Here is a 57,671-nt window from a genome sequence, read left to right as displayed (position 1 = left end):
ATTGATAATGACAAACGCTTAAACCGCGTAAGAATCCAGGGTAAGGTACAAAATTTAGCTGACGCCATGCAAGAAACCGCTGTTGCTGGTAATACAGGTATTGCCCATACGCGATGGGCCACCCACGGTAAGCCTTCAGAACAAAATGCACATCCCCATATATCGCATGGACAACTTGCATTGGTACATAATGGGATTATTGAAAATCATGAGGAATTGCGTCGTGAATTGGCACTGAAGGGGTATCAGTTTACTTCCGAAACGGACACAGAAGTGGCGGCCCATTTAATTCATTACTATTATCTTCAGAGCGAAAATTTGCTCCAGGCCGTACAGACCGCCGCCGCAGAAATGGAAGGGGCTTTCGCTTTAGGTGTTATCCATCAACAAAATCCCAAAGAACTCATTGCTATTCGTAAAGGTAGTCCTCTCGTTGTCGGCATAGGAATCGGTGAGAATTTTATCGCTTCTGATGGATTGGCATTAAAATCTTTCGCACAATCAGTAATTTATTTGGAAGAAGGGGACAGCGCTGTTATTACCTCAAAAAGCATCGCAATTTATGACTCCTCCAAAACTTTTGTCGAGCGTCCTCTTCATCTTTTAACAAGTGATTCCGAAACAGTAAGTAAAGGTCCTTATCGGCATTTTATGCTCAAGGAAATTTTTGAACAATCTAAAGTGCTGAATGATACTTTAGAGGGGCGTGTTAATAGTGTGGAGGTACTTAGAGCCAGTTTTGGGGAACGCGCTTCTCATATATTTCCTATGGTGAAGCAAATCCATATTGTTGCTTGCGGCACCAGTTACCACGCGGGTTTGGTTGCCAAATATTGGTTAGAATCATTGGCTGGGTTGCCAACCCAAGTTGAAATTGCCAGTGAGTATCGTTATCGTGACGTGGTAGTTCCTAAAGATACTTTATTTATTACTGTTTCCCAGTCAGGCGAGACAGCAGATACTCTTGCTGCGTTACAAAAAGCAAAAGAGAAGGGGTATTTGGCCAGTTTGGCGATTTGTAATGTTGCAACAAGCACTTTGGTCAGAGAGGCTGATTGTGTTTTTCTAACACGTGCTGGAGTTGAGATTGGTGTGGCGTCTACCAAGGCATTTACTACTCAGTTGGCTGCTTTTTTGATGTTAGCGGCAGCGTTGTGTCATGATAATCGAGCCAATGAAGTATTAAAACAATTGCAGGAGCTGCCTGCAAGTTGTGAACGTGCATTAAAGATGAACGAAGAAATTGAAGACCTGGCATCACTGTTTGTACATAAAGCACATGCTTTATTTTTAGGACGAGGAGTACAGTACCCAGTAGCCTTGGAAGGTGCGTTGAAATTAAAGGAAATTTCTTATATTCATGCTGAGGCATACCCTTCCGGCGAGTTGAAACACGGTCCTTTGGCTTTGGTTGATGAAAACATGCCTGTTGTTGCTGTTGCTCCTAACGATGAGTTGTTGGATAAATTAAAATCCAATTTACATGAAGTCAGTGCTCGAGGTGGCCAGTTGTTTGTTTTTGTTGATGACTCTCAAAGTTGGCGAGCAAATGGGGCTCGTTTGATTAAGGTCCCTTGCTGTGGCCTATGGGTGGCTCCAATTATTTATACGATTCCTTTGCAACTGTTGGCTTATCATGTTGCTGTTGTTAAAGGAACTGATGTTGATCAGCCACGTAATCTTGCCAAATCTGTGACTGTTGAGTAATAATGTGGCGGTTTTTTAACTAGTCACCCTTGACCTTCTTCTCTATGTATAAAGAGGGAGCTTAAGATAAGAACTTATAGTTTATGGTAGGCAAAAGCAGCGCGTAACCCAAGAACGGAATTGCCGAATTTGGGTTGCGCTTTGCGACACCCAGGTTACATTTTCCTTATATTTCTAGGGTGAAGTAATCAATTGTTATATTTTTTATGTTTTACGGGGATGTAAATGACTCAAGAGATGTTGAGATTAGCTGCGATTATTGCGCAAGAGCTCAAAGTTAAACCAGCGCAGACAGAAGCAGCCATTCGTCTGCTTAATGAAGGGGCAACTGTTCCTTTCATTGCTCGTTATCGCAAGGAAGCTACCGAAGGACTAGATGATGTGCAATTACGCTTTATTGATGAGCGTGTACTTTATCTGCGTGAATTGGATGAGCGTCGAGCCGTAGTTTTACAGTCTATCCGCGAACAAGAGAAACTAACTCCTGAGCTTGAAAAAAACATTTTGGCAGCAGACACTAAAACTCGTCTTGAAGACTTATATTTGCCATTCAGGCCCAAGCGTCGTACAAAGGCGCAAATTGCCATCGAAGCAGGATTGGACCCACTTGCGCAGGCACTATGGAAAAATCCTAGCTTGGACCCCGAAATAGAAGCTACTCAATTTGTCAATCCTGAGGCCGGCGTTGAGGATGCAAAAGCAGCATTAGAAGGTGCTCGCCATATATTAATGGAGCATTTTGCTGAAGATGCTGATTTGATTAATGAATTACGTGAATACTTGTGGCAGCACGGCATCGTCAAATCAACAGGTAGCGCGAAGAAAAAAGAAACCGTCAATAAGTTTTCAGATTACTTTGATTATTCTGAAGCGATTAAAAAAATTCCGTCACATCGTGCTTTAGCGTTATTCCGCGGACGTCGAGAAAGTGTCTTGCAAGTGAGCCTTACTTTACCTGAACACGATGTATCGTACGGTGAAAATAAATTGGCAGCTCATTTCAATATCGTTGATCAACAAAGAAAAGCCGACAGTTGGTTGCTTGAAACAGTGCGCCTAACCTGGAAGGTAAAATTATTTACCAAGTTAGAGTTGGAGTTGTTGACTCGCTTACGGGAAATTGCAGATGAAGAGGCAATAAAAGTATTTTCCAGAAATTTACGTGACTTATTACTCGCCGCACCGGCAGGTCCACAAATTACTATTGGACTTGATCCTGGAATCAGAACCGGAGTTAAAGTAGTTGTAGTTGATGCAACAGGTAAATTGCTGGATTACACCGTTATTTTCCCGTTAGCGCCACAAAATGAATGGCATCAGGCAATTACTGATTTAGCTAAACTGGCAGCAAAATATCAGGTTAATTTGATAAGTATCGGTAATGGTACGGGTTCTCGTGAAACAGAACGCTTGGTTACTGAGTTAATAAAAATGTATCCTGATTTAAAACTGACGAAAGTTATCGTAAGTGAGGCGGGCGCATCTGTTTACTCAGCTTCAGAAATTGCTTCTCAAGAATTCCCTGATTTGGATGTTACGTTAAGAGGGGCTGTTTCTATTGCGCGACGCCTCCAGGATCCGCTTGCTGAGTTGGTCAAAATCGAAGCCAAATCTATTGGAGTAGGACAGTATCAACATGATGTGAATCAAACTCGCCTGGCTCGCAGTCTTGATGGTGTTGTAGAAGATTGCGTGAATGCCGTAGGTGTAGATGTAAATACTGCTTCAGCTGCACTGTTATCTCATGTTTCAGGTCTTAATGAGGCTCTGGCCAAAAATATTGTACTTTATCGTGATGAACATGGTGCATTTAAAAACCGCATGGAATTAAAAAGTGTACATCGCATGGGCGAAAAAGCCTTCCAACAAGCAGCGGGTTTTTTACGCATTATGAATGGTGATAATCCACTTGATGCCTCGTGTGTGCACCCGGAAGCTTATCCTCTAGTAGAAAAAATTATTGAGAATAAAAACATTGATATTAAGAAGCTGATCGGTAATAAAGAACTATTAAACAGTGTGAATGCTGAACAGTTTATTGATGAACAATTTGGTTTGCCTACAATAAGAGATGTGTTGCGTGAACTGGAAAAACCAGGCCGCGATCCAAGACCTGAATTTAAAACGGCACAGTTCAAGGAAGGTGTCGAAGACATTGAACATTTGTATGAAGGAATGATCCTGGAAGGTGTTGTAAGTAATGTGACTAATTTTGGTGCCTTTGTGGATATTGGCGTACACCAGGATGGATTGGTACATATTTCAGCGATGACCAACAAATTTATTTCTGATCCACGTACTATAGTGAAGGCCGGTGATATTGTGACGGTCAAGGTTATTGAAGTGGATAAAGAAAGAAAACGTATTGGCTTAAGTATGAAATTGGAAGATGAGCCAGCAAATCAACCTGTTAAAAAAATTGCAAAAGCATCTGAAGTGAAAAGACCACCTCAAGTTAAAAAAACTGAGCATAAGAAAAAAACTGAGGCTAAAAAAGTTGAGCCAGCCAAAAAGACTGTATTTAATACAGCAATGGCAGATGCCTTGGCGAAGTTGAAACGGAATTAAAAACTTGATGCATTGTAGCCTGGATGAAGCAAAGCAAAACCCAGGATCTCGGGTATGAATTAATTTCCAATCTCGGGTTCCGCTTCGCTTCACCAGACTATATCTCGTATAACATAGGTGAATCATGACCAACATTCCCAAGGGGGAGCTTGCTATCCAGACTTTGGCAATGCCAGCAGATACTAATGCCAATGGCGATATCTTTGGGGGTTGGATTGTGTCGCAAATGGATTTAGCTGCAGGAATATTGGCAAAAAGATTAGCATTAGGGCGTGTTGCCACTGTTGCCATTCACTCCATGAGTTTTTTAAAACCAGTCCATGTGGGGGATCTTGTGAGTTGTTACGTAACTCTGATAAAACAAGGTAATACCTCTATGACGTTCCGTGTTGAGGTATGGGCGCATCCTGCCACCCAAAATGAAACTTATCAAGTCACCGAAGGCGTTTTTGTTTTTGTTGCCATAGATGAAAAGGGTAAAGCAAGACAGGTACCTAAAAAAATATGACTAGTAATTCGTCAGAGCTGTATCATTTACTTACTGAAATGGCTGCCCTAATTGAACAAAATGCGGAGCCAGATCCTCAATTATATATTTTATTTTTCCAACAGCCCGAACTGGCTTTTAAGTTAATTGATATCATCAGTAATTTAGAAGAAAAACTGGATGAAGGACTTTCAGTTTATTCTGCCTGTGTTTTTGCTTTGGATATTTGTGTTGCTCAATTGCAAGGCGCTGCAGAATCCAACAATAAGATCCCTGCAAAAACCTTGGTTCAGTTGATGAATCACTTAGCCGAAATGATTAATTCACGCAAACACACACTGAGTTTTTGGTTGCCCGTATTAAATTCATTTTATGAATCACACGTTGAATTGACTGAGAATTTAGAAAATGCTTACTATGAGCTTGCGAGTGATGAGGAAGAATCTATTCAAGAAGGTGAGCCCATATCGCATCTCGATGCAATTCGTGACTTGATTCATGAATTAGCGGATCTTAATGTTTTTGAAATAGCCGAAAATTTTTTCGCTCAAAGTTATGCAATGCCGGCTGATTTTTTTATCGACCTCATGGTTGACCTATATAATATTGTAGAGGGCGCAGATATTGCCTTACTTATTTTATTACATCCAAAAGCCGAAGTTCGCGAAGTTGCGGTGAATACTCTGAGTCAAATTATAGGGATGGTTACTCTATCATCAATATCTCTTACACGCTTACAGACGATCAAATATTGGTATCCTGAGAGTTATCATTCCCTCTTTGATTCCTGGATAAAAATTCAACGCAAACAAGGAGTGGTATTCGCACCAGAGCCTGAGGTGGCCAAGATGACTATTAGAGCTACTGAAGTAGATGGTTCCGGCTCGCAAGGGGTTTTTCTACATGTTCGTAAAAATAGGAAAAACAGACTTTGTGGTTTGCTATTAAAGTACGAGTTAGGCCTTAAAGATGCATGGATAACGCCTTCGCTTTCATCAAAAGATGTGAAGGATTATTACAATCAAGCTTTTGATGAAAACGTAACTTTGCGCGAAGTGGATTTATCGTATTTCACAATGATGGTAGAGCATTTTCTAGCGATAACAATAGAAAAGGGCGAGATTCCGAATGTCCAATTTTTAGAAATTCAAGAGCAATTGGGGATACGCTTACGTCCTAACAAGTTGGATTTAGATTATCTTTTCGAACAATTGAGTATCCAAATTACACCCTTTACACAAGAGGTGATTTCCGAATCCTTGCGACGTTCTAAGTCATGGCTCAAAACCAAATCGTTTACTGAATCGTGGTTTTTGGAAAATCCTTTAGTTGATAAAATCGTTAACCATAACAGTAGTTTTGTTGATGGGATTAGAGTGTGTCGGATGGAAGAAGCTATTGATGCGGTATTTTCTGAAGAAATGGAACTGCATCGCGATAAATGGCAGTTTCACTTTTTATGGATTGCTTTATGGATGAAATCCAAGGAAAAGCGAACTGAAAAATTATGGCGCGATAGCTTTTTGATTGCTTATACCATTCATGAAGGAAAGCCTCTGAAGGAAATCCCTGTGATGCAGGAAATTTGTCGGCAAACAGTGATTAATAGTGCAGAAACCATGCAAGAGCGGCGAACACATTTGAGTCAGGAATGAGAGAAATCTATGTTTACCGGAATTATTGAAAGCAAAGGTACCGTGATTAGCAATACTGAGCATGATGGCGCGAATCGATTGATTATTTCATCTGTTTTTAAACAATTACAAACAGGCGAAAGCATCGCAGTAAATGGTGTCTGTCTCACTTTATTGCCATCAGAACAAAGTAACTTGAGTTTTGATATTTCCCCAGAAACTTTGCATAGAACTACTTTAGGGGGCCTCAAAATAGGCGATGAAGTCAATTTAGAGCGAGCCATGCTTGCATCGACACGTTTTGGTGGGCATTACGTAAGTGGGCATGTGGATGCGATTGCTCAAATTCATTCCATTAACCATCTTAATGAGTTTATTGAAGTGGAGTTAAATGGATTTGATGCGAATGCAATGTTGTATCTAATACCTAAAGGTAGTATTACTGTTGAAGGGGTAAGCCTAACGATTAATGAGGTGGTAAATCAACGCATTAAATTAATGCTCGTTCCACACACATTACTTCATACAACCCTGGGCTTCTTAAAAAATGGCCAAGAAGTTAATATTGAATTTGACTACCTGGCACGTATTGTGGCTCATCAATTGCAGGTTGCAGGAACCTTAAACGATCAGATCCCGTTATGAATTAAGGAGTAGTTCATGACCAAACATTTAACATCCCGATGGCATCTTCTTTTTTTTGCCACAGTCGTTATCGGAATTGTTTCCGGTTTTGGGGGGATGTTTTTAGCCTTGTTATTGCATTTTCTCCAGCACTTAGCCTATGGACATCCTGTATTCCCTATTATTGAAAATGAGCGTTTTCTTGATATTGTTAGTAGTTCAACCGCCTCAAGAAGGGTGATTGCGCTTCTCCTGTGTGGTTTCATTGCAGGTTGGGGGTGGTGGGCGGTTTTTCGCTATGGCAGACCTTTGGTGAGTATTGCGAATGCAATTAAATCACCTAGACCCCATATGCCCATAAAAACAACTATAGCACACGTATTACTACAAATAATTACGGTTGCTTTGGGTTCTCCTCTGGGACGAGAAGTTGCTCCGCGGGAATTAGGGGCAACATTTGCGTGTTGGTTGACCAATAAAATGAAGTTACACCCTAAAGAGAGTCAAGTACTTGTGGCCTGCGCAGCAGGAGCAGGGCTAGCTGCTGTCTATAATGTTCCTTTTGGTGGTGCTCTGTTTACTTTAGAAGTCCTACTCGGTACGTTTCGCTGGTTTGCAGTGATTCCTGCAATTACTACTTCTGCGATTGCAGTGGTTATATCCTGGATTGGTCTTGGCAATCAGTCACTGTATCATATACCTGTTTTGATACTTGATTCTTCAATAGTTATTTGGGCTATTCTTGCTGGACCCATTTTTGGTTTTTCTGCTTATTGGTTTAAAGAAATTACAAACAGAGCCCAAAGTCGAGCGCCGCGAAATTGGAAAATCATTATATCGTGCCTATTTAATTTTTTTATTATTGGTTTATTAGCAATTTATTTTCCGGAGATCTTGGGGAATGGTCGTTCTGCAGCTCAGTTAGGATTTGATGGGAATATGTTAGGACTAGGTATTGCAGCAGTCATATTAATACTTAGACTTTTAATTGTTTGTACCAGCATACAAGCGGGTGCTGCAGGTGGAATATTAACTCCTTCCCTTGCAAATGGCGCGTTAATGGCCGTCATTCTAGGTATCCTTTGGAGCCATTTATGGCCGGGAATATCAATATCCGCTTTTGCCGTTGTTGGCGGCGCAGCATTTCTTGCTGCGGCTCAAAAAATGCCAATCACTGCAATTGTCCTCGTCATTGAGTTTACTGGAATCAATTTTAGCTTTTTCATTCCGATGCTTTTAGCAGTTGCCGGGGCCATTAGTATGTTTAATTATTGTGCTATGAGGCGTTTGGTTGTAATGGCCAGTATTAAACTCTAACTATATCTTGATACTCCAAAAGCCTCGAGGAAACATGTTGTCCTATTATCTCGTATCCGAATCCAATATCAGATAACATGTTTCCGGAAGTAGGCCCTTTAATAAAGGAAGGATTAACTTAAAGATGCAGTTAACCCCCATGAGCTTCTTCTATCCAAGAAACAAAGTCTTCTGCTAAAATCGAACGGTCAAAATCGCTTACCCCCAAGAGACGAGCTCGTTCGCCTTTTTCTTTTAATTGGACTCGATTCGTTGCAGCCATCTCTAAAGCATCAGCAAAAGCAACTGGATTATCAGGAGGCACAACAAAACCGCAATCTTTTTCATAAATCAAATCAGCAAGCCAGCCAGGATAATTATTTAATACGGGGAGGCCTGCCGCGATATAATCAAAAAATTTGTTAGGTGAAGTGCCATAATAAAAAGCAGGTACATTTGCCAGAATTTGCAAGCCCAAATCAGCACGTTTCATCAAGCCGGCCAGTTTTATCTTGTCCACTGGCGCATGGAAAATTACATTATCAAGTGCATCCTTAATGGCTCGCTTTTGTAATTCGGATTTTAATTTACCATCGCCAATTAAGAGCAATTTAATATCATTTCGTCCTCGTTGTTTAAGCTCCATGGCAGCATCCAGCACCGCATCAAGTCCATTTGCTATGCCATGAGTTCCTGTATACACCGCAAGAAAATCTGCTGAATTGACCCCAGGTGGTTCCCATTCTAATGCTGGCTCTGAAAAAATATTGAGGTCACATCCATTAGGTATCAATTTAACGGTTTCATTAGAAACTCGACGTTTTGTAATGCCTTGTACAATACCTGGTGATAAACCAATTAATCGATGTGCTGAGCGGTAAGAAGCCCATTCCAGTACAGACATGGCTCCTAAAACAAAACGATTACGAATAACCCCCATTGCTCTTGGTAATTCTGGCCATAAGTCACGTACTTCAAATACAAATGGTTTACGACGAACCCAGCGTGCAAAAATACCAGGAATACCAACTGTTAACGGCGTAGTTGTGGCAAAAAGCAAATCATATTTTTCAGTGAAAACCAAACTCGTACATCTGTATGCAAATTTAAGGAATGTTCCCGTACGAGTAAGAAAACGATCCTTGTTTGAGTAGGCTAAATCAAATTCAATAATTTTAATTCCATCAACGGTTCCTTTGCGACAACCTCGAACAAAAGGTTGTGAAAGTCCTGTTTGGGCAGCACCATAACTGCCACATACCATAGTTACCTGATGCCCACGCTTAATAAGTTGCTTTGCCATTTCATAGGAACGAATGCCAGTTGTTCCTTTTGGTGTAGAAAAATGCTGATGAAAATATAAAATCCTCATATTACCCACTATACTCCATTACTATAATATCTGCTTGTTATAATCCAATTCCAATACGGGTAACTTGTTTTTGAAGAGAAACAGCGCGATTTTTTAATATCTACTCACTCAAAACAGATAATATGCAGACTGGCTTTATATTTCAATATGTTGCTTCATTTTATGCTTTAAATTTTTATTTTGACCGGAATATTGCAGTTTAACTATCTAATAAAAAACCGTTGAAGTCGATTAGTGTTATCATTGATTGTTAATCAGGCTTAACCAAGGTAAGATAAGTTGTTCTGCTCATATTATTTCTTTCCGTAAGCCATATGAATTATCCATTGATTTCCCATGCTAAAGATTGGCGATATGATATCGAAGGCCTTCGTGCTTTGGCTATTCTTCCAGTATTGCTTTACCATTTTGATCCAGTGCTTATACCTGGAGGATTTCTTGGTGTTGATTTATTTTTTGTAATATCCGGCTATCTAATTACAAAAATTTTATTTACAAATCATCATTATCTTGGTTCTTTCTCTGGTATAGCAAGTTTTTTAAAAAGACGTATTCTCAGAATATTTCCCACCATTATTATTTGGTTTATCTTATTTTCCATAATCTTTAGCTGTATTCTATCTAAAAAAAATTTAGACGCCTTTTACTTAACCCCCATTACAGCTTTTTTAGGTGTGAGTAATATCTATCTCGACTTAAAAAAAATTAACTATTTTTCACCCCAAGCGGAATTCAATCCTTTTTTACACAGTTGGTCTATATCGGTAGAGGATCAGTTTTACTTATGTTTTGCATTGATATGTTTTTTACTCATCCGCATAAAAACAATTTTAAAATATCGCAATATTTTATTTTTGATCGCTATAGGGGCGTCATTTTTAATAAGCTTGAAATCTGGCCCAGCCAATCCATCTCACTTTTATTTTTTAAGCAGCCGAGTATTTGAGTTTTTGGCTGGTTCGGCTGCATTTGGACTTTTTTCTCAAATTGGAAGAAATCCTATTTTTTCTATTATCCGATTTGCATCTTTAGTTGGAATATTATTTTTTTATTTCAATATTTCAGATAAGACAGTGACCAACGCACATTATGCTGTATTTTGCATTCTCTCAAGTATTCTCTTAATAAAGAGCACAGAAAAACAAGGGTTAAATTATTGCTTTAGCTTACCTCTATTTCGATACATTGGACGCCTATCTTTCTCTCTATATGTAGTGCACTATCCTGTTTTAAAATTTTTAGAGTATTTTATTGATGTTTCTGCTAAAAATTGGAGCGCTTTATTTATTTATGGAATTTTAATTGGATTATTATCCATTTTTAATTATTCATATATTGAATTTCATTTTATAAATAACTCTAAAAATACTTCCGCTATATTTGCATGGAATAAAATTTTCACCTCTATCACCACTGCAATTTGCATTCTTTACCTGGTACATATAATTCCATTTTATTCTTTAAATCAAATAACCTATACACGCTTAGCTCCCCCCATAGTCAAAAACTACACACAGCCAGGGAATAAGCAACTGATCGTGCTAGGTGACTCACATGCGCAACAATTATTTCCGGCATTCGAAAAAATTTCTCAACTCGATAAAATAAGTATTATTAATCAAACGGGAACTGCTTGTTTTTTATCAGAAGACTTAACCTACATTGCTGCCGATGGCAAATGGCAAAATCAGTGCCACAATCATCTTAAAAAAGTATTCAATCAGATTTATCAATCATCTCCATCTACTGATACAGTATTGTTCATGGGTATGCGCTCGTTAGCGTATCTTTCACCAATACTTATTTCAAAAGCAGATAATCCTGTGCTTGGGCTTCAAAATCACCAAGGCCAACGTTTTCCCAATATAGACACTACTCTGATGGATCTTTATTTTATGTCTTTAGAGAAGACTGTTAATAAGCTTAATAAAATTAACATGAAAATAGTATTTTTATCTCCATTACCAGAAATGTATTCAAGCACAGAACATTGTATATATAATGCACGTAAAAAGACTTGTCGTGTGCTAAAACAAAGAAATATTCTTGCTCGCGAATACTTCATGTCTAAGCTAATTCAGTTAAAAAATAAATATCCAAATTTATATCTTCTTGATATCTTCGATGGAGTATGCCCACATAAATTTTGCCATAATATTGAAGATGGTGTGATGGTATTTCGTGATGATGACCATTTATCTAAAGAAATGGTCATCAAATTAACCCCCTCAATTAGAGAGCAGCTACGTCTTGCTTTTGTTGCGCAATAATATCAGTCAAAACGAGTGGAATACGGTTATTTGCGATAGCATACTTCCCTAGAGTATGGGAGCCATAAAGGCTTAAATGTTCTTTATCAAAATAAAGTGCTTTGCCATGCAAATAAGCTGAGCATCGCTGATTCCTGCAAATCAAATCATTAATAGAAAGAACATAAACATTTGAGTAGCGTCGCGATATCGCCTGAACCATTCGATTCCACTTTGTTTCACCATTCCATTCATATTCGCTTTGAGAATTACAATCAAGTGAAGGGACTTTGAGTTTTTTAAATTTACAAACCTTATCATACTTAGGAAAGTGAGGAACATCCAAAGTCAAAATAACTTTTTTTCGAGCATCCAATAATTTTCTAACGAAGTTTTCTAGATCTGCTTCTAACGCTTTATGCCTATTTCCATACATTTCCCAATTAGCGGCAATTATTAAAATATCAAAATCATTAATTAATTTAGCAATATGTTTGTTAAATATCCTGCACGAGTCTTTTACATCATGTCGAAGATATTTATCGACCTCAGTAAAAAAAGGTAAGCATTGTGAATGAGAAAAATTAGTAATACTTATCCCCCAATGTTCTGCAAGTTCTTTCATAAAACCAACATAATGAGCAGAATGAGAGTCTCCCCACATAAGAATTTTAGATTGTTTGGTTGCATCACCTAAAATACATCGTTGTTCTGAGAATAATAGTTTTTTATATTTATCCACCTGGCATGTATATGGTGCTGTAGACGAAGGAGCTTGTTGTGCCAAAACCTGACGCATGGCAATTAAATAGTCCCTGCCTGCATCTTTATTAAGAAATCCGCCTTGATGAATAAACCAAAGGGCTGGCATTAAATTGACCAAAAACATACATGCAATCTGCACTAGTTTTGTCACAGTCCGACCGTTACTGTACCTGAATCTTTCTTCTACAAAAAAATATGAGCACATTGAAGTAGTTAATATAAGAACCATACAGAGCACCATATCTAAACTGCTAAATTCCACATAGACATAGCGATAGAAGGAAAGAATGGGCCAATGCCATAAATAGAGTGAGAATGAAATTAAACCAATAGATACTAGCAGCTTATACGATAATAAACGCGAAATAATATTGCTAGATATCCCATTAGCAATAAGTAAAGTTGCTGCCCCTAAAGTTGGAATACAAACAAGCCATCCTGGAAAAGCCATATTTTCGTTTAGCAAAAACATGGCTGCGATAATCAGGAAAAAACCTAATAAAGCAATACCATTTATAAATCTGACATTGTCTCGAATATTAAAATATTCTGCTAGCAAAAAAGCTAATCCACCGATAATTAACTCAAAAGCTCTTGTCGGCAACATATAGTAAGCAAATAAGGGGTGGGAGGGAGTTATCTCAATACTTAAGCACAGTGATAACAGCGCTAAAACAGCCAATATCGATTTAATATATTTAGGCTTTAACCCTTTATAAGCCACCATTAAAAGGACGGGCCATATTAAATAAAATTGCTCTTCAACTCCTAATGACCATAAATGCAGTAATGGAAATAATAATGAGGAGTCTGCAAAATAATTCGTATCTAAAAAGTACCAATAATAAATATTTGTAACAGAAAAAACCGCTGTTATCGCCGTTTTAGACAAGCGAGATAAGTCCTGTGGCAGCATAATGAAGTAGGCTACTAACATGACCATTGCAATCATGCATAAGGTTGCAGGTAATATGCGTTGCACTCTGCGCCAAAAGAACTGCCTCATTGAAAAAGAGTTATCATTCAATTTTTGAACAATAATTCTTGTAATCAAAAAACCAGAGATCACAAAAAAAATATCAACACCAACAAAACCACCAGGGAGCCAGTTTGCATTCAAATGGAATAAAATTATGGCAAGAACAGCAATTGCTCTTAACCCATCAATATCAGCCCGATAATCAAAACTATATTTTCTCACTTAAGAAGCCAAATATTTTTCATTCAATTGTAGCCAAATTTCCAGGGCTAAAGGATTAAAAATATCACGGTACCAAACTGTGGAACTTTTTGATTTATTAGCGCAATAAATTCGATATTTTTCTAATAACTCTTTGCGTTCAACTAATTGATATTTAAAGATAAGTGCACTTTCATTAAAATAACCTAATACAGTTTCAACCAATTCATTTCTTAACCATTCCTCTTGTGGATTCACAAAACCTTGTTTGTCTTTTCTCCAAACAATTTTCTTAGGCAGATGGGCTTTTATTGATTCTCTGAATATCAATTTAGTCCAACCCTTACCTAATTTCTTATGTGGCGGCAAATTAATGAATAACTCCATTAAACGATAATCAAGAAATGGCAAGCGAATCTCTCTTGACCAGGCCATAGACATTCTGTCTTCATAATGGGTTAAAAACGGAACCGAAAACTGACTAAGATCTTCAATTTGCCGCTCAGTAATTGTTTGATGTTGTTTCAATCCAAGTGCTTTAGACCGATAATTTTTACGTATCATAGCACCAGAAATATCAATATCCCGCCGTTTAATCCAGCGTTTTGGAAGATAGCGTTTTGCCTCTTTCCAATTAAATTGGGTTACAACACTGCGATTAATTAAAAAACTCCATCCTAATAAAAAAGCGCGCCAGATTTTTTTTTGACGTATTAGTGACTGAATATAAAAACCTAGATATTTCTTATAGCCGCACAGCAATTCATCCGCCCCTTGACCACTTAATATGACAGTAATACCGAGCTCATGTGCTTTCTGCATCATTAAATAATGCGCGACATTAGAAAAACTTCCAAGAGGCGCATCATTATGCCACGTTGCTTTTTTTAACAAATCAATGGCATCCGTAGGAGACCATGATAGTTCTAATTTATGTACTTTGGCACCTAAGAAATGAGCCATCTTATCGATAAAAAAAGACTCATCTAACTTACTCCCAGGCGATACAACTGATAAAATATTTAAATTTGCCGCACTTCCCAAATGTTGCTGCATCATCGCTGCGATACTCGATGAATCAAGCCCACCAGAAAGTGTCACACCAATTGGGACATCACTTTTCATACGAATTTTCACAGCATCTTGAAACAAAGAGGCAACATGCTCATGCAAATTATCTCCCTCAAAAGGCTCGGCATCTAAAACATTCCAATAGGGTACGAAATTAAGTTTCAGCTGTTGATTATTCAAATCAATTTCTATATAGTGGCCTGCCGGAACAGCTTTAATAGCATCAAAAAAAGTATTATTAGAGGTGTCCTGTATCGACTGAATTAAATACTCACCAACAGCTTGATAATCCAAATGAAATTGCTCACCGGTCATTTCTAAAATCGCTTTAACCTCTGAGGCAAAGTAAAGCTGATTATCTTTCAAATAATAATACAAAGGTTTTACACCAGCGCGATCACGGCATAAATACAGTTTATTTGTTTTTTGATTTAGCCATGCAAAAGCCCACATACCATTAAACGCACGTACAGCCGTATCAATGCCTAGCTCATCCAAAGCGCAAAGCACAACCTCAGTATCGGTTTCACTATGAAAATGTGTTGTTTGTAAAGAGGACTTAAGCGTTAAATAATTATATACCTCACCATTATAGATGATGCATGAAGACGCAGACGACATAGGTTGGGCACCTGCGTCAGACAGATCCAATATGGATAACCGTTGATGAGCAAACCCTAGCTGCCAATGCCCGCATTTAAAATGTGCTATATCTTGAATATCCGGACCACGATGCTTTTGAGCCATCTCAGCTTGTCTTAAGCAAGATACAATATCTTTATTCTCAAAATTTGTAACAACACCAGCTATTCCACACATAAAAAAATACCTTTTAAAAAAATATCCTTTGGATATAGTCTTCTGAAAGAATCAAACATTAAAAACTGGTTTAAGCAATTAATGACATCAACTTAAATAGTAAGAAATGATTAGTTCATGTTCATATATTGAATTTGATTTTTCTTTATATTTTTATCTAAAAAACGTCGTGAAGATGCATAATAATTTGTTATCGCGTAGCGTACGCCATCGATAATAGGTTGTCCTCGATGTAAGCCACTTGTATCACATAAAATTACAGTTCCTTTGGGAGCTAAAAAAACTTTTGACGATACATCCATTATCTGCAAATATTCATTAATATTTTCTTGGTCATAACGTGGATTATTTGCCTGTTTTCGCGTTTTCGAGCGTAATTCAAAGAGTATTTTATTGCGCAGTTTATGAGAGCCCGTGATGTATTCAAAAGGACCATTTAACTCGGAAACATCTGACAAATAACAAATTGCCTTAAATTGTGATAAAAATGAATCCCTATGCCATCCCCCTCCAGATCCCAATGCTTTAGAGTTAGAATATATTTTGGCTGCCATTGTTGTAGTTAAGAGTTGGGGGGTTTTAATATATTGCTCACCAATAATTTTTAAAAATGCCGAATCAGAAAACATATGACGATGTTCCGAGCTCAGTTTTTGTATCGAAAAAATTCTACGATCATTGTCAATTATTTGAGCCGTACTTTCCAATGAATTAAAAATTGTGATCAGTCGGTCACAGATATCTGCAGGGAGAAACGAGTCTAAAACAGCATATCCATTTTCTCTGATTTCGCTAACAAGCGCCTTCTCTGAAAAAGGATTTTTACCAATTTTAGCTAATGAATGCGCAAAAATTAACGCAAAAGAATGAAAAAATGCGGTTCTCTTGATATCTATACTCATGGAATATTCCTTCGATTTTGGTAGAAATACAATGACACAATGATAAATACAACCATTGCAATCATTGGTGATGACAAGGGATTTATCAACGCTGCCGGGTTCAAATATAGTCCTCTTAATAAGTAACCATAAACAACGACACCAACTACCGTTACGGTTATCGGACGATTTGTTCCAACAACTACATCCATTATGGCCGCAACAATAGAATAATAAAAAACAGTTATCAGCGGCACTAAATACAAAGGAAATAAATATGCAGTAGCGCCAAGCACTCCAGGTGACGCCCCTCCACGTCCCGAGTCATTGATTAAAATATTTGAAAAATTAAATCGCGATATGGAGCCAAATGAATCTTTAAATACACTACAATTCCCGTCATTAAAAACGACGCAAAAGCGAAAGTTAATCTCGTTGCTAATAATTTCCCAGGCTTTTTGTACTATTTCAGGATTATCACTATGACTATTAATTGCAAAGCCAGTTGAAAAATAAATGGTAGATAATCTATCGATTAACCATATGATTTTACTAATATAATAATCTAATAATAGAGCTGGATCCGATGGAAGTCCTCGTTCCTTAAATGCAATACCAAGAACAAATAACAGGATGGCAAGTATTAAAGCGAAAAACTTATATTTCAGCCCATTTAAAAGAGGCGTATTAATAAATTTTGCGAACATAGCTGGAAAATTTATATACCATAGAATAATTCCAACTAATATTACTTGTGCCATCCCGTCAATTGTTAATAACAATGCTATTGTAATCAACATCCAATATGATTTTCCAAACATACACTGAGCAGAAAAAATGCCAGTGTTCCTTGCGACAATCATGTAAAATACTTGTGCACATAGTACGGCGTGCCCCAAAAAAATGATTTCAACCCAGAATGTTCTATAGAGATTGCTTGATGCTGAAATACCATCATAACGATTAAAATGAAGCCCGGAACTAAAATAAACAATTGCTGCAATCAAATATACGATAGCAAACAGTAAAAAGAAATGGCGACTTATGCGTGGAAATAGCCTAAACCAAAGTCGAACCCATGAAGCTATAATTTTAGTTAAGGGATCCGCAAAAACTATCAAAAGCAATAAGGTACTAATCAAAACTGTTACAAACTCAAGTGTTACTTGAGGGTAAACAAACTCATTGCGTAAATCACCTTGGATCAATCCATAAATAAACAAAGGAACAATAAGGGAAAAAAAGAGATCACCCAGTGCAATTTTGATTCCTATTTTAGTAATTTTCACTGTTACTCCCTGCATTGACAATATACGCAGTGCCTTTAAAACTATAAATAATCAGCAGTAAACAAGACAAGCTAAATAGATTAACAAGTACTACAAAATACAACCAGTTATCACTCCAAATACCGCTATATTTTAGTAAAAACATAATACACTGAAAAACAACAATAACGTTCATCCACAGTAAAAATATGTTACGAGTATTTTCATTGATAAAACTAGAAATTAATGCAACCGCATATCCTCCCAGCAATCCTAGCAATAGAAGGAAAAATAGCCCCATTTCATTATTATTCCCACCTCTAACAAAACAACTTAATAAAGCGAGCAATAATAATGCTCCATGTATTATCCATAAATAAAATTCAACTCGTCCAGATTGAACCACTCTTTGTTCAAAAAGCAACATAACACGTGATAAGATCATCGTAAAAATTCCAGAGATCAAAATAGCATCAGAATATATAACAATAATCTCCTTATTTGTCTGAGCAATATTGAGTATCAATTGGGAAAAAACATATCCGGAAAATACGATTAAGAAAGAAGAAACCTGCATACCCCAATATTTTTTAGATATTTTGACAAACAACTTCATTCCCTTGGAATAATTAAGCCTGCTCGATGGGCGTCTGATAAAGAGCATGCCAATAATTAAAGCACAAACTTCAATCATCACATTGCTTGCCGTTTCTGAATGATAATCAGCATATATGCACCATCCTCCAGCAATAAAATTTATGAAAAACAATATCACCGAATAAAAACACGCCTCAACTATATTTTTTTGTACCAAGCGTAATCCAATTAACAGAGTTAAAATTGCATTTAAGGCACTAATTATTGGGAAATAATAATTTTTCATAACAAGTAGTGAAACAATAGAAAGGGGTGGAAAAATAAACACCCATATCCCTAGAATATAACTTTCTACTACATTTACTATTCGCTGGCGGCCACATAAAAATTCTTTTCTTAAACCAGCTCTCATACCTGCTTGAATCAAAAACGCTAGGAATGCAGTAGTTGTTTGTAAATAAATTAAATTTATCAATCCATGATTATTAAAAAATACACGCGAACAATAAATTGCCAAAGAAAAACCTACTGCACCAAGAAAAACCATGAAAAAACAAATTATATTTACAATTTTGTTCACATCGTTACTCAACCGTTTGAAACGTTATATTTTCACGTTTAGAAAATGCGTCAATAATTAAATCATAATGTTGAAAGAGCTCGGTTTTTAAAGCTGTGGTTCTTAAGGCAATACATTGTGTCTTTTGAAAAATGCATGATAATGAATATAAGGCTGTTGAAATTACAGAGTATAATTTCTCTGGATACCACTGATTTTTAAGTAAATAATATTCTATAGCTACATCTGCAAGTAAAATATTAACACGTGGGATTGCCGCAATGCGGTGAATAACTTCGCTACTTTCTGCTCTATGTGGGATATAGTGGACAATCACATCAGGTGAGTTATTTACTGCAAACTCAACGAGACGAACGTAATCATCTAATTCAATAGCAGACATGTCTACTAATATTTGGCCTATAAAAAAAATACAGTTATCCGGATGGATTGAACACATAAATTTATTCGCCAACGAATTAAAACTATTTAAATAAACCTGTTTATAATTTTCTTTATCTAGTTGAAAGATACTGAAGGCAAGATATTTTTTAATTTCTTTATTTTTTATGATCCTATCTGCTAAAAGCGTAGCCACCCCATCATCGAGTAATACAACTTCTTTTTTTACTACCATATTTGAAAAAAACTTTAAGACACCTGAAAAATAACTCCCCACAACGACATGATTGTAAGATCGACGCGTTAAAAGAAGAAAATTTATCGTAGAAAATAAAATACTCTTCAAGTTTTTTGGTTTAACAAAGAATGTTTTTTTTACATGAACTCCAAGGGCTTCAAGCATAACGCGCATTTGCTCATCATTGGTTCCTACTCCGCTGTTTCGCACAAAAAAATCATAATATCCTGGGTGTTGATTCAGATATTCATATGCACACAATAATTGAAATGGTGTTTCTACTAAAATTAGTCCTTTTTTTTTAATTGCCATTGCCTTAATTACTCCGAATCATGCTTTTTTGAGGCGAAAAAAATTATATACTAAGGTGTGTTGATAATTCATCTTCACTGCCCTGTGCTAGTTGTTCGCGGCAATCGATCTGATTAATAACCAAGCATTTCAACTTTATCCTCCATTTCTGGATTCCGCGAACAGGTCGCGGAATGTGGACTACTATGAACTGTCAGCATGATCGACATCAATTAGTTAGCTATCTCTTAGCTAACTAACTCTGAGGTTAGCGCAGTACCTATAGCAATATTTTTTGTAGCTCGTTTTCCTAAAATGTCTTCATAAAACTTCGGTTTTAACCCATAACCAGGTCGAATGGAACGGATATTTTCTGATGTAAAAACGTCCCCAGCCTGCATGGGCTTCACAACGTACAGCGAACGGCGAAATTTAATATTATCTTGTTCACTTTGTTTTCTTGCATAAGTCACTTGTCCTAACGCAGACCATGCCACATGACTGTCTCTGCAAAGAGCTGCGAGCTCATTGGGTTCCAGTGAAAAACTGTCATCAGGTCCCCCCGCGGTTCTATCTAAAGTAAAATGTTTTTCGATAATACACGCCCCTAAAGCAACGCTGGTGATTGCTGTTATATTATCTAAGGTATGATCGGATAAGCCAGTAACTAAGCCGAATCGTTCCTTTAGGTTAGGTAATGTTCGCAAATTATAATCCGCGGCAGGGGCAGGATAACCGCTTACACAATGTAAAATAGCAAGTTGTTGACAACCACCTTCTTTAGCAGCATTAATTGCCTCTTCAATCTCAAGTGCGTCTGCTAATCCAGTAGATATAATCATAGGCTTACCTGTACTTGCCACATATTTGATTAGCGGCAAATCAATTGCCTCAAACGATGCAATCTTATAAGCAGGGGCATTTAATGACTCTAAAAGGTCTACAGCTGTATTATCAAATGGCGAACTAAATATAGTAATCCCTATATCATGAGCGTAATCAAATAGCTCTTCATGCCATTCCCACGGCATATGCGCTTTTTCATATAGCTGGTACAATGTCGTACCTTGCCACAATCCCTCACGAATAAGAAACTCATCTGATTGGCAATTTATAGTAATGGTATCTGGCTTATAAGTTTGTAACTTAACTGCATGAGCTCCTGCATTTTTTGCTGCTTTAATTAAAGTTCGTGCATTCTCTATACTACCATTATGGTTAGCAGAAATTTCTGCAATAATGTATGGTGGTTGTTCTGCAGAAATGCGTCTGCCATCTATTATTATTTCAGGATTATTATTCATTCCGTTTAAACCGTCCTTCTTAATTATTCCACTCGTTCTTTAATAAGCCCAAACAAATGACTGCTTCATAATGTGTTCCGTCAAAATATTGATCTCGTAAAATACCTTCTCGTTGAAATCCTAATTTTTCATGGAACTGCAGTGATCTTACATTAGAAGCAATTACATATCCCATCACTTTGTGCGTACCTAATGTAGAAAATGCATAATCTAATGCATGCTTACCTAAAGCTCGACCTGTACCTTTACGAGCATCAGGCGCTATATAAAATCCCCACTCGACAGGAAGTGTTGTGCTAGACCGAGTAAAATTTACAAAACCAACAGGGATATTATTCTCTTCAAAAATTAATAACTTTTTCTTATCATTTATTGATTCTTTTTCAAACCAAATTATATGCTCGTCTAAACTAATTTCATGATTAGTATACATATACTGACGAATATCGGGGTGATTGCGCCAATTTAATACCATCCGCAAATCATCACGAATCATGGGACGAATACCATATTTTTTCTGTTCCAGATTAACTAGCATCTATTCTCCCTACCTGCTAAAAAACACTGAAAACCTTTGAACTATCCATCAATTTGATCAAAATATATTGATGGGTATCATTAGGAAATATTAGAATTACATTCCATTGCTCGCACAACCCGAGCCACGCCATAGCCATCAACAAGACTTTGGGCACGATAACTGATTGTATTTAATAAAGCAATATTTTTCATGATGTCCATAAAAGTTTGCACAAAAAACTCTGCAAAGCCTGATGTAGACGGAGTACCTACATCGATCGCGGCCCCTATTGCGCTTAACTCAGAAGCAATAGATTTTTGATTATCAGCCAAGGTTACCATAATGGTAGGAAGCCCCAAACAGCATCGTTCCCAAGAAGTACTTCCCGCGGCACCAATAGCCAAATCAGCTTCAGCCATTAATTGCTCCATAGTATTAATTCCTTGAAGAACTTCTGTTGCCCAAGGCAATGTTTTCGCTTTAGTACGAACTGAGGCTGCAAAAGGGGCATTAGCTCCTAATACTACGATTAATTGACAACTATCTGGTAGTTTGGTTAGAAGCAGCAAGTCTAGGATTTCTTCTGTTACATTAAATTGATCCACTCCGCCCATAGAGATCAAAATTTTGCTAAGACCTGCCATAGAGCGCCGGTTTAAACTATACTCTCGAATTGCGGCAAATTCAGGTCGAATCATTGCAAAATTAGCGCCTGTTAACAAGGGGCAAGATGCTGGAACCCATGGGCTATATTCTCTGCTTTGCCTATTTAATGTTTGATCTAACAATAAATCGCACGTATGGCTGCGGTTTACCAAATCATCGATTACCATTAGCCATTTACAAAATGGCTTCAATACTTCTTCCCAAGATGCATCAAGAGCATAATGATCTACCACCAACCAATCAATTTTGGATGATTTAATTGCAGCTGCAGATTGCCCTGCATCAAGACTCCAGGTGCATCCCAACCATGCTTCATAAGCATTTTGATAGCTTTCTTGTTTCGTTAATGAATTATTTTTATCTTTCTGTCGCGGTAAAATATGTACTTTGTAATCTTGCTGTATAATGCTTGATATGAGATTACCTGGCAGATCAGCGCAGATAAATACACAATAGTGCCCATGGGCGCGCAATGCATTAGCCAAGGTTAAGCACCGCATAACATGACCATTGCCAATCATCAAAGAAGCATCAACACGAAATGCAACGTTCATAGATTTTAATTATTTTGTAGGGCTGAACAGAAATATATCATATTCAATTTGGACGTAACAGGTCATTAACAAAGTATACCTTCCAGGGTTTACTTAGGTGTATAATAAAATTTTTCTTCTACATAGAATAAGATGAACATAGCCATTATCCCTGCTCGTGGCGGCAGTAAACGCATCCCAAGAAAAAATATAAAGAATTTCCATGGCAAACCTATTATTGCGTACTCTATTGAGGCGGCATTAAGGACAAATTTGTTCGACAAAATAATTGTTTCTACTGATGACAAAGAAATAGCGGCAATAGCCAATCAATATGGAGCAGAAACCCCTTTTATAAGGCCGCTAGAGATCGCTGATGATTATGCGACAACGCTAGATGTTATAGAACATGCCCTAAACTGGCTAGACTCCAATGACTATTACCCCAAACATCTATGCTGTATTTATCCAACGGCACCTTTTTTGCAAAAGGAATATCTCGAGGAATCTTATAAACTTTTAACTCACGATGTTCATTATGTGTTTGCAGCGACAGAATATGCCTATCCAGTGACCAGAGCATTCAAATTGACTGAGAACCGAACTATTCAAATGCTTTGGCCTGAAAATTATGAGCAACGCTCTCAAGATTTAGATAAAATATACCACGATGCCGGTATGTTTTATTGGGGAACTTATGATGCATTCAAAAAGAAACTCCCTATCTTTTCCCAGCACTCAACCCCCTTATTGCTTCCACATTACCGAGTACATGATATAGACACATTAGATGATTGGGTCATGGCAGAAATCCATTATAAAATGCTACTAGAAATGTGATTTTTACTCGTTTAATATTCTTTGCAATGCATCAATTACTGTATCGTGCTGTTCTAAAGTCATCGATGAGAATATAGGTAAACTAATAGCTTCTGAATAATAAGCTTCTGCCTCAGGAAAATGCTCTTTTTTAAAGCCCATTTTTTGGTAATATGGCTGACGATATACGGGTATGTAGTGTAAGTTCACCCCAATGTTATTCTGCCTTAATGCATCAAAAACCTGCCTATGCGTTAATTTGATACGATCAAGCTGCAAACGAATCACATAGAGATGCCATGACGAATAACTGTTAGCATCCTGAAAAGGGCAAATTAAAGGTAAACCATCTAAAGACTGATTATAACGAGCAGCTAATGTATGGCGTTGCATTATAAACTGCTCTAATCGCTGCATTTGACTAAATCCTAGAGCCGCCTGAATGTCTGTCATTCTGTAATTAAAGCCCAAATTCAACTGCTGATAATACCAAGGACCATCAGGTTGTTGCGTCATTTTACTCTCATCGCGGGTAATCCCATGACTGCGCAACAAATTAATATATTCTGCATATGCAGGATTATTCGTCAGCACCATACCACCTTCTCCGGTGGTAATAATTTTAACAGGATGAAAACTGAAAATAGTAATATCACTATAATGGCAATTTCCTATAGCCTCATTTTTATAACGTCCTCCTATAGCATGAGAAGCATCTTCAATAATCTTAAAACCATAGCGCTGACTCAACCGATAAATCGTTTCCATCTCACATGGTTGGCCAGAAAAATGTACAGGAACCAAAATTTTGGGTAAACATCCGTCTAATTCAGCCTGAATTAATTTTTTTTCAAGGGCATGAATGCTTATATTATAGGTGTTAGGATCTATATCTATAAAATCTACTTGCGCCCCACAATAAAGGGCACAATTTGCGGAAGCAACAAAAGTAATCGGGCTAGTCCATAACCAATCACCGGGCCTCAAATCTAAAGCAAGACAAGCAAGATGCAAGGCAGACGTTGCACTATTAAGTGCTATCGCATACTCAGCGCCGCAATAATTGCTAATTTCTTTTTCAAATATAGAAACGGCTGGTCCTTGAGTTAAATAATCCGATTTTAATACTTCAACAACCGCATCAATATCATCTTGTGTTATATTTTGGCGCCCGTATGGAATCATTAGTAAATACCCGATAAATGATTAAATTGTTTAATTTCATGAATATCTAGAAACTTCTCATTTGTTCCCGAATTATATTCAAAACCTTGTTGTACTGGAGTGCCTTTTTCACCTAACTGATTTACTACAAAATCATTTTCACGTCCAAAAAAAGTGATAGTTGGTCTTAAAACATAATGATCCTTAAACTCTAAAGTAAGATGAGAGTCATCCGCGGGGCACATTATTTCATGTAGTTTTTCACCTGGCCTAATGCCCATTATTTCAATAGGAAGTTCGGGAGCCATTGCTTTTGCTAAATCAACAATACGGATAGAGGGGATTTTAGGAACAAAAATCTCTCCACCGTGCATGCGGGCAAAATTATTTATTACAAAATCAACTCCCTGTTGTAGGGTGATCCAAAATCGAGTCATTCGTTCATCAGTAATTGGTAAATAACTTGCCTTCTCATCGATTAACTTTTTAAAATAAGGAACTACCGAACCACGGGAACCTACTACATTACCATATCTTACTACCGCAAATCGGGTTCTATGCCCACCTGAGATATTATTTGCGGCGACGAATAGCTTATCTGAAGCAAGTTTAGTCGCACCATATAAGTTAATGGGGTTTGCTGCTTTATCTGTTGAAAGTGCTATAACCTTCTCTACATTACTTTGTAATGCAGCCTGAATTACATGCTCTGCGCCATGAATATTGGTTTTAATACATTCCATAGGATTATATTCAGCTGCAGGAACTTGTTTTAATGCCGCGGCATGAATTACAAAATCTACATCTCTCATCGCTTGAGTTAGACGCTGCTGATCGCGAATATCGCCAATGAAATAACGCATGCACGAATGATTATAAGTTTGCTGCATTTCAAACTGCTTCAATTCATCACGCGAAAAAATAATTAATTTTTTCGGCTGGTAACGCTCCAAAAGAGTTTGCACGTATTGTTTTCCAAAGGAACCTGTTCCTCCAGTAATTAATATTGACTTACCATTAAACATTACATCTCCATTTTAATTTATTGAAACCATATCCCGCGCATATCAAGAACAATACGATCACGAACCCGTTCTGGTGGCAATTCTCTAAACTGCCGATGATCGACTAATAACAAAATAATATCTGCCTCTGTATAGGCATGCTCCATAGTACTTAGCATGACATTACCACTCAATACTTCAGGCAACAAGCTTATATTGGGCTCGACAACCATTGTATATCCCTTATGCATTGCACTAATTTGACTTACTATTTGTAACGCAGGACTTTCTCTTAAATCATCAATATCTGCTTTAAAAGAGAGTCCCCAACATGCGATGGTGACGTCTTTGATAGTTTTTTCTGGATTGTTTTGTAAGAAATCAGCTACTGCGGTCTTAACTTTATCAATTACCCATTCAGGTTTACCATCATTCACTTCTCTTGCAGTTCGAATTAATTTAGCATGCTCTGGACAGGAATTGACTATAAACCAAGGATCAACCGCAATACAATGACCACCAACACCAGGACCTGGCTGTAAAATGCGAACACGTGGATGACGGTTTGCTAAACGGATAAGTTCCCAGACATTAATTTGTAATTGGTCACATATAATTGATAATTCATTTGCAAATGCAATATTTACATCTCTAAAACTATTTTCAGCCAGTTTACACATTTCTGCAGTACGAGAATTAGTAAGAATGCATTCACCTTCAACAAAGGTTTTATAGAATAACGCGGCTTTTTCTGAGCATTTTGAAGAAATACCTCCAATCACCCGATCATTTTGGACTAATTCATGTAATACATGCCCTGGTAGTACTCGCTCAGGACAATAGGCAATTTGAATGTCAGCATCCTCTCCATGAATATGAGGGAACATTAAATCAGGCCGTTCTTGAGCGAGCCAAGATGCCATTTGTTCTGTGGTACCTACTGGTGAGGTCGATTCTAATATAACCAAGTCTCCTTTTTTTAAAAAGGGAGCCAATGACATACTAGCCGCTTTAACATAACTTAAATCGGGTTCATAGTTTTCTTTAAAAGGAGTTGGAACCGCAATTAAAAATACATCTGCAGGTTCAGGTCTGTTGGTTGCCCTCAAATATCCATCAGATACTACTGCACGAACTATAATATCTAATTCAGGCTCTACAATATGAACATTTCCGGAGTTTATAACATCAACTGCATTTTGGTTAATATCCACACCGACAACGTGTATTTTCCGAGCTGCTAAAATAGCTGCTGTAGGTAACCCAATATATCCAAGACCAATCACTGCTATTTTATGAAAAGGCATAGTGCTTGGCATTTTTATTGAAGTCATTTCAATTTTCCCTAATCTATAAATATTTCTTTGTAGCTCAATTTATTTTCAAGAGAGTTTCTATTTGACATTTGAGAAATAATTTGGCCAATACGAACCGCAGCGAAGCCATCGCCATAAGGATTTTTTACTTGGCTCATACGTTGATATGCTTCTTTATTTATTAAAAGCTCATTGACATGCGCAACAATTTCTTGGGCATCTGTGCCAACAAGTTTTACTACTCCAGAATTAACGGCTTCTGGTCGCTCTGTGGTTTCACGCATTACTAGAACAGGCTTCCCTAAAGACGGAGCTTCTTCTTGAATTCCTCCTGAGTCGGTAAGGATTATGTAAGCAGATTTCATAAAATATACAAAAGGCAAGTAATCAATGGGAGCTATCAAATGAATATTACTAATTGCCCCTAACAGTTCATTGACCGGTTGCTGTACATTAGGATTAAGATGAACAGGATAGACAATATCAACATCGGGAAAAAGTTGGGCAATTTCTTTTAATGCATAACAAATATTCTGGAAACCTTGTCCAAAATTCTCCCGCCTATGCCCGGTTACTAAAATCATTGTTTTTTCAGGTGCAAAAAAAGAATATTTCTCATGCAGCTTACTAACAACGTCAGGTTGTGCTTCAATTTTATCAAGAATGGAATACAATGCATCAACAACAGTATTTCCTGTGAGATAAATACTGTCTGACTTAACCCCTTCATTTAAAAGATTTAATCGCGCTAGCTCTGTTGGCACAAAATGCATTGAGGCTAATCCTCCAGCTAATTTGCGATTAGCTTCTTCGGGCCAAGGTGAGTTCATATTTCCAGATCGAAGGCCTGCCTCAACATGAGCTACAGGGATACGGTGATAATAGGCAGATAAAGAAGCTGCTAAAGTTGTTGTCGTATCACCATGAACCAGAATAAGATCCGGTTTATATGTTTTAAATATATCAGACAACCCAAGCAATATTTTCGCAGTTAAACTGCTAAGGTCTTGATTAACTTCCATAACCTGCAAGTTAAAATCAGGGGTTATTTCAAATAAATCCAGTACGGAGTCAAGCATTTGTTGATGCTGTCCGGTAACACAAACTTTGCTACAAACTGTTTCTATGCACTGAAGTTCGCGAATCAAGGGCGCCATTTTTATCGCCTCTGGGCGCGTACCAAAAATAGATAAGGTATTAAATGACATAAAGAGCTCTTTAAGTTTTATAATTTTATTCCCTGGCCCAACGTTTTAGCATCCCAATAAATATGCCTCCCACGAGCCCCAAAATTAGCCTGGTAATTAAAACCATGTTTTTTTTGACAAATCAGATGGTTTAATCATTCCATCCGGATAAAACAGCTGAAATCTATCCAGACTTTCTATGTCTTCTTCATAAAAATCATACTTGCTTTGTAGAAAAGGTATAAATGTATGAGCAAAATTATATTTTGTGGATTCTGCGAGAGAATCTATTTCCTCATAAGAGGAGGCGTGATTTATTTGTTGTTTCAACGTTAACTCCCTTTATTAACAACCGTAGTCCTCGTAGGGTAAATAGTTCTTTTAAACCATTCCTGCATGTAAGAACGTATATGAACTATAAGTTATGTTTCTATTTTTGTTTTGCCCCAATGTACGGATTCTACAATACCCATATGCAAATTCAAAGAATAAATTTATTAATGATTGAGGATTCAATTTAGTGTATCTCTGGCTAAATAATTTTTATGAAATCAAGAGGATAAATTGTGAGAAATTCATTGCAAAACTTATGCTGAAAAAAACAATTATTATGTAATGATAATTCCCTGGCATGTGGCTATCATAGGCTCCGTTAATACGGCTTTCTGTTCAGCGAGTTAGAGACTAATTATGAGGGGTGATAATGCTAAAAATTTTTGCAAAAGAGATGATTATAATCAATAATTAGTTCATTTGCTGTAAATTAAAAGGTAAATTTATAATGTCTTCTCTAAAAATATGCTACATACTCTCTACTACGGAGGGAGGGACATGGGCTTTTGAACAATTACGGGAGCTTAGAAATACTTATCAATATGACGTTTCTGTTATTCTAAGTGGCACTTCGGGAACTTTAGTTGATCGTTTTAGAGCAGAAAATATTCCTGTTTATACTGCGGATTTTGATTTTATGCGTCCGACAGATTTGTTCCTTTTACCGCAAAAGATCTTGAGGCTAGTTAATTTATTGCGCCAAAAGCGATTTGATGTAATACAAACGCATCTATTTCCATCGATGGTTATTGGTCGGATTGCAAGCTGGATTGCCGATGTGCCGATCCGACTTTCAATGATTGCTGGCCCATTTCATCTTGAAGCAGATACACCACAATGGATTGATAAAACAACCAGCTGGATGGATGTGGCTGTGATCCCTTCCTGTAATTATTCAAAACAACTTTATTTAAAAATGGGCGTTCCAGAACACCGACTTCACGTCATTTATTATAGTCCTGATGAACGACGTTTTGATGCAGAGAACACACTTCCCGCAGGCTTGAGGGAGGAGTTTGGATGGCCCGCAGGTACGCCTTTAATTGGGATGATTGCCTATTTTTATCCAAAATTGGGAAAAAATAGATGGACTCCACCTTTTTTGCATGGAAAAGCAATTAAAGGTCATGAAGATGTAATTCGAGCAGCTCCAACCATTCTTAAGGAGTTTCCAAACGCAAAATTGCTTCTAATAGGAAGTGGTTGGGGAGAAGCAGGGCAGGAAGTAATGCAATCCATGCAGGCTTTGGTTGCAGAGCTTGGGTTGCAAGACAGTGTGATTTTCACAGGACATCGCCAGGATATTCCCCGCATTTATCGGGATCTGGATGTATCGATACAAGCCTCACTGAATGAGAATCTCGGTGGAACAATTGAGGCTTTATTAATGGAGTGCCCAACCGTTGTAACCCGAGTAGGTGGCTTAGTCGATACGGTGATTGATGGAGCAACTGGTGTGCAAGTTAATGTTGCTGACCCTGCCGATTTAGCCGAGGGCGTTTTACGCTTGTTGCGAGATCCTAAAGCAGCCAAGAAACTTGGAGAAGCAGGGCGTGCCTATATGCTTGAGAAATTTACACTTAATTCCACTGTCAGCGATTTAGATAAGCTTTATCAACATTACATAAAGAAAACACCAACCGGTTATCGATTTTATAAAACGATTTATCGTTTTCTGTTACTCAGTGTTTTAGGATTTTTTGTTTCCTTACGCTTTTTTATTTTAGATATTTGGCTTCTTCCTCGATGGGACATGGGGTGGCGTCCATGGAAACAGATAATCATCCGCTCAAAGATGTTGCTCTATCGTTTTTATTCCCTTGCTGGGCAAGTGGCGGCAAAGATTTCTCTTAAATCTAAGGATTAGGCCTGATAATTTGATCTATTGTCGAGTAGATGGAGGCGAGGCTGGTACATAATTCAATAGAGCGAGATTGTTGCAAGTTAACGACTGCATCGCAGTGGTTAACTTGCTGACCTTTTAGTATTCAGCTTGGATGAACTAAGATGGTAGTACCATGCTATTACGTTTATGCATTGCGTCTTGAAAAAGTACAATCATGCACGACAATAGAAACCCTAAAATTAAACCTAATACAATAATTAACCCCTTTTTAGGTTTAATTGGTTTGGAGTCAACCAATGGCTGGCCGTCCATTGCAAACAGATTGACTCCATTCACATCGAAGGACAATGTCTTTAGACGCTTAAGTTCTGCCTGTAACTGTTCGATATTTTTTGTATAGGGTCTATCATCTTTTCGCTCACGTAACGCGATAATTTTTTTGTCATTTTGTACGAGGTGGAGTTTTTCTTGTAGTGCTGAGATCTTTTTATTATAGTCTAAAGTATGGGGGGTTGCTTTTAGAAGAGCGATTTCTTTCTTGAGGTAGGTGGTTCCTTTTAAATAAAGATCATTATGATTTTGATTTACATCCACCACTATATTTTGACTTTTTAGTTTCTGGACTTGGTTGGGGTATGTAATTCCCAATAGTTGGGCTATTTGTAGCGCTTGTTCTAATTCCTGTAAGCGAATTTGTCGATCACGTTCGTCTCGTTTCGTGAGAGCCTCAATGCTGTTGTTTAATTGTGCGATGGATAAGTTCTGTTTATCAATGAGTTGTTTGATTTCATTGCCTCGATTTGCAGTAACCGTGGCGATACGTATCTGAATTTGTTCTGTTAATTTGGTTATTTTACTTTGAATGATTTCTCGTTGCGCTGAAATAAGTTTTTGTAACGCTTTTTGATTTGTATAGGCCAGATAGGCTTTATTAGCTGTTGCTTGTAGATCAAGTGTAGGGAAAAAAGTGACCAATTCTGCTTCTTTGCCATTATCATTAAAGCTGTCTTTCATATCTCCCTTAAAATGATTAATAACGACTACTTGGAAATGTTTTGATGCAACATTCAATAAGTGAGAGAGCTTCTCTTTAGACAGCCGGGCTTTTTGGTCTTCTGGGATTACCAAATTATTTTCGCGTAAAAAAGAAATAATATTACTCTTTTTCGATAAAAGCTTGATAAATTTATTAAATAAAACAGGTCCCTGCGCATTTAAATCTGCATTTAGTATTAATTTTTGAAATTGATTTGGGTACGGCTCAACTAAATTTGATTTGGCCTCATAAGTCTTCGGCAGTAAAAAAGTAATCAAAATAGCACATAAAGTGCAAAGGCCAGTAATAACGGCTATAAGTGCTCTTTTTTTGAAAAGAACTGACAATAAATCAAAAAAATCGATAGATTGTGTGGTATCTGTTTGGTCATGTACAAGCAAATATTGCGGATTAATTGCCTGCAGTTTATTAGAATTTTCATCCAACATAATTTATTTCCTTACCATTTAGATATGAGTTTATACAATTAACGTGAATCTTGATGGCATATAAACAATTCGCGCAGAACCATTCTGTGCGAGTTGCTCTCTAATGCCGCTGCATTGTGTTTTGATGTTTTTTCTCATAATTAGTACCGCTTTATCCAAAGCAGTGGATGCTTCTTCTTGAGTTAGTCCGCGTCTGTAGGTATTAAGTAGACATTCCACAACCCAATATCCAAAGAAATCAAGATCTGATTTCATGCGAAACAATGCCAACAGTAGCTCGAGAAATTGTCGATATTGACCTGTGATGCATATTTTATTTTGAATAACTCTTGATGTTTCCAATGTTTGAACCAAAGGGAGCATTTTGATGGCTTCAGGATGGGCTCTAAAAATGCAAAAAGTATTAACAGTCATGAAAATCCATTTAAATTTTGTCAAAATCTATATCACAAACAACTTAGAATCTACGAATGTTTCATCGCTTACTTAGTAGTTTCAATTTTACTACTTTCTGTTAAGAGCATAATAAATACCATACTCTATTGAATTTGAATAGCAATTTTTTATCATTCTCTAAACAGTAGAACATAATTGATGTTTATCATGGATAATTGATTTTTCTAATTTTCGCGAGTGTAAAAAGTGAAAGATTTTTTTGCTAGAAAAATAGGAAGTTAAAATCTAAGAAAAGCCTCAAGAGCACTTTTAGATTGTAATTTCCAAATGAGGTAAGTGAACATCAGTAGGTTACTTTTCCTCTGGCACCAAATGCAATGATACTTAATTAGGCAGGTTGTACTTTTCCTTCGTAAACATCCATCACCGAATTAACGTCGCCGAACATTTTTACGCTCCCATGTTCTAGCCAAAGGACGCAATTGCAAAATTGTTTGATGATTTCATTTGAATGAGATGCAAGCACCATAATATTCGATTGATTGACGTATTCATTCATGCGATTCTTTGCTTTTTCAATAAAACTTGCATCGCCCACCCCAATTACTTCATCTACAAGAAGAATATCGGGAACTAATGCGGTAGATAAACCAAAGGCTAAGCGAATCATCATCCCACTGGAGTAGGTTTTAACTGGCATTGAAAGAAAATCACCAAGTTCTGTGAATTCTTCAACATTTTTGATAATGCTTTTTATTTGACCGTTTGATAAGCCAAGAATTAGGCCTCGCATGCGGATGTTTTCATAACCCGTAAGTGTGGGCTGCATGCCTACACTGATATTAATTAATGAGACGATATTTCCTTTAATATATATATTTCCTTCCAGTGGTTCATAAACTCCAGAGAGAACACGAAGTAACGTGGATTTTCCGGCTCCATTATGGCCTATTAATCCTAAGCGATCGCCATTTTTTAAGTGCAGAGAAATATTATTTAAAGCCTGTACTTGTACTTTGCCACTTTTCCCATTACTTAAAAGACCACCGGTTGCAATGTTGGCGATTCCTCTTTTTAAAGAACGAGCATCAATATCATAAACGGGATATGTAAGTGAAAGATTTTTACAAACAATATAAGACACAACGTACTCCGTAAATTAAATCCAAAAAGGAATATTTCTTCTAAATCGTGCAAACAGGGTGAATGAAATGCAAGATAAAATTATCGTTATTGAAATGCAGGTATTCCATGTCACCAGACCGGGAACTTGCCCTAGCAAAGGCATTCTAATTAGGTCAATGAAGTAATTTAATGGATTGAATACGATAATGGCTGAGTTTGGAAGCAAATTTGCATTCCAAGAAATCGGAGTAATAAAAAACATCACTTGAATTAAGCTATTAATGATGGGAGGAATGTCACGATATTTTGTGCCTAATATCGACAAGATTAAGCCAGCTGACATTAAATTTAAAATAATTAATAATAAACCAGGAATTACATAAACGATTGCCCAATTGAGTGGTACTTGAAAATAAAGTGCAACGGCACAATAGACTAAGGCATTATGAAAGAATATGATGACATGACGCCAAGTCAACCTAAATACATATAAAATGTAGGGCAACTTGATTTCATTAATAAGCAGAGATGCTTCAACAAATGTGTTACAACTCTCTGCCAGTGCCACAGAAATCAAGACCCATACTAAATACCCGGTTGTAAAAAAAGGGACATATTCTGCTATTGATTGATGAAACAATCGACTGTATACAACTGAGAAGGCGACAATAATAACGAGCATACTTGCCGTGATCCAAAATGGACCTAATACTGAACCGCGATAACGGATTTTTATGTCATTCCAGCCTAAATAGGTCCACAGCTTCCACTTTTTGATTGAATCAAATAAGTCAACAACTGCAAGCTTAGCTTGGCTGTTACTTATTTCTTGAGTGGGTATATTAATATCAATGGTCTCAGTTAATTCGCTCATGTAGTTTACACCTGGGTTGCTTGGAGCATTACTTCTGTAAGAACTTGGCAGGTTTTATCAATTTCTGATTTTAACAAGCTTGGATGAACTAAAAACATCAAGCTGGTTTCCCCTAGTTTGGATGCAACAGGGAGTCTATTATGCGGACGCCAGCCTGTATTATCAAATGCTTTTTCTAAATATACTTCAGAACAGGAACCTTGATAACATGGAACACCGCGCTCATTAATTTCTTTTAAAATACGATTACGATCCCATCCTGCAGCCAGTTGGCTTTCTTCTACAAATACATAGCATTTGTAAGCAGCATGAACAATTTCATCTGGAATTTGCGGAACTCTTAAGCCTTTCAAAGTTGAGGCGACTTCATAGATTTGTTTTAGATTGCCTAGTCGTTGTTGATGCCAGGTGGGCATTTTTGTAAGTTGTAAGCGCCCAATAACTGCTTGAATTTCAATCATTCTTCCATTCATACCAAAGCTTCGATGTAGCCAACGAAAACCGGGCTCAATAGGCTCATTATATATGGCATCCCATGATTTTCCATGGTCCTTATAAGACCACATGGACGACCAGAGTTGTTCATCATTGGTAGTGACCATGCCCCCTTCGCCTCCGGTGGTCATAATTTTATCCTGGCAGAATGACCAAGCTCCTATATGACCTATTGAGCCAACGGAGCGACCTTTGTATTGAGCGCCATGGGCTTGCGCACAATCCTCAATGACGTATAAATTTAATTCTTTTGCCAATGCTAGAATTGGATCCATATCACAAGGCCAACCAGCAAGATGCACGCAAATTATTGCTTTAGTTTTAGGAGTTACTACGGCGCGAATGGTATCGGCGGTAATGTTTTGACTGTTTTCATCGACATCAGCAAATACGGGAGTGCCTCCGCAAGTCACTATAGATGAGGCAGAAGCGATAAACGTCCGTGAGGTCACAATGACTTCGTCCCCTGCTTTTATTCCAATCGCTTTTAAGGCGACATCAAGTGCGATAGTGCCATTTGCTAATGCTACGGCATATTTTGTACCTACCCAGGCGGCAAATTCATTTTCAAATTCCCTGCATTCATTTCCCGTCCAATAATTTACCTTATTCGATAGAAGCACTTGATGTATTCGCTCTGCTTCTTCTTCAGAGTAACTAGGCCAAGGTGAAAATGCTGTATTTAACATATTTAATCCTTTGAATTTTTTTTATAAATTTTTGCGGGTACGCCAAAAGCAGTACAATTGTCTGGTAAGTCATTAACAACAACCGAACCTGCTCCTACGATCACTTTTGAGCCAATTTTAATACATTGACGCACACAAGAGCCAATACCAACCCAACTTAAATTACCTACACTCACATTACCTGCCAAATTGGCTCCTGGTGAGATATGTACTCCATGCCCAATAGTACAGTCATGCTCAATAATTGCACCCGTGTTAATAATCGTGCCTGCACCAATCGTGCAATCAGGATTTAATACGGCTCTGGCAAAAACAACGGAGCCTTCGGCTATTGTAGCGGAAGGACTTATTATTGCTGAGGGATGAATAATTGTTGCTAATGGAATTTTTTCATTTAAAAAATGCGTCATTTTTTCCATACGAATGGAGTTATCGCCAATTGCAACAATGAGGCCATCAAATTCAGAGGCTTGTGCTAGAAAGGATTGAGTAGTTCCATTTACCTTCCATGCCCCAACTCGGTCAATATTGGGCCACCGGTCATCAAATAAAACAATATTCTGCCAACCTGAACAGAGTGCTGCATCAGCAACAACTTTAGCATGCCCACCAGCACCGAGAACAGCAAGAGACTTCATGGATTATTACCTGTAAATTTTTCGTTAGTGACACTCCCTTGACCTGTAATTCCTTCTCGAATCAATACTTTTTTAAAAGTTAACATTAAAATTTTAATATCTAAATAAAAAGACTGATGATCCACGTACCATAAGTCTAAGGCAAACTTTCCTTCCCAATTTAGGGCATTGCGGCCGTTGACTTGAGCTAAACCAGTAATACCAGGTTTGACATCATGACGTCTTTTTTGTTCGCTATTATAAAGGGAGAGGTATTCTATTAATAGAGGTCTAGGGCCTACAAAACTCATTTCACCTTTAAAAACATTCCATAGCTGGGGGAGCTCATCTAAACTACATGCTCTTAAAACATGGCCCAAGCGAGTGAGGCGATCTTTATCAGGTAATAATTCCCCTTGTTTATTAAATGAATCCCTCATTGTTCTAAATTTAATCAGACGAAAGGTTTTGCCATGCAATCCTGGGCGATTTTGATAAAAAAAGATTGGTGAGCCTAAATGATAACGTATTAGTAATGCAACAATAATCAATACAGGCATTAACATGATTAATAATGCACCTGATAAGATAATATCGAAAATACGCTTAAGCACAATAGTCTCTCCAGTAGTCCTATACTTAGAAGGGTCAACAGATCATAAAATTTTGAACTATTTCTTACAAGGTTTAAATAATAAAAGATTTTTGTTTGGAATTATGTACCATCTTATCTAGCTGAAAATGAAGCACTGCTCAATAATATGGATAAAGGCCATGCGTTTAATCTCTGAATTTTAATCGAAGTATAAATTACTTCAATTTTACTTCAATTTTTTTGGGCAAATCGCTTAAAGTCTGACTCCCAGTACAAAACATAGCAACTTTTAATTCATACTCAATTGTCTGCATGCATAGGCTAACGTGTTCAGAAGATTCCAATGCGGCTTCGAGCAGGGGTCTTGCGTAACCAACAGTTGTTGCTCCAAGCGCAAAAAGCTTGGCAGCGTTTAAGCCGTTAGTAACGCCACCTGAACCCCAAATTTCGAAAGAGGGTTTCAGTGCTGCAGCTTGTTTGACTGCGGTTACCGTATCAATTCCCCAGTTGCAAAACGTAATTGCTGCCTGTTGGCGAATGGGATCATTGATTGCTCTATGTCCTTCAATTCGCCCCCAGTGAGTGCCTCCCAAACCACCTACATCAATTGCGGCAATGCCAATATCATTTAAACGTGTCATTGTTGCTTGAGAAAATCCACAACCCGTTTCTTTAACGATAATCGGTAAAGGCAGATTTTTTACTAAATCGGCTAAGGCTTGCCAACCTCCTTTATAGGTTGTTGTTCCTTCGGGTTGCATGCATTCTTGTAGGGGATTGCAGTGAATAATTAACCCATTGGCTTGCAAAGCATCGGTTAAGCGTTGTACATCACTTAGCGATGTTGTGATTAATTGTGCTATTCCTAGATTGCTGTATAAGCTGACTTGAGGGAAGTCACGACGTAAATCGTGCCATTCAAAAGCTGCTTTGGGATCCGAGAGTTCTCGTCTTTGTGAGCCTACTCCCATTGCCCAGCCATTCAATGCACATGCTGCGATAAGGTTATGATTGATGTGTTTTGCTCGGCGATGACCGGCAGTCATAGAGCTAATTAGAAAGGGTTTTTCTACTACCTGGCCAAATCGGGTGCTTTTAATACTGATTTCATCAAAATTTAAATCTGGAAGAGCATCATGAATTAGATTGACGCTTTCAAACGTACTGAGTTCTGCGGTTTGATTTTCAGGCATTAAGGCTAATTTGATGTGATCTTGTTTGCGTTGCTCAAACTGTTCATAATTATTCGTCATGGATTATATGCCTGCTTTGTTATCTGTAGTAAATACACCAAAAAGAATGAGAGCACCTGCAATGTACCTCTTTATGCCTGTATTTTCCACTTATTTTACTTTGTGAACACTCTATAATGTGAAATTATTATACTATTTTTATGCCTGAGAACCTAATTGGATTCAATCGCGAGCAAATGCTCATGAGCATACTGCAAGTAATTATTGGAATAACTGATGCCTCAGGCATGATTGATGGGATAGCTCTTTTAGAGCGAGTATGTCCTAAATCCATATTTTTAATATTGATGTAGGAAAAGTAACACGCTGGCAGGGATAATCCGCTGCCAAAAAATTCCGTGTTATACCTCAGGTACAATATATTTTTATTGTAGATTAACCTTGGGCGTTTCGTTCAACCCAATTGGCGTAAGTTTCCATAAATTTTTGCAAGAACTTTTGAGTGTCTTCTTTAGTGATATTTCCTTGCGCATCAAACAAATCTCCCGCCATTCCTATGTATGTTTCGGGTTGTTGCAGAGTTGGAATATCTAAAAAGACAAATGACTGTCTTAAATGATGGTTTGCTCCAAATCCCCCAATAGCACCGGGAGAAACACTTATCACTGCGCCAGGAAGCTTGCTCCAAATACTTTTTCCATACGGGCGAGAGCCCACATCAATCGCATTTTTAAGTACCCCAGGAACTGAACGATTGTATTCTGGGGTAACAAAGAGCACGCCCTGATATGTTTTCATTTGCTCGCGAAATTGAACCCAAGCCGCAGGAGGTCTATTTTCGTCATCCAGATCCTGGTTGTATAATGGTAAATCACCAATTTCAACAATTTGTAGGTCTAAAGATTTAGGTGCTAGAGCGATAAGCACTTTTGCCATTTTTCTATTGTAGGACTCTTTGCGTAAGCTCCCTACGATAATTGCGATTTTTTTATTCATATTTACGACTCCTTGTATTTTAAGTCTCTACGTAGGTTATACCCGATTGGTTAACCAAAACAACCCCAAATTGTTTTTAAAAGAGAAGACTCTTCATGGCTGGCATAGGGCTTTCTTCAATGAACATAATTCTGCCCAATGAGCCACCATGTCCGACTGGTTGGACTATTTTAATTCACTGAATCACTTATTGAGGTTCCAATTTTATTATTGGTTATTTTTTAAATTATTCCAGTGATGTCGGTGATATGATTTCGATTTAAACATCCATGCAGCCAGCGCAAAACTAAATAGTCGATTCTCGTTTAATCAACGATGTTGTTGGCAAGATGAGGCTCCTTAAAAGTCGGATTGCGAGCGATATTGGTCAAACGTAAATTGCAATGATTTAATTTAGCATGAGTAGAATCAAGTGCAGATGCATCGAGATGGCGTTAATCTAGGCTGTGCAATTGGATTGGTCGCTTAAAATCGAAATAAATGGTGGTTGATTATTGAAGACGAGCTTGATTTTCGAATGTTAATTTTATAAATAAAAAACCCCCTATCCTCTAAAATATTCTCATATTTAAGTGAATAGGGAGTTTCAGGAAATGAATTAGACTACTTCAACTTCTTCAGCTTGAGGACCTTTTTGTCCGTTGCTTGGTTTGAACGTTACTGTTGCACCCTCAGCAAGAGTTTTGAACCCTGTACCTAGAATTGCACTGAAATGCACAAAATAATCTTTACCGCCACTTTCTAAAAAACCGAAACCTTTGGACTCATTAAACCACTTTACTGTACCGCGAATTTTTTCTGACATGTTAATTTCCTAAATTGTTACCAGGACATTGTAGCATTATTTTATTAATTGTGCTGTTTTTTTATTAAATATTTTTAATTTTTTTTACATTTAATGCAAAAACATAAAATAACGCTTCCATATCATAGAGTATTTTGGCTAAAAATTCTAATGCTTTACAAGCTTTTAGTCTTTTTATGGTCGTCGATGGGATTTAACCTCTAGAACTGAAAAACAGGATGTTTTTGGAAAATAGGATGAAGGTGATTTAAAATTTTTATATAGAAGAGGACATATGCTGCCGTATTGTCTTTTCTATTATGAGCGATTCGATCTCTTTTAGATCGAATCCTAAATACAATCGCCTTGTTACTATATTGCTGTAAGACAGTTAGAATTAAAGGGTATCACTTAATATTTTGTCAACGTATGAGGAGTAAATCATTTTAAAAGGATTATTATGTCTCGAATAAACCTGTTTGAATTTGAAGATTTTAATTTCATTCCTGTTTTATTACGTAATGCTACAACGGATTGTTTGTCGTCATACCACCGACTCTGGAGGGTCTATAACATCATCTACCCGGACATTGTTGCTTTATTAGAAAAAAATGATTTAACTCAAATTGTTGATTTATGTTCAGGTGGTACGGGTACAATTGCTCCACTCGTAACTTATATAGAAAGATATAATCTGTCTAAACCCGTGACTATCACATTAACAGATTTATATCCTAATGCCTCAGCATTTCAGTTAATTTCAAAACAACATTCCAATGTCCATTATATCGATCAGTCTATTGATGCGACAAATGTTCCTGATAATTTAATAGGAATGCGGACTATTTTTACTGCTTTTCATCACATGAGTCGCGAGAAAGCAAAAGCAATTTTAAAAAATACAATCGACTGTAACATGCCGATTGGCATATTCGAAATGACAGAACGTAGTTGTTTGGGGCTCTTACAAATGATCATTGGTGGGCCTATCGTTTGTATTGCATTATTACCCTTTAGTCGTCCAAGGTCTCTTAAAAAATTTTTAATTTCACCGCTCGCCATATTCATGACATGGTGGGATGGTATTGCGTCCTGTTTGCGCACATATTCTGTAGATGAGTTAAATGCAATGGTCAAAGAAGTTGACCCCAGTGGAGTTTATGAATGGAAAATTGGAAAAAAGTTTTCCTTACAGGCGCTGAGTTATGTTACTTACTTATTGGGTAGTAAGAAATTAAATCATCGCATCCTAATTCAGGGAAACCTTGGCTGCGATGACGAATTTCTGTAAAACAGCAAAGTATCTTATGTATTTTCAATCATTGTAAGGTATCAGTGTTCAGGGATTTCAATTAACTCAAGACCATCTTCTTTTTTTAGAAAAGTAAAAATAATTCCCGAAAAAAAAGTAAGGACCCCTAGCATGAGAAACGTATCATGAAATATCTGAACCGATAATGCATGGTCTCCTGAATACATAGAAGTGAAAATGCTAAGTAAGATTGCTGATATGGCAACACCAAAACTTTGAGCCAATTGCTGAATGGTACTCATAATACTGGTTGCGGCACTCATATTATTCTCTGTAATGTTGGCATAGGCCAAAGAGTTCATGCCTGTGTACTGTAGTGCAATGAGAAATCCATACATAAAAGTCAAAAATGCGATACCGTATACGGAGGAATGTTGATTGATGGAAAAAAAGGACCACAGAGAGATACTTACGAGGATTGTATTTACAATTAATAAATTTTTATAACCAAACCACCGTAATATAGAGAACGATAAGGGCTTTACTAAAAAAACTCCCAAAGCAATTGGAGCGAGCAACAAGCCTGATAGACGAGGCGAATAACCCAATCCAATTTGTAATAACAAGGGCAATAAAAAGGGGACGCCGCCAAATCCTAGGCGCGCTAATATATTACCTACAACTGAAATACAAAATGTACGTGTACGCAAGAGTTCCACTTTAACAATAGGGTGTTTTCTTTTATAGGAGTGTTTGGTATATCCGCCCAATAAGAGAAATGCAATCATGAGGGCAGTAAGGATTTCTAGGGTTGAAGCAGTTGACTCACTAACCATGGATAAACCAAAAGTTAAGGTAGCTAATCCACTGCCAAAAAGAATAAAACCCAGTTTATCAAGCGGAGGAACTGGACGAGGGGGCATAGAAGGTAATAATTTGCTTGATAAAATTACAGCAAGTACTCCGAAAGGAATATTAACCCAAAAGATCCAACGCCAAGAAAAGCGGTAGGTAATAATGCCTCCTAGTAATGGTCCAAGCATCATTCCCAAAGAGGCAACCATCACTACGATACTCATTTTGGTGATTAATTCATGTCGTTCACAAGTTCGTAAAATAATGAGCCTGCCAATAGGTATCGTTAGCGAGCCCCCCAAGCCCTGAATGATACGTGCACAAATTAATTGCCCTAAGTTATTAGTAAACCCGCACCAAATTGAACTTAAGGTGAACACAGAGACTGCCAGGATAAAAACTGATTTCATCCCGAATTTATCGGCAATCCAACCGCTAATCGGAATAAAGATTGCTAAACTCAAAAGGTAACTGATTAGTGCTAATTTCAAGTCAATGGGGTTGACATTTAAGCTCTTTGCCATCACTGGAATTGCAGTATTAATAATGGTGGTATCAACCGCTTCCATAAACATGGCAAAAGAAATAATGAACAAGATGATATTTTTTTTCATAAGCTCAGTATAGCAATAGCGATGAATCCTGCATATAGTCGTACTTCTAATGTAGCCTGGGTGGGCGCCGCGAAACCCAGGCTTGAGTTCAATTTATGATTCAGCCAACAAATTTTTTAATCCTGCTAAATGAGACTTAGCCAGGTTTTTTGATTGTTCCTCAGAACGCTCTACGTTTTTACCAAACCACTCCAAATGTTCTGGGGGCAATTCATCTAGGAATCTGCTTGGTAAACAATCTTGTAATTCGCCTCCACGTCGTCTTTGCTTGGCCAAGGTAAAGCATAATCCTTTTTGGGCGCGCGTAATCCCAACATATGCCAGGCGTCTTTCTTCTTCAATTTGGTCTTCATCAATACTCACCCGATGTGGCAATAGTTCTTCTTCCATACCGACCAGATAAACATAAGGAAATTCCAGGCCCTTGGATGCATGTAAGGTCATCAGTTGCAAGGATTCGTTATCCTGCTCATCTGCCTGCTCAAGAATATCGATCAAAATTAATTTATTTATCACTTCCGCTAATGTTTGTTCGGGTTTTTTTGCTAATAAACGCCCGACCCACTCTAATAACTCCCAGACATTGTCCATTTTTTTTTGCGCTTTTGCGGGAGTATCACATTGTTCATAAATATGGGCTTCATACCCGCTGTCCTCTACCATCTGTTTTAAGTGTTCTACAATTGAGCCTACGGTTAATCGCTTTTTTGTTTCTTCTATCCATGATTTAAATGCAAATAATGCCGCACGAGGTTTTTCTGCAACATGTTCACTAAGCGCAAGATGGTCTGCGGATGCGTAAAGACTGATCCCGCGGCTTTGTGCATAGTGTCCGAGGGAGTCAAGACTGGTTTCGCCAATACCGCGCTTGGGGGTGTTAATTACTCTTAAGAACGCAGCATCATCGGCCTCATTACATAGTAGTTTGAGATAGGCAAATACATCTTTAACTTCTGCTTTGGCGAACCATGATTGTCCTCCGCTAATCGTATAAGGAATACCATAATGACGGAGTACTTTTTCAAATACACGTGATTGATGATTACCACGATATAAAATTGCATAATCACCATATTGGGTTCTGGTGCGTAGTTTGTGGCTTATTAAATCAGTCACCACTTGTTCTGCTTCATCATTTTCATCTTTACAACGAATCACTCTCAGGAGTTCTCCATGACCAAATTCACTCCATAGTTTTTTTTCAAACAGATGCGGATTATTGGCGATAAGGTGATTGGCCGTATTTAGAATAATATTGGTTGAGCGATAATTTTGCTCTAGTTTTATTATTTTTAGTTGTGGGTAATCTTGCTGCAATTGCTTCAGATTTTCAGGTTTAGCACCTCGCCAGGCGTATATAGACTGGTCATCATCTCCTACCACTGTGAAGCGCGCCTGGACTCCTGTTAATTTTTTTACCAAAAGATATTGGCTTGTATTTGAGTCTTGGTATTCATCCACCAGTAAATGGCGGATTTTGTTTTGCCAATAGTCCAATACAGAAGAATGTTCATTTAAAAGGCTGACAGGAAGACGAATTAAGTCGTCAAAGTCAACGGCATTGTATGCCTTAAGTGCTTGCTGATAACGTGGGTATAATAGTGCGGCTTCTTCATAAAAAGGTGCATCCGAGCTGTTATTGATAACTTGTTCAGGCGTAAGGAGATCATTTTTCCAGCGTGAAATGTGCTGCTGGATTTGGAAAATAAATTCGCGTTCAGTTGCTTTATTTGCAGGTAAAAAATTGCGTAAGATTTGCAAACAATCTTCACTGTCAAAAATAGAAAACCCTTTTTTCAGCTCACATAATGCATAATCACGCTTGAGAATACTTAATCCTAACGTATGGAATGTTGCTATTTTTAAACCTCGACGATTAGCTGCCGGCAGAACGGCGGCAACCCGAGCACGCATTTCATTGGCTGTTTTGTTCGTAAAAGTTACGGCACATACTGTATTGGCGGCATAGCCGCACGTGTTAATCAAATAGCCTATTTTTTGCGTAATTACTCGTGTTTTACCGCTTCCAGCTCCAGCAAGAACTAATAATGGTCCATCTATATAACGTACTGCTGCCATTTGTTGGCTATTCAACATCTTAAAGGGACTCGCTTAAAAAAGCGCAATTATTGCCCGCTTAGGCGTTGTGAATCAACTATTAATTAATAGAACGTTCGACGTCAAATTCTTCTTCAGTATCAATTTCAATAAATTCGGGTTTAGTTTCTGGTTCATTTGATTCCTTGATACCAAAAACGACTTTGTCAATTGTTTTAAATAAAGGTGCAAGAATGTTTTTATCTATCATGATTAGTCCTTTAATTTTTTCTGAGGGAGGTTTTAAAAGCATAGTTCAAAATCATTTTTTCTCCAGGAAAATTACAAAAAAATTATGATATACTTTTGCGATCATGAGATTTTCTTTAGGGTCAGTTTGCAATCCACTAGTTTGGTGCATACCTTGATTTTTTGTGCTCCCATACTCAAAAAAAAAGTGGTGATTCATTCTGATACAGTGTAAAACAGGCCCTGTTTGCCGTAATTTTATTTGAGTCCATTTATGAAAGAATCCGATACCCTTCAGCGCTTTATTTTTGAACATGCCAATATTCGTGGTGAAATTGTTCATATTGAAAATACGTATCAAACTATTATGAGCCAACGGAATTATCCGCCAATGGTTAAAAATTTGTTGGGAGAAGCAATCGTCTCTTGTCTTCTTTTAGCGTCCAGTATTAAATTTCAGGGCAGTTTAAATTTGCAATTTCAGGGGGATAAAAGGCTGCCTTTATTATTGGTTCAGTGTGATCATGAGTTTAATGTGAGAGGTTTTTCCCAGTTTATAGAACATTTGGAAACCGAAGAATATGCCTCAGCTTTTCTTGAAGGACAGATGGTAATTACTATTAACCAATATAATCAGACAAACTCCTATCAAAGTATGGTTCCCATTCAGTCGACGTCTATGAGTGAAAATTTAATGAACTATTTCGCTCAATCCGAACAGGTATCGACGCAAGTTTGGTTGGCCGTGAATGATAATGCTGCAGCTGGAATGTTACTGCAGTTAATGCCTGGCCAAGATACAGTACAAAGAGAACAATTTTGGGAGTATGCGGTACAACTAGGTCAAACGGTGAGTGAACATGAATTACTTACTTTAGATAACCAAACATTGCTTTATCGTCTTTATCATGAAACGGAACTGAGGATATTTGATAGCCGTAAAACTCAATTCAAATGTCGATGCAGTCTGGAAAAAATGAAACAGGTGTTAGCTGTTTTAGGTGAAGATGATGCAAAAGCATTATTACAGGAAGAAGGCGAAGTCGCGATTCGATGTGATTTTTGCAATAAAAAGTATACGTTTGACCCAATTGATGTCACGATGTTATTTCATAAAGGGTGAGATAGCCTACTCGGGGTGAGGGCGGCGCCAACCTGAGAAAATTTTACCCTACATCCCGGGTTCTGCTACGCTTGACTACCCATTGAGTGAACGATTTTTGTCATCTTAAGTTAAGTATTTTGTCATTCCCGCGCAGGCGGGAATCTATTCCTACGTAAAGCATTGAATCACAATAAAAACGGATTTCAGGCTTTACGGAGATAACAAAGCTCATGGCCCCAATCGTTTCACTTAAGGGTAGTACTCCTATATTTCACGCAGACTATGGAACGCTATTTATTGCAAAGTAAATTTTATAGAAGATAAGATTCCTTTATCCGATTGAATGAGCTGTACACATTCTCCACGCATGGCCTGTAATACTTGTTGCAATCTAAGAAATTGCTCGCTGAGTTGTGTGTATAGATCTGCTGTATGTTTTCCTTCTAACTCACCAATAGTCAAATAGGCGGCTTGGCCCATTTCAGAAAAATACTCAAGACTGACGTGTCGCTTTTTTGCAATTCCTGGAAATAGTCCACAACAGAGTAAGCTTTTATCCCCTACATCGCGTAGTAGTTCCAGTTGCAGGGTTTTCGGCCTGTGCATGGACTCAAGAAAATCGAGTGCGACAATGGATTCGATGAGTTTAGGTCCCTGAGAAAAACGCATTAATAAAAATACCAGATAACTTTCAGTATTTTCAGTGAGCATAAGCTGTGTCGCCGCTTGTGCCTCATTAACCAATGCATGCCATTGGCTAATGTCCGTGGGATGTAAAATTAGTTGTTTCATAATTACTCCCTATTTTTTTACCCCTCTCTATTATTTTAGCAGTTAAAAAATAATTGGCAGGCTAGAAAGTGAGTTATTGAACTGGATTATGTACCCCCATGTTTCAAATAACCCGACAGCAAATTCAATTTGCTATACTAAAATATGTGAAGCGGATAGGTTTTAGCTGCTTATTGATGTATAATGTCAAATCTATGAACAAATACTCTGCTTTTTCCTTCAAAGGTTATTTATGATTGATCAGATTCGCAATATTGCCATTATCGCCCACGTTGACCACGGTAAAACCACATTAGTAGATAAATTACTGCAACAAACCGGCACATTAAATGAGAGAGCGCCTAAAGTTGAGCGCGTGATGGATTCCAATGCTTTAGAAAAGGAGCGAGGCATTACCATTCTTGCCAAAAACACCTGTGTATATTGGAAAAATCATCAAATTAATATTGTTGATACCCCAGGGCATGCTGATTTTGGTGGGGAAGTCGAGCGTATTTTATCGATGGTTGATAGTGTGCTGTTGCTGGTAGATGCGGTGGATGGACCGATGCCACAAACACGTTTTGTAACTCAAAAAGCATTTGCTCGAGGTTTAAATCCTATAGTTGTGATTAATAAAATCGATCGTCCGGGAGCAAGACCACATTGGGTTATGGATCAAGTATTTGATCTTTTTGATAACCTGGGTGCAACAGACGCACAACTGGATTTTCCAGTGGTTTATACTTCCGCATTAAATGGTTATGCCAAGCTGAATTTGGAAGATGAAGCAACTGACATGAGTGCTTTATTACAAACCATTATTGATGAAGTTGAAGCTCCAAAAGTGGATGCAAATGGTCCTTTCCAAATGCAAATTAGCTCTCTCGATTACTCATCTTATGTCGGCACGATTGGCATAGGCCGTGTTACCAGAGGACAAATTAAAGCAAAATCTCCAGTAAAGATTATTGATAAAGATGGCAACATTCGTTCCGGACGGCTATTGCAATTATTAGGCTTTAAAGGCCTTGAGCGCATTGAAGTTGAAGAAGCGGGTGCGGGGAATATTATTGCAATTACAGGTATCGAAGGCATTAAAATTTCTGATACGATTTGTGATCCTAATCAGGTCGAAGCATTACCAGTGCTTTCGGTTGATGAGCCAACTATTAGTATGACGTTCCAAGTGAATGATTCACCTTTTGCAGGCCAGGAAGGAAAATTCGTAACCTCACGAAAAATTCGCGAACGTTTAGAAACAGAATTATTACATAATGTTGCCTTACGCGTTGAGGATTGTGATGACCCTGATAAATTCCGCGTTTCTGGCCGGGGTGAACTCCATTTATCCATTCTTATTGAGACCATGCGTCGAGAAGGCTATGAATTAGCGATCAGTAAGCCTGAAGTTATTATTCGCGAAGTAGATGGCGAGCAACAAGAGCCATATGAACATTTGACTGTCGATGTGGAAGAAAATCACCAGGGCTCTATTATGGAAAAGCTAGGTGAGCGTCGAGGAGAGTTACAAAATATGGTTCCTGATGGCAAAGGAAGAGTGCGTCTTGACTATATGATTCCTACTCGAGGCCTTATTGGTTTTCATAATGAATTCTTGTCCTCTACCTCAGGTACAGGTTTAATGTATCACGTGTATGATCATTATGGTCCGGCAATTAAAGGACGAATCGGAAAAAGAGCAAATGGCGTACTGATTGCTAATTGCCAAGGTATGGCCCGAGCTTTTGCTTTATTTAACTTGCAGGATCGCGGCAGATTATTTGTTGAGCCGCAAACAGTGTGTTATGAAGGGATGGTTGTTGGGATTCATGCTCGAGATAATGATTTAGTCGTGAATGTGACTAAAGAAAAGCAATTAACCAATATTCGTGCTTCAGGTTCTGACGAAAACATTATATTAACCCCTGCAGTCAAGTTAACATTGGAGCAGGCATTGGAATTTATTGATGATGATGAATTAGTTGAAGTAACTCCTGATTCGATTCGAATAAGAAAGAAATCATTGAAAGAACATGAACGAAAAAAAGCATCAAGAACAGCAAACATTGAAGAATAAAGTTAAATTTAAACGGATTGTCTTGTATGCACGCCAGCATCGAGCCAATCCGGGAGTAAACGAAACTTTATGCCGTTTGATTGACTTTCTGGAACAGCAAGAAGTGCAAGTTTATCAAGATATTGATACCGCTTCAGGCTTTGATGTGAACATTCCCATATTGGCCAGAGAGGATATGGGTAAAAAAAATGATTTAATCATTGTTATTGGCGGTGATGGAAGTTTGCTTTCAGCGGCCCGGATGGCGATTAAAGTGGATACACCGGTAATTGGAATTAATCGCGGACGCCTGGGGTTTCTTACCGACATTTTGCCTCATGAACTGGAGAAGCAACTGGATGCTGTTCTTAGAGGCGATTATGAAGAAGAAAAGCGCTTTCTTTTACATACTCGAATTTACGATAAAGATCATACTTATTTTGAGGGTGATGCGCTCAATGATGTAGTATTGGGGCGTGGAAATGAAACACATCTCATTGAATTTTCCGTGCTTGTCAATCAACAATTGGTGAGTCATTATCGCTCTGATGGTATGATTTTATCGACACCCACCGGCTCTACTGCCTATGCTTTATCAGCGGGTGGTCCAATCATGCATCCGCAATTGAACGCGATTGTCCTTGTGCCTATGTTTTCCCATAGCTTGAGCTCACGCCCCTTGGTTATCGACGCCGAAGCTAAAATTGAACTGCATATCAGTCACTTTAATGAAGCTGATTTGCGAGTAAGTTGTGATGGTCATGAATCAAGAATGGTCAAACCTGGACAAAAGGTTGCTATCCAAAAAAATGGCAATCAATTACGCTTGTTGCATCCTCTTGATTACCATTATTATGATACATTACGATCTAAACTTGGTTGGGAATCTAAACATCAGGGATAGGATAGAACATGCTCACCACTTTGTGCATTGAACAGTTTGCAATTGTACAACACCTGGAGTTGGATTTTACTCAAGGAATGACAGCCTTTACTGGTGAAACTGGGGCCGGCAAGTCTATTATGATCGATGCTTTGATGCTGGCTTTAGGTGATAGGGCTGATGCTTCGGTTATCCGGCCTGGCCAGGAAAAATGTGATATCACTGCTGGATTTTTTGTGGGGCAAGGATCGGAACCTGCACAATGGCTTGCAGAACATGATATTCCTTGTGATGACGGTGAAGTTTATTTGCGACGGGTGATTTACGCCGAGGGTCGCTCCAAATCCTATATTAATGGCCAACCATTCCCATTACAAAAAGTAAAAGAGCTTAGCGAAAAACTGGTCCATATTCACGGACAGCATCAACATCAAACATTGATGCAGCATGCAACACATCGCCAACAATTGGATCAATATGGCAAGAATCAGTTATTGCTTGATGAGGTTGTGCGACTCTATAAGCAATGTCATAAAATTCATCAAGAGATAGAAGCATTGCAAAGCCAGGAGCAACAGGCAGATAAAATTGCATTATTGCAGTTTCAAATTGATGAGTTATCTGCATTGAATCTGCATGAAAATGAAATTGAAATCTTATATCAAGAGCATCAAATGTTGCACCATGCTAAAGAGTACTTGCAAAAAAGTCAGCAGATCCATGGATTATTAAATTCTGAGGATGAACCCAATATTTGCACCAGTTTAAACCAGATTTTGCACTTATTGAGTCAATTACCTCAGGATCAGGCTCAAATCAAAAATACTGCTGAGTTGATTAATGGAGCACTGATTCAATGTGAAGAAGCAATTGACGAAATGCAACAATTCGCCGAACGGGTTCATTTGGATCCAGAGCGATTGCATGAAATAGAAACACGTATGAGTGCCATACACCAGCTTGCGCGTAAATATCATATTGATAGCAGCAAACTCCATGAACATGCTCGAAACTTGCAGAATGAACTGGACAATCTCCAAGACAGCGAAAGCAGACTAGCGCAATTAAAAGCACAGCATTGCCAATTGGTTGCAACTTATGAAACAGCTGCCCTTAAACTAAGAGCGGTACGGCAAGCGCAGGCAAAGAAACTGGCAAAAGAAATCACGGCGAGTATTCAACAGCTTGGTATGCCTAAAGGGCGGGTGGAAATAGAACTATCTCCCTTAGAAAAAATGCAACCCCATGGAATGGACAAAGTGGAGTATAAGGTGTGCACCAACCCGGGTATGGAACTTGATTCACTGAGTAAAGTGGCATCAGGTGGCGAGCTTTCACGAATTAGCTTATCCATTCAAATGATTACCGCCCAGCAAGGTACAACGCCTACTTTACTGTTCGATGAGGTAGATGTTGGTATTGGTGGGGCTACAGCAGCGCTGGTAGGGCAAATGCTTCGTAAATTAGGGGAACGGCTGCAAGTTTTTTGTGTGACACACCAACCTCAGGTTGCGGCTGCAGCCCATAACCATTTCATGGTTGAAAAGCGAAGTGATAATAAAGAGACCTTTACTCATATCTCCCTACTACAATCTACTGAGAAAATCGATGAAATTGCACGCATGTTGGGAGGATTGAAAATTACAGAGCAAACTCGCTCTCATGCCAAAGAACTATTGCTGCAAAGTAATTAGAGCCCGTTTAATTTCCTAATTTGTTAAAATTTCGTAACTTGGATGAAGGTGTAAGCCGTAACCTGGGAACTCTTTGTGAGAAAAACCCAGGTTTCGCGCTGTTTTATCTCTTCATTAAGATTTTAATGCTTCAGCAAGTGAAATAAAGTGATAGCCGTGTTCTTCAAACATATGAAGTAAATCATCTAAAAAATAACTATTAAGTAAATTAGCATGGAGCAGTAAGATTTGCTTTCCAGGAGTATTTTTTTCGGCAGTTAATGTGCGTTCCCAAACAAATTCAAGATAGCGTTGTTTAAAATCAGTTAATGATGCATTTGGATTTTGTTTCATTAACATCATTAATTTCGAATTAAATTCGAAATCTCTACTATCAATGGTCACTGGGGCAATCACGTAATTATTTTTACTTAAATAGTCACGGACAATACTTTTTTTCCAAAATCTACCTTCGGAAAGATAGGGGTAACGAAAATATTTTGGCTGTGACATAAATGGTGCAAGCACTGTTTCTGCCTTAGTCAGATCGTTGATATATTCTTCATAAGAAACACGTTTTAATTTCAGATGAGAATAACTATGGTTTCCTAATTCAAATCCATTTTGCTTAAATACCTGAAATTGCTTGATGGTTTCGTTATTAACCCGGTTGCCAATGATAAAACCTATTGCCGGAACTTGATGTGTTACAAGGCTATTAACGATTTTTTCAAATGCTTCATCGGACGCACTAATAAGCGGTAAGTCATCAATGGTAATTGCAATATTCCGCTGTTCTGCATGGCAGATACCTGCAAATAGAAAAAATAAAGCAAAAGCATGGTACAGAATTTTTTTCAAAATATTACTCCAAACATGGTGTTGGTCAAATGTTCTTATTCGTGGTGAAATCTAAGTCGATATCAGTGTTGTCTATGTTTGCATAGAAATATGATAGTTCCAATAGCTAATATGAGGTTTGGTGAGCAACCCTATCTACGGTAGAGAGGGTTGGTTTATTGGAGAATGATTGCTTATGAATAACTTAAATTTGGATTAACCCGTTCAGGAAGTGCTTCAATGAATTCTTGGGTCGAGGTTTTTTCATCGTTCCGCAGAGCAAAAAGTCGAGGTTGATTATAAATAGGATTATCCTTTGCTTCTTTAAGCACATCAATTACTGAAGAATTATCAGAAAGAGTTGCACGAACTTTACTTTTTAATTCTTTTAGTTGGACTTTTTTATCATCTGCTATTTTAGTGTTAATTCTGACGGTGTCCAAATGTTTTCGCTCGTACTTTTCAATGAGTGACAAAGTATGCTCAACCTTCCATTCTTTTGATGGCTGTTTTGCATTTTCCATTATTGGACGATTGATCTCATTTGGGACTCCTAATTGCTTATTCCATGCTTGAGAAAAATTGAGTACCTTCGGTTGAGCTTTTGGCACTGCATCGTTGCAGGCTGGGTTCATTTTGCTTGCCAGGTAATCCCAGCCTGCCGCAAGAAAATATAAAGGAGAGGCTATAAATTTAAGAAGTTGGGTTGGGATGTCGGTGCCATGTTCTTCATCCGCTGCAGAACCCAACCGTTCCTCCAATAATGTTTTCTGTTTATGATGAGCAGATCCAATAAAATAGTGGGCATCTTCAAAACCTTCACTAATAATCGCTACGAGCGCAGACATTATTTGGGGAACCCCTGGCATGCGATCTGAGGTTAGCGCGACACTCACCAAATGACCAAAAAAAAGTAAAATACGCAGTGGTGCAATCGTTAATTTTAATATAATGCGAAAAGGGTTAAGCATCTGCAGCCAATTTTCAGTATCCCATATATGAATAAGTCCATCGGCAATTGTCTTGTAAGCGCGCTGAAATATATTTTCAGTATTGGTATCCGTGGCCTCATACACCATTTCCAGGGATTCGGAAGAGTTTTGTATATTAAAAAATATAGCGGATAAGCCAGTGATGATCGGATTAATAATACCCATGACGAAACTGGGAATTTTTTTCATCCATTCAAATAAAGGACGAGCACTAGTTGCTACAGTCCACCAGGTACCCGCAGTACAAACAGTAAGGGCAATAGCTAAACTAACTAAAAAGATAGCTATGGAAGCCATAAGCAGGTTTCGGGTTGTTAATCCATGACTCAAATCATTGCGTAGTTTGGTGTACCATTTTTTTATGGTGTCATTGTTGATGAGGTCGGTAATCGTATTATAGGTCAACATACCATAAGCAGCCCCGGCAATTACTGCCATAGGAACAACAAAAATTGGCCATAGAGCAAAGGGTATAGCGGCTATTAAGGGAATCACGCTAAAGGCTTCGACAATGAGATAGGTGCTGCCAAGCCCCATAAATGTTGCCGCAAGAAGGCTAAAACCTTTAACAAAATTAAAAGTGGACTTACGCTTTTCCAACCGCTCTTGCCATTCATTTTGTCCATGCTCTTTAAGCCAGTCCCTTAAGTGTTCCGTGTAATTTGATAGTTGTTCTTTTTCATTTTTCTTAGCTGCAAATAATTGCAAAGCGAACCATTTTTCCATGTCCGACAGAACTTTCTCTATTTGCTTTTTGCGTTTTCTGCTCTCTTTATCGAGTGGTGTGTGGTTAAACGCATTGAGCATATTGAGTTGGATTTCATAATCTTTGAAAAACTGAGGACACTTTGCAGAGTTTGTATCTTCTGGAAAATTTGCAAGCAAAAACTCTTTAGCTAAATGATTCTCCAGATAATTGCTTTTAAATAACTTTTTGAAGGAGCCTTTTATATTTTGTAAATAAACTTCACCTTCATAGGCTACTGAGAGACCAAAAGCAGCAAATGCCAGATATAAGGCGGGGTATAAGGCATACATCCCACCAAAACTTAAAAAACCAAGAATTAAACTGGCGCCTACCGTAAGAGATGCCAGAGCAAGGTAATGAGGAATTTTTTTGAATCGCTTTTTTGTTACTGCCATTTATTTGCTCAATTAATGGATTGGGGTTCAACTGTATCCTAAATGAAAATGATTATCAATAGCGATAAGTTTAAAAAAAAAACATGTGGTTATTTTTTTAGTGAAGAAAACTTAAATTAAACAGTGGATTCGACTGCCGAATTTAGGTAAAGTGATTTTCGCGAAGTAAATATATTTAAATTTTAATTTAACTTAGGAGTAGAGATGCGTTTGAATCAATGGATGACCTATATTGCACTGGGCTCAGTGCTGGCGAGTGCTAATGTTTTGGCAGCAAATGCCCCTGTTCATGAACAGTTACAAGTACCTCAATGTCTTGCAGCAAAAATTGCTACTCCTCATAAAGTTTTAGCAGAAAATAAAGAATTTAAGATTATTGATATCGCTGCAGCCGATGTAGATGTCCTGACTCATTTGGCAGATGAAACAAATTGTGGTCGTTTTGTGAATGTAAGCCACCATATAATCGGTTCTTTACTGGAAGCAAAGAAACAATCCGCGCAAAGAGTTCTGCAGAAAAAAACCATTAAACCAGTGCAACCACAAAGCACGGTTTATGAGATTAAACACGAGGATGAAGTCAATGCAGCACTACAAAATGTGACTCCAGATAATATTTGGAATACCTTGACAAAACTTACTTCCTTCCATAACCGCTCCGCCACCAAAGATACTGGCGTGGATGCCGCGAGATGGCTCAAAAAGACTTTTGAGGATATGGCTCAAGCGAATGGTCGTACTGACACAGCAACATTTTTCGTGAAAACAGGTAGTTATTATAAGCAACCCTCATTAGTAACGGTTATTGGTAAAGACATCAATGCACCAGGTGTTGTAATTGGTGCGCATATGGATACATTGGATGGTCGTATGCCAGGTGCTGGTGATGATGGTAGTGGTTCTGCATCGATTATGGAAATGGCTCGGATTTTGTTGTCGTCTAAAACAACGTTCAAGCGCCCAATCTATATTATTTGGTATGCAGCTGAAGAGCGAGGCTTAGTAGGATCTCAATATGTAGTTGAGCATTTTATGGATAATTCGATTCCAGTAAAAGCGGCCATTCAGTTCGATATGACTGGATATCGAGTGGATGCCAAAGATCCAACAATGTGGGTCTTTACTGATTATACCAATGAGAATTTAAGTAATTTCGTAGCAGAATTAATCAGCAATTATGTTCAAGTCCCAGTTGCTTATTCAGAGTGTGGCTATGGTTGCAGTGACCATGCTTCATGGGATGAAGTAGGTATTCCAGCGGCATTCCCTTGCGAATCTAATTTTGAAGATCACAATCCGTACATCCATAGTACTCAAGATACTATGGATAGATTAAGTCTTGAGCATATGACTAATTTCTCTAAATTGGCGTTGGCTTTTGCTATTGAAATGGCTTCTGAGTAATTTTCAAATGCCTCTATAAAAATTTATGGAGGCATTATTTTCATAATTAAATAGAGATAATCACGATGTTTCGCGCTGTACTAAGTAAAGAAGGGCTTTATTTGGGGATACTTTTTTGTTTGATCTTAAGCTGTATGACTTCTATAGCCAAAGCTGGCAATACGTTACTTCCTCCTTGGTACTTATTGCAAAGTCGGTTAAGCGCCGCGTTAAGTGCAGATCCCTGTGTTCATGTCGCTAATTTAATGGGTGAAGGGCGGTACATGGAAATTAAAATTACGGTGTGCAATGAAGATAAAGCACAGGCATTAGCTTCTTTTGTTAATCGAATTCATGAGTTTGGAGAGCAGTTAGTCGTTACGGTTAAAGTTTATGCGTCTGATTCAATTCCTGTTGAAGCAAGCGCTTCAAGCAGTGTTAAGGAGTCTGTTGAGTTACTTACTCGAGCACTGCAGGGCAATAAGTATTTTATAAAAGCAGGAACAGCAATAAGAGGGCATGTTGAATCAGCTTATGCAGTCTTTAAGCCTCAGATTATCCAATATTATTCGGATGATGTTGGCGATTGGTTTCTTAATAGTAATGAAGTTGCAGCAAAATTGTTTAGCGACATTTTTAATTTAAATCCTTTTGCTGAAGATGCAGTTAAAATATATGCATCTACTGCGGTTATTGAGAAATAATGAATCAAAAAATAATGATCCCCCTTTCAAATTCCTAAATTTGTTAAACGATTAATAAATTAAAAATAAAATTGTGATAGACTATAGAAAAGGCACAAAGCCATTCTTTTGTCCATCTTGCTATATATTTGGAATTTTGTTATGCCCGTTATTATGCCAAAATGCACAATTGGATTGTTACTCAGTGCAGCACATCTTGCGTATCGCATCATCGGAGAAAACAATGATTTGCGATATGAGGAGCGTAGTGCTTACATCACCACAAGGCAGTTACTACATGATATTGATGAATCAGGATACCGAATCACTAAGAAAACAAATGTCGATGTAAAAAATTCTAATGGATTAACCGCAGTTCGTCTTGAACCACAGGATAACAAATCACCTATTATCATTTCTTTTAGGGGAACAGATTCTATTAGAGAGGTGTTTTCTGATATCAATTTAATATTGACGGGCACTGTAGGCAAAAAATTACAGAAAGAGGCTTTCTCTTTTTTTAAAGAAACAAAAAAGAATTTTCCAGATAGAGAAATAATATTAGTAGGACATTCTCTAGGAGGACACTTGGCTCAGCATGTCGCAGCGATAGCTTATGCCGAAGATTCAAATTTGATAACATCAAAAAAAGTACATGTTAGAACTTTTAATACGGCACCTATCAATTCACTTCATGGTCGATGGTTGAGTAATGAACACCCTTCTATTTTTAGTCAATTTTGTAATTATAGACTGGACAGAGACGTAGTCAGTCAAACACCGGTTCAACAATATTATGGAAACACCTTTTCTTTTTGTACCGAAAAGGGGATGTTTTCGGCTCATCCTTTGAGGGCGATGAGAGCAGTTTTACCTGAGTCGGTGAAAAACTTGGAAGTAGGGGGCGCCAGCGAAGTTCAAAGGGACTTAAATACCTTAAAAGAAGCAGTTATAGGAATAAAAGAAGCCTATGCAGCCCACATAAGAGGACAATGGTTTTCTAAATTTCGAATGGGTAGTGAAAATAAAAAAATTATAGATGAGACGTTAGACATGGTTACAAAAGAATTAAATAAAAATCCGCCCGATTTGGAAACAGCAAAAGTACTTTTAAAACTTTCTAAGCTTGGAACACATGGATCTACATCACGTAATTGCCTGAATTGTTTAATAAATGATGTTG

The 57,671-nt window shown here is 37.8% G+C and carries 48 protein-coding genes (2 of these 48 cut by a window edge); 17 read left to right on the top strand and 31 right to left on the bottom strand.

The genetic code is table 11. From position 1 onward, the window contains the following. From glmS to BW930_RS08005, 6 genes are all read left to right on the top strand, one after another. Positions 1-1,707 carry the 3' portion of a glutamine--fructose-6-phosphate transaminase (isomerizing) gene (gene glmS, locus BW930_RS08030; RefSeq protein WP_058467497.1) on the top strand. The gene continues 108 nt to the left of window position 1, outside the view, so only the last 1,707 of its 1,815 coding nucleotides appear in the window; its start codon lies beyond the left edge, outside the window; it ends in the stop codon at positions 1,705-1,707. Between the two features lie 225 nt (positions 1,708-1,932). After that, complete coding sequence (locus tag BW930_RS08025) at positions 1,933-4,275, top strand: Tex family protein (RefSeq protein ID WP_058467496.1); 2,343 nt, start codon at positions 1,933-1,935, stop codon at positions 4,273-4,275. 124 nt (positions 4,276-4,399) lie between these two features. Next, positions 4,400-4,783 (top strand): acyl-CoA thioester hydrolase YciA, encoded by a 384-nt coding sequence (gene yciA, locus BW930_RS08020; RefSeq protein ID WP_058467495.1) that lies wholly within the window; start codon positions 4,400-4,402, stop codon positions 4,781-4,783. Beyond that, a complete protein-coding gene (locus BW930_RS08015) occupies positions 4,780-6,417 on the top strand; it encodes a hypothetical protein (RefSeq protein ID WP_058467494.1) in 1,638 nt (545 codons plus the stop codon). The genes yciA and BW930_RS08015 overlap by 4 nt, the downstream gene beginning before the upstream one ends. Before the next feature lie 9 nt (positions 6,418-6,426). Then, positions 6,427-7,041, top strand: a complete 615-nt coding sequence (locus BW930_RS08010; RefSeq protein WP_058467493.1) for a riboflavin synthase — start codon at positions 6,427-6,429, stop codon at positions 7,039-7,041. A 15-nt stretch (positions 7,042-7,056) separates the two neighbouring features. Continuing rightward, entirely contained in the window at positions 7,057-8,337 is a 1,281-nt protein-coding gene (locus tag BW930_RS08005) for a chloride channel protein (protein WP_058467492.1), read from the top strand. Between the two features lie 130 nt (positions 8,338-8,467). Here the strand turns inward: BW930_RS08005 and BW930_RS08000 are convergent, their stop codons facing one another. Then, positions 8,468-9,688, bottom strand: coding sequence for a glycosyltransferase family 4 protein (locus tag BW930_RS08000; RefSeq protein ID WP_058467491.1), 1,221 nt, complete (start codon positions 9,686-9,688; stop codon positions 8,468-8,470). 314 nt (positions 9,689-10,002) lie between these two features. Between BW930_RS08000 and BW930_RS07995 the strand changes: the two genes are divergently transcribed. Next, positions 10,003-11,958 carry an acyltransferase family protein gene (locus BW930_RS07995; protein WP_058467490.1) on the top strand — a complete coding sequence of 652 codons (1,956 nt, stop codon included), beginning with the start codon at positions 10,003-10,005 and terminating at the stop codon, positions 11,956-11,958. Here the strand turns inward: BW930_RS07995 and BW930_RS07990 are convergent. The 9 genes from BW930_RS07990 to pseG form a co-directional block, all read right to left on the bottom strand. Further along, positions 11,921-13,903: an acyltransferase family protein gene (locus BW930_RS07990; RefSeq protein WP_058467489.1), complete on the bottom strand. Its 1,983-nt coding sequence runs from the start codon at positions 13,901-13,903 to the stop codon at positions 11,921-11,923. The two genes, BW930_RS07995 and BW930_RS07990, sit on opposite strands and share 38 nt — an antisense overlap. Further along, positions 13,904-15,772: an asparagine synthase (glutamine-hydrolyzing) gene (gene asnB, locus BW930_RS07985; RefSeq protein WP_058467488.1), complete on the bottom strand. Its 1,869-nt coding sequence runs from the start codon at positions 15,770-15,772 to the stop codon at positions 13,904-13,906. A 110-nt stretch (positions 15,773-15,882) separates the two neighbouring features. After that, positions 15,883-16,674 carry a phytanoyl-CoA dioxygenase family protein gene (locus BW930_RS07980; RefSeq protein ID WP_058467487.1) on the bottom strand — a complete coding sequence of 264 codons (792 nt, stop codon included), beginning with the start codon at positions 16,672-16,674 and terminating at the stop codon, positions 15,883-15,885. Beyond that, positions 16,671-17,942, bottom strand: coding sequence for a hypothetical protein (locus tag BW930_RS07975; protein WP_058467486.1), 1,272 nt, complete (start codon positions 17,940-17,942; stop codon positions 16,671-16,673). The genes BW930_RS07980 and BW930_RS07975 overlap by 4 nt, the downstream gene beginning before the upstream one ends. Further along, positions 17,929-19,098 carry a hypothetical protein gene (locus BW930_RS07970; protein WP_058467485.1) on the bottom strand — a complete coding sequence of 390 codons (1,170 nt, stop codon included), beginning with the start codon at positions 19,096-19,098 and terminating at the stop codon, positions 17,929-17,931. The genes BW930_RS07975 and BW930_RS07970 overlap by 14 nt, the downstream gene beginning before the upstream one ends. Positions 19,099-19,102: 4 nt before the next feature. Beyond that, positions 19,103-20,029 carry a hypothetical protein gene (locus BW930_RS07965; RefSeq protein WP_058467484.1) on the bottom strand — a complete coding sequence of 309 codons (927 nt, stop codon included), beginning with the start codon at positions 20,027-20,029 and terminating at the stop codon, positions 19,103-19,105. Between the two features lie 227 nt (positions 20,030-20,256). After that, positions 20,257-21,312, bottom strand: a complete 1,056-nt coding sequence (gene pseI, locus BW930_RS07960; protein WP_058467483.1) for a pseudaminic acid synthase — start codon at positions 21,310-21,312, stop codon at positions 20,257-20,259. Positions 21,313-21,331: 19 nt separating this feature from the next. After that, positions 21,332-21,850, bottom strand: coding sequence for a UDP-4-amino-4,6-dideoxy-N-acetyl-beta-L-altrosamine N-acetyltransferase (pseH, locus tag BW930_RS07955; RefSeq protein WP_202972261.1), 519 nt, complete (start codon positions 21,848-21,850; stop codon positions 21,332-21,334). A gap of 80 nt (positions 21,851-21,930) precedes the next feature. Next, positions 21,931-23,052: a UDP-2,4-diacetamido-2,4,6-trideoxy-beta-L-altropyranose hydrolase gene (gene pseG, locus BW930_RS07950; RefSeq protein WP_058467482.1), complete on the bottom strand. Its 1,122-nt coding sequence runs from the start codon at positions 23,050-23,052 to the stop codon at positions 21,931-21,933. Between the two features lie 132 nt (positions 23,053-23,184). Here pseG and pseF point away from each other — a divergent pair, with 132 nt between their 5' ends. Beyond that, positions 23,185-23,871, top strand: a complete 687-nt coding sequence (pseF, locus tag BW930_RS07945; protein WP_058467481.1) for a pseudaminic acid cytidylyltransferase — start codon at positions 23,185-23,187, stop codon at positions 23,869-23,871. 3 nt (positions 23,872-23,874) lie between these two features. Here the strand turns inward: pseF and pseC are convergent, their stop codons facing one another. The 5 genes from pseC to BW930_RS07920 form a co-directional block, all read right to left on the bottom strand. Next, entirely contained in the window at positions 23,875-25,035 is a 1,161-nt protein-coding gene (pseC, locus tag BW930_RS07940) for a UDP-4-amino-4,6-dideoxy-N-acetyl-beta-L-altrosamine transaminase (RefSeq protein ID WP_058467480.1), read from the bottom strand. Next, positions 25,035-26,039 (bottom strand): UDP-N-acetylglucosamine 4,6-dehydratase (inverting), encoded by a 1,005-nt coding sequence (pseB, locus tag BW930_RS07935; protein ID WP_058467479.1) that lies wholly within the window; start codon positions 26,037-26,039, stop codon positions 25,035-25,037. The genes pseC and pseB overlap by 1 nt, the downstream gene beginning before the upstream one ends. A gap of 17 nt (positions 26,040-26,056) precedes the next feature. Then, complete coding sequence (gene wecC, locus BW930_RS07930; RefSeq protein WP_349267178.1) at positions 26,057-27,352, bottom strand: UDP-N-acetyl-D-mannosamine dehydrogenase; 1,296 nt, start codon at positions 27,350-27,352, stop codon at positions 26,057-26,059. Positions 27,353-27,363: 11 nt separating this feature from the next. After that, positions 27,364-28,542 (bottom strand): non-hydrolyzing UDP-N-acetylglucosamine 2-epimerase, encoded by a 1,179-nt coding sequence (gene wecB, locus BW930_RS07925; RefSeq protein ID WP_058467478.1) that lies wholly within the window; start codon positions 28,540-28,542, stop codon positions 27,364-27,366. Between the two features lie 96 nt (positions 28,543-28,638). Beyond that, positions 28,639-28,851 (bottom strand): hypothetical protein, encoded by a 213-nt coding sequence (locus BW930_RS07920; protein ID WP_058467477.1) that lies wholly within the window; start codon positions 28,849-28,851, stop codon positions 28,639-28,641. A gap of 451 nt (positions 28,852-29,302) precedes the next feature. Between BW930_RS07920 and BW930_RS07915 the strand changes: the two genes are divergently transcribed. Continuing rightward, entirely contained in the window at positions 29,303-30,721 is a 1,419-nt protein-coding gene (locus BW930_RS07915; RefSeq protein WP_058467476.1) for a glycosyltransferase family 4 protein, read from the top strand. Between the two features lie 135 nt (positions 30,722-30,856). Here the strand turns inward: BW930_RS07915 and BW930_RS07910 are convergent, their stop codons facing one another. The 10 genes from BW930_RS07910 to BW930_RS07865 all read right to left on the bottom strand — a co-directional run bounded on the left by BW930_RS07910 (position 30,857) and on the right by BW930_RS07865 (position 39,970). Further along, entirely contained in the window at positions 30,857-32,185 is a 1,329-nt protein-coding gene (locus tag BW930_RS07910) for a Wzz/FepE/Etk N-terminal domain-containing protein (protein WP_058467475.1), read from the bottom strand. A gap of 30 nt (positions 32,186-32,215) precedes the next feature. Beyond that, complete coding sequence (locus BW930_RS07905; protein ID WP_058467474.1) at positions 32,216-32,599, bottom strand: hypothetical protein; 384 nt, start codon at positions 32,597-32,599, stop codon at positions 32,216-32,218. A gap of 370 nt (positions 32,600-32,969) precedes the next feature. Next, positions 32,970-33,725 carry an ABC transporter ATP-binding protein gene (locus BW930_RS07900; protein WP_058467473.1) on the bottom strand — a complete coding sequence of 252 codons (756 nt, stop codon included), beginning with the start codon at positions 33,723-33,725 and terminating at the stop codon, positions 32,970-32,972. A gap of 15 nt (positions 33,726-33,740) precedes the next feature. After that, on the bottom strand, positions 33,741-34,580 hold the full coding sequence (locus tag BW930_RS07895; protein ID WP_058467472.1) for an ABC transporter permease: 840 nt from the start codon (positions 34,578-34,580) through the stop codon (positions 33,741-33,743). Between the two features lie 5 nt (positions 34,581-34,585). Next, on the bottom strand, positions 34,586-35,764 hold the full coding sequence (locus BW930_RS07890) for a DegT/DnrJ/EryC1/StrS family aminotransferase (protein ID WP_058467471.1): 1,179 nt from the start codon (positions 35,762-35,764) through the stop codon (positions 34,586-34,588). 2 nt (positions 35,765-35,766) lie between these two features. Further along, a complete protein-coding gene (locus BW930_RS07885) occupies positions 35,767-36,402 on the bottom strand; it encodes an acetyltransferase (RefSeq protein WP_058467470.1) in 636 nt (211 codons plus the stop codon). Then, complete coding sequence (locus BW930_RS07880) at positions 36,399-36,995, bottom strand: sugar transferase (protein ID WP_058467469.1); 597 nt, start codon at positions 36,993-36,995, stop codon at positions 36,399-36,401. Before BW930_RS07880 ends, BW930_RS07885 begins: the two co-directional genes overlap by 4 nt. Before the next feature lie 196 nt (positions 36,996-37,191). Beyond that, a complete protein-coding gene (gene fni / locus BW930_RS07875) occupies positions 37,192-38,229 on the bottom strand; it encodes a type 2 isopentenyl-diphosphate Delta-isomerase (RefSeq protein WP_058467468.1) in 1,038 nt (345 codons plus the stop codon). Positions 38,230-38,604: 375 nt separating this feature from the next. Continuing rightward, a complete protein-coding gene (locus BW930_RS07870) occupies positions 38,605-39,165 on the bottom strand; it encodes an NADPH-dependent FMN reductase (protein ID WP_058467467.1) in 561 nt (186 codons plus the stop codon). 598 nt (positions 39,166-39,763) lie between these two features. Next, positions 39,764-39,970 carry a cold-shock protein gene (locus tag BW930_RS07865; RefSeq protein ID WP_058467466.1) on the bottom strand — a complete coding sequence of 69 codons (207 nt, stop codon included), beginning with the start codon at positions 39,968-39,970 and terminating at the stop codon, positions 39,764-39,766. Positions 39,971-40,409: 439 nt separating this feature from the next. Here BW930_RS07865 and BW930_RS07860 point away from each other — a divergent pair, with 439 nt between their 5' ends. Continuing rightward, positions 40,410-41,240, top strand: a complete 831-nt coding sequence (locus BW930_RS07860; RefSeq protein ID WP_058467465.1) for a hypothetical protein — start codon at positions 40,410-40,412, stop codon at positions 41,238-41,240. Positions 41,241-41,281: 41 nt separating this feature from the next. Here the strand turns inward: BW930_RS07860 and BW930_RS07855 are convergent, their stop codons facing one another. The 3 genes from BW930_RS07855 to BW930_RS17130 all read right to left on the bottom strand — a co-directional run bounded on the left by BW930_RS07855 (position 41,282) and on the right by BW930_RS17130 (position 44,978). Beyond that, positions 41,282-42,670, bottom strand: a complete 1,389-nt coding sequence (locus BW930_RS07855; RefSeq protein WP_058467464.1) for a DHA2 family efflux MFS transporter permease subunit — start codon at positions 42,668-42,670, stop codon at positions 41,282-41,284. Positions 42,671-42,763: 93 nt separating this feature from the next. Beyond that, positions 42,764-44,767, bottom strand: a complete 2,004-nt coding sequence (locus BW930_RS07850) for a UvrD-helicase domain-containing protein (protein WP_058467463.1) — start codon at positions 44,765-44,767, stop codon at positions 42,764-42,766. Positions 44,768-44,828: 61 nt separating this feature from the next. After that, positions 44,829-44,978 (bottom strand): hypothetical protein, encoded by a 150-nt coding sequence (locus tag BW930_RS17130; protein WP_165481613.1) that lies wholly within the window; start codon positions 44,976-44,978, stop codon positions 44,829-44,831. Between the two features lie 252 nt (positions 44,979-45,230). Between BW930_RS17130 and hslO the strand changes: the two genes are divergently transcribed. Next, entirely contained in the window at positions 45,231-46,079 is an 849-nt protein-coding gene (hslO, locus tag BW930_RS07835; protein WP_058467460.1) for an Hsp33 family molecular chaperone HslO, read from the top strand. 276 nt (positions 46,080-46,355) lie between these two features. Here hslO and BW930_RS07830 read toward each other — a convergent pair whose 3' ends face one another. Then, a complete protein-coding gene (locus BW930_RS07830) occupies positions 46,356-46,853 on the bottom strand; it encodes a hypothetical protein (RefSeq protein WP_058467459.1) in 498 nt (165 codons plus the stop codon). 232 nt (positions 46,854-47,085) lie between these two features. Between BW930_RS07830 and typA the strand changes: the two genes are divergently transcribed. Genes typA through recN form a run of 3 tightly spaced genes read left to right on the top strand, consistent with a single transcriptional unit; the run spans position 47,086 to position 51,468 of the window. Continuing rightward, entirely contained in the window at positions 47,086-48,912 is a 1,827-nt protein-coding gene (gene typA, locus BW930_RS07825; protein ID WP_058467458.1) for a translational GTPase TypA, read from the top strand. Then, a complete protein-coding gene (locus BW930_RS07820; protein ID WP_058467457.1) occupies positions 48,869-49,795 on the top strand; it encodes an NAD(+) kinase in 927 nt (308 codons plus the stop codon). The genes typA and BW930_RS07820 overlap by 44 nt, the downstream gene beginning before the upstream one ends. Positions 49,796-49,803: 8 nt before the next feature. Further along, on the top strand, positions 49,804-51,468 hold the full coding sequence (recN, locus tag BW930_RS07815; protein WP_058467456.1) for a DNA repair protein RecN: 1,665 nt from the start codon (positions 49,804-49,806) through the stop codon (positions 51,466-51,468). A gap of 114 nt (positions 51,469-51,582) precedes the next feature. Here recN and BW930_RS07810 read toward each other — a convergent pair whose 3' ends face one another. Together BW930_RS07810 and BW930_RS07805 are read right to left on the bottom strand one after the other, a co-directional pair. Further along, a complete protein-coding gene (locus BW930_RS07810; protein WP_058467455.1) occupies positions 51,583-52,308 on the bottom strand; it encodes a polysaccharide deacetylase family protein in 726 nt (241 codons plus the stop codon). 173 nt (positions 52,309-52,481) lie between these two features. Beyond that, positions 52,482-54,422, bottom strand: a complete 1,941-nt coding sequence (locus tag BW930_RS07805) for a hypothetical protein (RefSeq protein ID WP_058467454.1) — start codon at positions 54,420-54,422, stop codon at positions 52,482-52,484. Positions 54,423-54,626: 204 nt separating this feature from the next. On the opposite strand from BW930_RS07805, the gene lapA reads away from it, so the two are divergent. From lapA to BW930_RS07790, 3 genes are all read left to right on the top strand, one after another. Beyond that, positions 54,627-55,826: an aminopeptidase LapA gene (lapA, locus tag BW930_RS07800; protein ID WP_064276659.1), complete on the top strand. Its 1,200-nt coding sequence runs from the start codon at positions 54,627-54,629 to the stop codon at positions 55,824-55,826. 65 nt (positions 55,827-55,891) lie between these two features. Continuing rightward, on the top strand, positions 55,892-56,509 hold the full coding sequence (locus BW930_RS07795; protein WP_238587839.1) for a group-specific protein: 618 nt from the start codon (positions 55,892-55,894) through the stop codon (positions 56,507-56,509). A gap of 141 nt (positions 56,510-56,650) precedes the next feature. Then, positions 56,651-57,671: the 5' portion of a lipase family protein gene (locus BW930_RS07790; protein WP_058467451.1), read on the top strand. It continues 104 nt past the right edge of the window; the window shows 1,021 of its 1,125 coding nt (coding positions 1-1,021); the start codon lies at positions 56,651-56,653; the stop codon falls past the right edge of the window.

It is taken from the genome of Fluoribacter gormanii (genome assembly GCF_900156395.1).
Classification (GTDB): Bacteria; Pseudomonadota; Gammaproteobacteria; order Legionellales; family Legionellaceae; genus Legionella; species Legionella gormanii.
This window is presented reverse-complemented; position numbering and strand designations above follow the sequence as displayed.

Coding starts and splice junctions, on each gene's coding strand:
- pseI (WP_058467483.1), bottom strand. CDS start 21,312: ATGAATAATAATCCTGAAATAATAATAGATGGCAGACGCATTTCTGCA.
- BW930_RS07820 (WP_058467457.1), top strand. CDS start 48,869: ATGAACGAAAAAAAGCATCAAGAACAGCAAACATTGAAGAATAAAGTT.
- pseC (WP_058467480.1), bottom strand. CDS start 25,035: ATGATTCCATACGGGCGCCAAAATATAACACAAGATGATATTGATGCG.
- BW930_RS07795 (WP_238587839.1), top strand. CDS start 55,892: ATGTTTCGCGCTGTACTAAGTAAAGAAGGGCTTTATTTGGGGATACTT.
- BW930_RS07905 (WP_058467474.1), bottom strand. CDS start 32,599: ATGACTGTTAATACTTTTTGCATTTTTAGAGCCCATCCTGAAGCCATC.
- pseF (WP_058467481.1), top strand. CDS start 23,185: ATGAACATAGCCATTATCCCTGCTCGTGGCGGCAGTAAACGCATCCCA.
- pseG (WP_058467482.1), bottom strand. CDS start 23,052: ATGAACGTTGCATTTCGTGTTGATGCTTCTTTGATGATTGGCAATGGT.
- BW930_RS08025 (WP_058467496.1), top strand. CDS start 1,933: ATGACTCAAGAGATGTTGAGATTAGCTGCGATTATTGCGCAAGAGCTC.
- BW930_RS07965 (WP_058467484.1), bottom strand. CDS start 20,029: ATGGCAATTAAAAAAAAAGGACTAATTTTAGTAGAAACACCATTTCAA.
- pseH (WP_202972261.1), bottom strand. CDS start 21,850: ATGCTAGTTAATCTGGAACAGAAAAAATATGGTATTCGTCCCATGATT.
- asnB (WP_058467488.1), bottom strand. CDS start 15,772: ATGTGTGGAATAGCTGGTGTTGTTACAAATTTTGAGAATAAAGATATT.
- lapA (WP_064276659.1), top strand. CDS start 54,627: ATGCGTTTGAATCAATGGATGACCTATATTGCACTGGGCTCAGTGCTG.
- BW930_RS07890 (WP_058467471.1), bottom strand. CDS start 35,764: ATGTTAAATACAGCATTTTCACCTTGGCCTAGTTACTCTGAAGAAGAA.
- BW930_RS07980 (WP_058467487.1), bottom strand. CDS start 16,674: ATGAGTATAGATATCAAGAGAACCGCATTTTTTCATTCTTTTGCGTTA.
- BW930_RS07850 (WP_058467463.1), bottom strand. CDS start 44,767: ATGTTGAATAGCCAACAAATGGCAGCAGTACGTTATATAGATGGACCA.
- BW930_RS07995 (WP_058467490.1), top strand. CDS start 10,003: ATGAATTATCCATTGATTTCCCATGCTAAAGATTGGCGATATGATATC.
- BW930_RS07865 (WP_058467466.1), bottom strand. CDS start 39,970: ATGTCAGAAAAAATTCGCGGTACAGTAAAGTGGTTTAATGAGTCCAAA.
- BW930_RS07860 (WP_058467465.1), top strand. CDS start 40,410: ATGTCTCGAATAAACCTGTTTGAATTTGAAGATTTTAATTTCATTCCT.
- pseB (WP_058467479.1), bottom strand. CDS start 26,039: ATGTTTAATGGTAAGTCAATATTAATTACTGGAGGAACAGGTTCCTTT.
- BW930_RS17130 (WP_165481613.1), bottom strand. CDS start 44,978: ATGATAGATAAAAACATTCTTGCACCTTTATTTAAAACAATTGACAAA.
- hslO (WP_058467460.1), top strand. CDS start 45,231: ATGAAAGAATCCGATACCCTTCAGCGCTTTATTTTTGAACATGCCAAT.
- typA (WP_058467458.1), top strand. CDS start 47,086: ATGATTGATCAGATTCGCAATATTGCCATTATCGCCCACGTTGACCAC.
- BW930_RS07870 (WP_058467467.1), bottom strand. CDS start 39,165: ATGAATAAAAAAATCGCAATTATCGTAGGGAGCTTACGCAAAGAGTCC.
- BW930_RS08005 (WP_058467492.1), top strand. CDS start 7,057: ATGACCAAACATTTAACATCCCGATGGCATCTTCTTTTTTTTGCCACA.
- yciA (WP_058467495.1), top strand. CDS start 4,400: ATGACCAACATTCCCAAGGGGGAGCTTGCTATCCAGACTTTGGCAATG.
- BW930_RS08000 (WP_058467491.1), bottom strand. CDS start 9,688: ATGAGGATTTTATATTTTCATCAGCATTTTTCTACACCAAAAGGAACA.
- BW930_RS07895 (WP_058467472.1), bottom strand. CDS start 34,580: ATGAGCGAATTAACTGAGACCATTGATATTAATATACCCACTCAAGAA.
- BW930_RS07830 (WP_058467459.1), bottom strand. CDS start 46,853: ATGAAACAACTAATTTTACATCCCACGGACATTAGCCAATGGCATGCA.
- BW930_RS08010 (WP_058467493.1), top strand. CDS start 6,427: ATGTTTACCGGAATTATTGAAAGCAAAGGTACCGTGATTAGCAATACT.
- BW930_RS07915 (WP_058467476.1), top strand. CDS start 29,303: ATGTCTTCTCTAAAAATATGCTACATACTCTCTACTACGGAGGGAGGG.
- BW930_RS07910 (WP_058467475.1), bottom strand. CDS start 32,185: ATGTTGGATGAAAATTCTAATAAACTGCAGGCAATTAATCCGCAATAT.
- BW930_RS07805 (WP_058467454.1), bottom strand. CDS start 54,422: ATGGCAGTAACAAAAAAGCGATTCAAAAAAATTCCTCATTACCTTGCT.
- fni (WP_058467468.1), bottom strand. CDS start 38,229: ATGACGAATAATTATGAACAGTTTGAGCAACGCAAACAAGATCACATC.
- BW930_RS07855 (WP_058467464.1), bottom strand. CDS start 42,670: ATGAAAAAAAATATCATCTTGTTCATTATTTCTTTTGCCATGTTTATG.
- wecB (WP_058467478.1), bottom strand. CDS start 28,542: ATGTCATTTAATACCTTATCTATTTTTGGTACGCGCCCAGAGGCGATA.
- wecC (WP_349267178.1), bottom strand. CDS start 27,352: ATGACTTCAATAAAAATGCCAAGCACTATGCCTTTTCATAAAATAGCA.
- BW930_RS07885 (WP_058467470.1), bottom strand. CDS start 36,402: ATGAAGTCTCTTGCTGTTCTCGGTGCTGGTGGGCATGCTAAAGTTGTT.
- recN (WP_058467456.1), top strand. CDS start 49,804: ATGCTCACCACTTTGTGCATTGAACAGTTTGCAATTGTACAACACCTG.
- BW930_RS08015 (WP_058467494.1), top strand. CDS start 4,780: ATGACTAGTAATTCGTCAGAGCTGTATCATTTACTTACTGAAATGGCT.